70 protein-coding genes and 1 pseudogene (2 of these 71 cut by a window edge) are annotated in these 54,389 nt (G+C 44.9%); 55 read left to right on the top strand and 16 right to left on the bottom strand.

The features are described from left to right. Together MOF34_RS02650 and MOF34_RS02645 are read right to left on the bottom strand one after the other, a co-directional pair. Window positions 1-543, bottom strand: the 5' portion of a protein-coding gene (locus MOF34_RS02650) for a nucleotide disphospho-sugar-binding domain-containing protein (RefSeq protein WP_268398364.1). It extends 54 nt beyond the left edge of the window; only the first 543 of its 597 coding nucleotides appear in the window; it begins with the start codon at window positions 541-543; its stop codon lies off the left edge, out of view. A gap of 25 nt (window positions 544-568) precedes the next feature. After that, the gene (locus MOF34_RS02645; protein ID WP_268398362.1) at window positions 569-1,189 is read right to left on the bottom strand and encodes a glycosyltransferase; all 621 of its coding nucleotides are present in this window, start codon (window positions 1,187-1,189) and stop codon (window positions 569-571) included. Between the two features lie 109 nt (window positions 1,190-1,298). Between MOF34_RS02645 and MOF34_RS02640 the strand changes: the two genes are divergently transcribed. The 6 genes from MOF34_RS02640 (at window position 1,299) to yunB (ending at window position 5,988) form a co-directional block, all read left to right on the top strand. Further along, window positions 1,299-1,646 carry a YunG family protein gene (locus tag MOF34_RS02640; RefSeq protein ID WP_268398361.1) on the top strand — a complete coding sequence of 116 codons (348 nt, stop codon included), beginning with the start codon at window positions 1,299-1,301 and terminating at the stop codon, window positions 1,644-1,646. A gap of 37 nt (window positions 1,647-1,683) precedes the next feature. Then, window positions 1,684-2,532, top strand: a complete 849-nt coding sequence (locus MOF34_RS02635; RefSeq protein ID WP_268398395.1) for a DUF72 domain-containing protein — start codon at window positions 1,684-1,686, stop codon at window positions 2,530-2,532. Between the two features lie 17 nt (window positions 2,533-2,549). After that, a complete protein-coding gene (locus tag MOF34_RS02630) occupies window positions 2,550-3,371 on the top strand; it encodes a sulfite exporter TauE/SafE family protein (protein ID WP_268398360.1) in 822 nt (273 codons plus the stop codon). A 19-nt stretch (window positions 3,372-3,390) separates the two neighbouring features. Continuing rightward, the gene (locus tag MOF34_RS02625) at window positions 3,391-4,779 is read left to right on the top strand and encodes a bifunctional metallophosphatase/5'-nucleotidase (RefSeq protein WP_268398358.1); all 1,389 of its coding nucleotides are present in this window, start codon (window positions 3,391-3,393) and stop codon (window positions 4,777-4,779) included. 64 nt (window positions 4,780-4,843) lie between these two features. Next, a complete protein-coding gene (locus MOF34_RS02620; protein ID WP_019715611.1) occupies window positions 4,844-5,149 on the top strand; it encodes a YunC family protein in 306 nt (101 codons plus the stop codon). Between the two features lie 71 nt (window positions 5,150-5,220). Then, complete coding sequence (yunB, locus tag MOF34_RS02615) at window positions 5,221-5,988, top strand: sporulation protein YunB (protein ID WP_019715610.1); 768 nt, start codon at window positions 5,221-5,223, stop codon at window positions 5,986-5,988. Window positions 5,989-6,015: 27 nt separating this feature from the next. Here the strand turns inward: yunB and lytH are convergent, their stop codons facing one another. Beyond that, the gene (gene lytH, locus MOF34_RS02610; protein WP_268398356.1) at window positions 6,016-6,996 is read right to left on the bottom strand and encodes an L-Ala--D-Glu endopeptidase; all 981 of its coding nucleotides are present in this window, start codon (window positions 6,994-6,996) and stop codon (window positions 6,016-6,018) included. A gap of 234 nt (window positions 6,997-7,230) precedes the next feature. On the opposite strand from lytH, the gene lipA reads away from it, so the two are divergent. Beyond that, complete coding sequence (lipA, locus tag MOF34_RS02605; protein WP_003222888.1) at window positions 7,231-8,127, top strand: lipoyl synthase; 897 nt, start codon at window positions 7,231-7,233, stop codon at window positions 8,125-8,127. A gap of 15 nt (window positions 8,128-8,142) precedes the next feature. On the opposite strand, the gene MOF34_RS02600 is transcribed toward lipA, so the two are convergent. Next, window positions 8,143-8,778: a YhcN/YlaJ family sporulation lipoprotein gene (locus MOF34_RS02600; RefSeq protein WP_019715608.1), complete on the bottom strand. Its 636-nt coding sequence runs from the start codon at window positions 8,776-8,778 to the stop codon at window positions 8,143-8,145. A gap of 113 nt (window positions 8,779-8,891) precedes the next feature. Between MOF34_RS02600 and MOF34_RS02595 the strand changes: the two genes are divergently transcribed. The 3 genes from MOF34_RS02595 to nucF are packed head-to-tail and all read left to right on the top strand — an operon-like array spanning window position 8,892 to window position 10,424. Then, complete coding sequence (locus MOF34_RS02595) at window positions 8,892-9,167, top strand: YutD family protein (RefSeq protein WP_003222892.1); 276 nt, start codon at window positions 8,892-8,894, stop codon at window positions 9,165-9,167. Window positions 9,168-9,190: 23 nt separating this feature from the next. Beyond that, window positions 9,191-9,625, top strand: a complete 435-nt coding sequence (locus MOF34_RS02590; protein ID WP_019715607.1) for a DUF86 domain-containing protein — start codon at window positions 9,191-9,193, stop codon at window positions 9,623-9,625. Window positions 9,626-9,653: 28 nt separating this feature from the next. Further along, window positions 9,654-10,424, top strand: coding sequence for a 5' nucleotidase NucF (gene nucF, locus MOF34_RS02585; protein WP_268398353.1), 771 nt, complete (start codon window positions 9,654-9,656; stop codon window positions 10,422-10,424). Window positions 10,425-10,449: 25 nt separating this feature from the next. Here the strand turns inward: nucF and MOF34_RS02580 are convergent, their stop codons facing one another. After that, window positions 10,450-10,950, bottom strand: a complete 501-nt coding sequence (locus MOF34_RS02580) for a phosphatidylglycerophosphatase A (RefSeq protein ID WP_019715605.1) — start codon at window positions 10,948-10,950, stop codon at window positions 10,450-10,452. A 152-nt stretch (window positions 10,951-11,102) separates the two neighbouring features. On the opposite strand from MOF34_RS02580, the gene yutH reads away from it, so the two are divergent. The 5 genes from yutH (at window position 11,103) to MOF34_RS02555 (ending at window position 17,666) form a co-directional block, all read left to right on the top strand. Next, window positions 11,103-12,131 carry a spore coat putative kinase YutH gene (gene yutH / locus MOF34_RS02575; protein WP_029317116.1) on the top strand — a complete coding sequence of 343 codons (1,029 nt, stop codon included), beginning with the start codon at window positions 11,103-11,105 and terminating at the stop codon, window positions 12,129-12,131. A 168-nt stretch (window positions 12,132-12,299) separates the two neighbouring features. Next, on the top strand, window positions 12,300-13,601 hold the full coding sequence (locus tag MOF34_RS02570) for a homoserine dehydrogenase (RefSeq protein ID WP_019715603.1): 1,302 nt from the start codon (window positions 12,300-12,302) through the stop codon (window positions 13,599-13,601). Then, window positions 13,601-14,659 (top strand): threonine synthase, encoded by a 1,059-nt coding sequence (gene thrC / locus MOF34_RS02565; protein ID WP_268398391.1) that lies wholly within the window; start codon window positions 13,601-13,603, stop codon window positions 14,657-14,659. Before MOF34_RS02570 ends, thrC begins: the two co-directional genes overlap by 1 nt. Next, the gene (gene thrB / locus MOF34_RS02560; protein WP_268398352.1) at window positions 14,656-15,585 is read left to right on the top strand and encodes a homoserine kinase; all 930 of its coding nucleotides are present in this window, start codon (window positions 14,656-14,658) and stop codon (window positions 15,583-15,585) included. The genes thrC and thrB overlap by 4 nt, the downstream gene beginning before the upstream one ends. Before the next feature lie 107 nt (window positions 15,586-15,692). Further along, window positions 15,693-17,666: an alpha/beta hydrolase family protein gene (locus MOF34_RS02555; protein WP_268398350.1), complete on the top strand. Its 1,974-nt coding sequence runs from the start codon at window positions 15,693-15,695 to the stop codon at window positions 17,664-17,666. A gap of 41 nt (window positions 17,667-17,707) precedes the next feature. On the opposite strand, the gene MOF34_RS02550 is transcribed toward MOF34_RS02555, so the two are convergent. Beyond that, entirely contained in the window at window positions 17,708-18,043 is a 336-nt protein-coding gene (locus MOF34_RS02550) for a NifU family protein (RefSeq protein WP_171017000.1), read from the bottom strand. A gap of 98 nt (window positions 18,044-18,141) precedes the next feature. On the opposite strand from MOF34_RS02550, the gene MOF34_RS02545 reads away from it, so the two are divergent. After that, a complete protein-coding gene (locus tag MOF34_RS02545; RefSeq protein WP_268398349.1) occupies window positions 18,142-18,468 on the top strand; it encodes a YuzD family protein in 327 nt (108 codons plus the stop codon). Window positions 18,469-18,493: 25 nt separating this feature from the next. On the opposite strand, the gene MOF34_RS02540 is transcribed toward MOF34_RS02545, so the two are convergent. Next, window positions 18,494-19,561 carry an NAD(P)/FAD-dependent oxidoreductase gene (locus MOF34_RS02540; protein WP_268398348.1) on the bottom strand — a complete coding sequence of 356 codons (1,068 nt, stop codon included), beginning with the start codon at window positions 19,559-19,561 and terminating at the stop codon, window positions 18,494-18,496. 262 nt (window positions 19,562-19,823) lie between these two features. Between MOF34_RS02540 and MOF34_RS02535 the strand changes: the two genes are divergently transcribed. The 7 genes from MOF34_RS02535 to MOF34_RS02505 all read left to right on the top strand — a co-directional run bounded on the left by MOF34_RS02535 (window position 19,824) and on the right by MOF34_RS02505 (window position 25,504). Continuing rightward, entirely contained in the window at window positions 19,824-20,060 is a 237-nt protein-coding gene (locus MOF34_RS02535) for a YuzB family protein (RefSeq protein ID WP_003222913.1), read from the top strand. A 138-nt stretch (window positions 20,061-20,198) separates the two neighbouring features. Further along, on the top strand, window positions 20,199-21,413 hold the full coding sequence (locus tag MOF34_RS02530) for a NupC/NupG family nucleoside CNT transporter (protein ID WP_268398347.1): 1,215 nt from the start codon (window positions 20,199-20,201) through the stop codon (window positions 21,411-21,413). Window positions 21,414-21,535: 122 nt separating this feature from the next. Then, on the top strand, window positions 21,536-22,390 hold the full coding sequence (dapF, locus tag MOF34_RS02525) for a diaminopimelate epimerase (protein WP_268398345.1): 855 nt from the start codon (window positions 21,536-21,538) through the stop codon (window positions 22,388-22,390). A gap of 78 nt (window positions 22,391-22,468) precedes the next feature. Next, complete coding sequence (locus MOF34_RS02520) at window positions 22,469-22,831, top strand: HesB/IscA family protein (protein WP_019715595.1); 363 nt, start codon at window positions 22,469-22,471, stop codon at window positions 22,829-22,831. 173 nt (window positions 22,832-23,004) lie between these two features. Beyond that, entirely contained in the window at window positions 23,005-24,051 is a 1,047-nt protein-coding gene (locus MOF34_RS02515; protein WP_268398343.1) for a tyrosine-type recombinase/integrase, read from the top strand. A 159-nt stretch (window positions 24,052-24,210) separates the two neighbouring features. After that, a complete protein-coding gene (locus MOF34_RS02510) occupies window positions 24,211-24,993 on the top strand; it encodes a helix-turn-helix domain-containing protein (protein WP_268398342.1) in 783 nt (260 codons plus the stop codon). Then, window positions 24,968-25,504: a tyrosine-type recombinase/integrase gene (locus MOF34_RS02505; protein ID WP_268398340.1), complete on the top strand. Its 537-nt coding sequence runs from the start codon at window positions 24,968-24,970 to the stop codon at window positions 25,502-25,504. The genes MOF34_RS02510 and MOF34_RS02505 overlap by 26 nt, the downstream gene beginning before the upstream one ends. A 587-nt stretch (window positions 25,505-26,091) precedes the next feature. Here MOF34_RS02505 and MOF34_RS02500 read toward each other — a convergent pair. The 3 genes from MOF34_RS02500 to MOF34_RS02490 form a co-directional block, all read right to left on the bottom strand. After that, window positions 26,092-26,313 carry an XRE family transcriptional regulator gene (locus tag MOF34_RS02500; RefSeq protein ID WP_268398339.1) on the bottom strand — a complete coding sequence of 74 codons (222 nt, stop codon included), beginning with the start codon at window positions 26,311-26,313 and terminating at the stop codon, window positions 26,092-26,094. Between the two features lie 70 nt (window positions 26,314-26,383). After that, window positions 26,384-26,695, bottom strand: coding sequence for a hypothetical protein (locus tag MOF34_RS02495; protein WP_268398338.1), 312 nt, complete (start codon window positions 26,693-26,695; stop codon window positions 26,384-26,386). 13 nt (window positions 26,696-26,708) lie between these two features. Then, window positions 26,709-28,133 (bottom strand): lipase, encoded by a 1,425-nt coding sequence (locus tag MOF34_RS02490; protein WP_268398336.1) that lies wholly within the window; start codon window positions 28,131-28,133, stop codon window positions 26,709-26,711. Window positions 28,134-28,184: 51 nt separating this feature from the next. On the opposite strand from MOF34_RS02490, the gene MOF34_RS02485 reads away from it, so the two are divergent. Next, window positions 28,185-28,526, top strand: a complete 342-nt coding sequence (locus MOF34_RS02485; RefSeq protein WP_268398335.1) for a DUF1433 domain-containing protein — start codon at window positions 28,185-28,187, stop codon at window positions 28,524-28,526. Window positions 28,527-28,547: 21 nt separating this feature from the next. Here the strand turns inward: MOF34_RS02485 and MOF34_RS02480 are convergent, their stop codons facing one another. Together MOF34_RS02480 and MOF34_RS02475 are read right to left on the bottom strand one after the other, a co-directional pair. Continuing rightward, window positions 28,548-28,736, bottom strand: coding sequence for a hypothetical protein (locus MOF34_RS02480; protein WP_268398333.1), 189 nt, complete (start codon window positions 28,734-28,736; stop codon window positions 28,548-28,550). A gap of 1 nt (window position 28,737) precedes the next feature. Then, window positions 28,738-28,980, bottom strand: coding sequence for a helix-turn-helix domain-containing protein (locus MOF34_RS02475; protein ID WP_268398331.1), 243 nt, complete (start codon window positions 28,978-28,980; stop codon window positions 28,738-28,740). 283 nt (window positions 28,981-29,263) lie between these two features. Between MOF34_RS02475 and MOF34_RS02470 the strand changes: the two genes are divergently transcribed. The 20 genes and pseudogenes from MOF34_RS02470 (at window position 29,264) to MOF34_RS02375 (ending at window position 41,585) form a co-directional block, all read left to right on the top strand. Beyond that, window positions 29,264-29,464, top strand: coding sequence for a hypothetical protein (locus MOF34_RS02470; RefSeq protein ID WP_268398329.1), 201 nt, complete (start codon window positions 29,264-29,266; stop codon window positions 29,462-29,464). Further along, the gene (locus MOF34_RS02465) at window positions 29,461-29,805 is read left to right on the top strand and encodes a hypothetical protein (RefSeq protein WP_268398328.1); all 345 of its coding nucleotides are present in this window, start codon (window positions 29,461-29,463) and stop codon (window positions 29,803-29,805) included. The genes MOF34_RS02470 and MOF34_RS02465 overlap by 4 nt, the downstream gene beginning before the upstream one ends. Continuing rightward, a complete protein-coding gene (locus MOF34_RS02460) occupies window positions 29,802-30,344 on the top strand; it encodes a hypothetical protein (RefSeq protein ID WP_268398326.1) in 543 nt (180 codons plus the stop codon). Before MOF34_RS02465 ends, MOF34_RS02460 begins: the two co-directional genes overlap by 4 nt. A gap of 19 nt (window positions 30,345-30,363) precedes the next feature. Beyond that, window positions 30,364-30,690, top strand: coding sequence for a hypothetical protein (locus tag MOF34_RS02455; RefSeq protein WP_268398323.1), 327 nt, complete (start codon window positions 30,364-30,366; stop codon window positions 30,688-30,690). Beyond that, window positions 30,683-30,859 (top strand): hypothetical protein, encoded by a 177-nt coding sequence (locus tag MOF34_RS02450; protein ID WP_268398321.1) that lies wholly within the window; start codon window positions 30,683-30,685, stop codon window positions 30,857-30,859. The genes MOF34_RS02455 and MOF34_RS02450 overlap by 8 nt, the downstream gene beginning before the upstream one ends. A 558-nt stretch (window positions 30,860-31,417) precedes the next feature. After that, window positions 31,418-31,840, top strand: coding sequence for a hypothetical protein (locus tag MOF34_RS02445; protein WP_268398389.1), 423 nt, complete (start codon window positions 31,418-31,420; stop codon window positions 31,838-31,840). A gap of 251 nt (window positions 31,841-32,091) precedes the next feature. Next, window positions 32,092-32,904 (top strand): hypothetical protein, encoded by an 813-nt coding sequence (locus tag MOF34_RS02440; RefSeq protein ID WP_268398320.1) that lies wholly within the window; start codon window positions 32,092-32,094, stop codon window positions 32,902-32,904. Between the two features lie 63 nt (window positions 32,905-32,967). Beyond that, window positions 32,968-33,198 (top strand): helix-turn-helix domain-containing protein, encoded by a 231-nt coding sequence (locus MOF34_RS02435; RefSeq protein ID WP_125122417.1) that lies wholly within the window; start codon window positions 32,968-32,970, stop codon window positions 33,196-33,198. Then, window positions 33,195-33,605: a cysteine-rich VLP protein gene (locus MOF34_RS02430; protein ID WP_268398318.1), complete on the top strand. Its 411-nt coding sequence runs from the start codon at window positions 33,195-33,197 to the stop codon at window positions 33,603-33,605. The genes MOF34_RS02435 and MOF34_RS02430 overlap by 4 nt, the downstream gene beginning before the upstream one ends. Before the next feature lie 102 nt (window positions 33,606-33,707). Continuing rightward, a complete protein-coding gene (locus tag MOF34_RS02425) occupies window positions 33,708-33,908 on the top strand; it encodes a hypothetical protein (RefSeq protein WP_268398317.1) in 201 nt (66 codons plus the stop codon). Beyond that, window positions 33,887-34,255, top strand: a complete 369-nt coding sequence (locus MOF34_RS02420; protein ID WP_268398315.1) for a hypothetical protein — start codon at window positions 33,887-33,889, stop codon at window positions 34,253-34,255. The genes MOF34_RS02425 and MOF34_RS02420 overlap by 22 nt, the downstream gene beginning before the upstream one ends. Next, on the top strand, window positions 34,252-34,734 hold the full coding sequence (locus MOF34_RS02415; RefSeq protein WP_268398314.1) for a hypothetical protein: 483 nt from the start codon (window positions 34,252-34,254) through the stop codon (window positions 34,732-34,734). The genes MOF34_RS02420 and MOF34_RS02415 overlap by 4 nt, the downstream gene beginning before the upstream one ends. Before the next feature lie 10 nt (window positions 34,735-34,744). After that, a complete protein-coding gene (locus MOF34_RS02410; protein WP_268398313.1) occupies window positions 34,745-35,398 on the top strand; it encodes a hypothetical protein in 654 nt (217 codons plus the stop codon). 39 nt (window positions 35,399-35,437) lie between these two features. Then, window positions 35,438-36,145 carry a hypothetical protein gene (locus MOF34_RS02405; RefSeq protein ID WP_268398312.1) on the top strand — a complete coding sequence of 236 codons (708 nt, stop codon included), beginning with the start codon at window positions 35,438-35,440 and terminating at the stop codon, window positions 36,143-36,145. Window positions 36,146-36,219: 74 nt separating this feature from the next. Beyond that, window positions 36,220-36,441, top strand: a complete 222-nt coding sequence (locus MOF34_RS02400) for a hypothetical protein (RefSeq protein WP_268398311.1) — start codon at window positions 36,220-36,222, stop codon at window positions 36,439-36,441. Continuing rightward, window positions 36,438-39,239: a phage tail tape measure protein gene (locus MOF34_RS02395; RefSeq protein ID WP_268398310.1), complete on the top strand. Its 2,802-nt coding sequence runs from the start codon at window positions 36,438-36,440 to the stop codon at window positions 39,237-39,239. Before MOF34_RS02400 ends, MOF34_RS02395 begins: the two co-directional genes overlap by 4 nt. 131 nt (window positions 39,240-39,370) lie before the next feature. Further along, window positions 39,371-39,619: a hypothetical protein gene (locus MOF34_RS02390; protein ID WP_268398309.1), complete on the top strand. Its 249-nt coding sequence runs from the start codon at window positions 39,371-39,373 to the stop codon at window positions 39,617-39,619. A 214-nt stretch (window positions 39,620-39,833) separates the two neighbouring features. Then, a pseudogene (locus MOF34_RS02385) lies at window positions 39,834-39,929 on the top strand (iron-sulfur cluster assembly accessory protein); the annotation flags it as partial. Between the two features lie 490 nt (window positions 39,930-40,419). Continuing rightward, window positions 40,420-40,938: a GNAT family N-acetyltransferase gene (locus MOF34_RS02380; protein ID WP_268398308.1), complete on the top strand. Its 519-nt coding sequence runs from the start codon at window positions 40,420-40,422 to the stop codon at window positions 40,936-40,938. Between the two features lie 23 nt (window positions 40,939-40,961). Further along, window positions 40,962-41,585, top strand: coding sequence for an FMN-binding negative transcriptional regulator (locus tag MOF34_RS02375; protein ID WP_268398306.1), 624 nt, complete (start codon window positions 40,962-40,964; stop codon window positions 41,583-41,585). 98 nt (window positions 41,586-41,683) lie between these two features. Here MOF34_RS02375 and guaC read toward each other — a convergent pair whose 3' ends face one another. Beyond that, on the bottom strand, window positions 41,684-42,664 hold the full coding sequence (gene guaC / locus MOF34_RS02370; RefSeq protein ID WP_268398304.1) for a GMP reductase: 981 nt from the start codon (window positions 42,662-42,664) through the stop codon (window positions 41,684-41,686). A gap of 277 nt (window positions 42,665-42,941) precedes the next feature. Here guaC and MOF34_RS02365 point away from each other — a divergent pair, with 277 nt between their 5' ends. Next, window positions 42,942-43,082: a hypothetical protein gene (locus MOF34_RS02365; protein ID WP_019715591.1), complete on the top strand. Its 141-nt coding sequence runs from the start codon at window positions 42,942-42,944 to the stop codon at window positions 43,080-43,082. 38 nt (window positions 43,083-43,120) lie between these two features. Here MOF34_RS02365 and yumC read toward each other — a convergent pair whose 3' ends face one another. After that, window positions 43,121-44,119 carry a ferredoxin--NADP reductase 2 gene (gene yumC / locus MOF34_RS02360; RefSeq protein WP_268398302.1) on the bottom strand — a complete coding sequence of 333 codons (999 nt, stop codon included), beginning with the start codon at window positions 44,117-44,119 and terminating at the stop codon, window positions 43,121-43,123. Between the two features lie 331 nt (window positions 44,120-44,450). Here yumC and MOF34_RS02355 point away from each other — a divergent pair, with 331 nt between their 5' ends. The 4 genes from MOF34_RS02355 to spsC all read left to right on the top strand — a co-directional run bounded on the left by MOF34_RS02355 (window position 44,451) and on the right by spsC (window position 47,120). Beyond that, on the top strand, window positions 44,451-45,671 hold the full coding sequence (locus MOF34_RS02355; RefSeq protein ID WP_268398301.1) for an NAD(P)/FAD-dependent oxidoreductase: 1,221 nt from the start codon (window positions 44,451-44,453) through the stop codon (window positions 45,669-45,671). Window positions 45,672-45,843: 172 nt separating this feature from the next. Then, window positions 45,844-45,987 (top strand): YuiA family protein, encoded by a 144-nt coding sequence (locus MOF34_RS02350; RefSeq protein ID WP_268398300.1) that lies wholly within the window; start codon window positions 45,844-45,846, stop codon window positions 45,985-45,987. 52 nt (window positions 45,988-46,039) lie between these two features. Next, window positions 46,040-46,360, top strand: coding sequence for a YuiB family protein (locus tag MOF34_RS02345; RefSeq protein ID WP_003220624.1), 321 nt, complete (start codon window positions 46,040-46,042; stop codon window positions 46,358-46,360). 103 nt (window positions 46,361-46,463) lie between these two features. Continuing rightward, a complete protein-coding gene (gene spsC, locus MOF34_RS02340) occupies window positions 46,464-47,120 on the top strand; it encodes a stationary phase survival protein SpsC (protein ID WP_268398298.1) in 657 nt (218 codons plus the stop codon). 29 nt (window positions 47,121-47,149) lie between these two features. On the opposite strand, the gene MOF34_RS02335 is transcribed toward spsC, so the two are convergent. Next, window positions 47,150-47,626, bottom strand: coding sequence for a divergent PAP2 family protein (locus MOF34_RS02335; RefSeq protein ID WP_268398296.1), 477 nt, complete (start codon window positions 47,624-47,626; stop codon window positions 47,150-47,152). Between the two features lie 158 nt (window positions 47,627-47,784). On the opposite strand from MOF34_RS02335, the gene MOF34_RS02330 reads away from it, so the two are divergent. Together MOF34_RS02330 and MOF34_RS02325 are read left to right on the top strand one after the other, a co-directional pair. After that, a complete protein-coding gene (locus MOF34_RS02330; RefSeq protein WP_268398295.1) occupies window positions 47,785-49,287 on the top strand; it encodes a leucyl aminopeptidase in 1,503 nt (500 codons plus the stop codon). A 143-nt stretch (window positions 49,288-49,430) separates the two neighbouring features. Beyond that, window positions 49,431-50,759 (top strand): Na+/H+ antiporter NhaC family protein, encoded by a 1,329-nt coding sequence (locus MOF34_RS02325; RefSeq protein WP_268398293.1) that lies wholly within the window; start codon window positions 49,431-49,433, stop codon window positions 50,757-50,759. Window positions 50,760-50,828: 69 nt separating this feature from the next. Here MOF34_RS02325 and MOF34_RS02320 read toward each other — a convergent pair whose 3' ends face one another. Next, window positions 50,829-51,431 (bottom strand): biotin transporter BioY, encoded by a 603-nt coding sequence (locus MOF34_RS02320; RefSeq protein ID WP_019715584.1) that lies wholly within the window; start codon window positions 51,429-51,431, stop codon window positions 50,829-50,831. A 102-nt stretch (window positions 51,432-51,533) separates the two neighbouring features. Here MOF34_RS02320 and MOF34_RS02315 point away from each other — a divergent pair, with 102 nt between their 5' ends. From MOF34_RS02315 to dhbC, 4 genes are all read left to right on the top strand, one after another. Further along, window positions 51,534-52,130, top strand: a complete 597-nt coding sequence (locus MOF34_RS02315) for a sulfite oxidase-like oxidoreductase (RefSeq protein ID WP_268398291.1) — start codon at window positions 51,534-51,536, stop codon at window positions 52,128-52,130. A 212-nt stretch (window positions 52,131-52,342) separates the two neighbouring features. Further along, on the top strand, window positions 52,343-53,206 hold the full coding sequence (besA, locus tag MOF34_RS02310) for a ferri-bacillibactin esterase BesA (protein WP_268398289.1): 864 nt from the start codon (window positions 52,343-52,345) through the stop codon (window positions 53,204-53,206). A 201-nt stretch (window positions 53,207-53,407) separates the two neighbouring features. Beyond that, a complete protein-coding gene (locus tag MOF34_RS02305; protein ID WP_268398288.1) occupies window positions 53,408-54,193 on the top strand; it encodes a 2,3-dihydro-2,3-dihydroxybenzoate dehydrogenase in 786 nt (261 codons plus the stop codon). Window positions 54,194-54,216: 23 nt separating this feature from the next. After that, window positions 54,217-54,389, top strand: the 5' portion of a protein-coding gene (gene dhbC, locus MOF34_RS02300) for an isochorismate synthase DhbC (RefSeq protein WP_268398286.1). It continues 1,027 nt past the right edge of the window; the window shows 173 of its 1,200 coding nt (coding positions 1-173); it begins with the start codon at window positions 54,217-54,219; the stop codon falls past the right edge of the window.

Here is a 54,389-nt window from a genome sequence, read left to right as displayed (position 1 = left end):
CCTTACTCCATCTTCTTTACCAATAAGAGAGGCGGCTTCAGATGCTCGTTGAAAATATGCGCTGTTTGATATCAGTTCATTGATTCTGGAAACGAAGGCTGCAACAGTCATATTTCTTTCTTTCAAAGGGGCAGCAGCCACTCCAATATCTCTCATTTTTCCTGCCCAAAAAGACTGCTCCCCAGAGAACGGGCATATCACCATAGGTTTGCCGGCTTTCATTGCGGCGGCCGTAGTTCCAGCCCCTCCATGATGAATGACAGCTAGTGATTGAGGAAAAATCCAACTGTGAGGTATGGAGCCGGCTGTAAAAATATGAGGTGAATCTATCGTCTGTTTGATTCCGCTCCAGCCCGTCAGCAAAATGGCACGCTGTCCGGTTTCTTTGAATGCTAGCTGAAGCATGTTCAGTATGTGATCCGGGTTTCGTAATGGCATACTGCTAAAGCTAACGGTAAAAGGAGGCGGCCCCGCTTCTAAAAAATGAGACAGCTCAGGTGGAGGGGTCCAATCATCTTCGGATAAAAACCAGAATCCTTTCATTGAAACACGGCCTTTCCATTGTTGGTCAAAGGGAATGATGGAAGGGCTGCACCCATACAGAAGAATCATCCTTAAAAACAGAACGTTTATCGGGCAGGCCGAGTGTCTCATGTCTCCACTTATTAATCAGTGAAAAAAACGCCGCGGTCAATAACCGATTGATTTTAAAACTGGCTTTGTTAAGCGTTCCACTCCGCATGGCGAATGGCAAGACAGGATTAGTAAAATGGCGGGTGGGAGCTATAACAGGGACCGGATGAGCGACAAAGGCAGGAATGTGCAGGGCTTCGGCAAGATCGTATCCGCCAAATACTTTTGGATGATAAATGATTGCATCGGCATCTATAGAGGCGCTCCATATATCATCTAACATGTGTTCCATCATCGGATAAATGACGGTTTTCATCTGGCTGACAATGGATAGCGGATTCCCTTTCAGCATGTTTTCTCCTTCTTCTGATTGCGTCAAATGTGTGTAATCTGTTCTGATGGCTGAAAAGGAAAGCCTGTTTTTTTCGGCTAGATCTTTGAACGAGCCTTCAGTGCAAATCGTCACATGATGTCCGCGAACGGATAATTCTTTTCCTAATGCGATAAAAGGCTGTACATCGCCCCTCGTCCCGATCGTAAGCAGGTTGATTTTCATGATTCGCCTCCAGAATGTCATTCATTACCAATAATTTATCATACATAAGCACCTATCAGTTTTTAAAATGCAATCAACGTGGTATCTTTTTTTAAAGGAGGCGGGGGTAATGGAACATGTCACATACATACTAAAGCAATCATGGTCGCGCCATACGAGCTCTAAATGGACAGAAGAATGCCCAGCATGCGGCCAATGCGGTGTGACGGCTTTAGTGATACAGGATCAATTCGGCGGCACCATTTATAAAACAAAAGTTGGTGAGAGCTGGCATTTTTATAACAGCATCAATGGCGTGGTGTATGACTTTACGAGTGAACAGTTTCAGGCGCCTATTGAATATCAGCATATTCCTTCCTCAAGAGAAGAGGCGTTTTTAGATACGAATGTGAAACAATATCAGCATCTTCGTTCAGCGTTTTCCCGCCATATGAACAGCATTTCCGAGGAAACCTGAAAACACGTATGATAAACTGGGAGAGAGGTGAATGATTGTGATTTATATCGGACTGACGGGATGGGGGGATCATGACAGCATCTATCCGCCGAAAACGGCTGGCCAGAAAAAATTGCAGGCCTATTCCTCCCATTTTCCGATCGTGGAATTAGACGCGAGCTTTTACGCAATTCAGCCGGCGCGAAATAATGAAAAATGGGTGAAGGAGACGCCGGAAACCTTCCAATTTATCGTGAAAGCGTATCAGGGCATGACAGGGCATCAGCGCGGCGAAATTCCCTTTGACTCAAAAGAGGAGATGTTTGACGCGTTTAAGTTGTCTTTAACCCCATATTTACATAGCAATAAGCTTGCCATGGTGCTGTTTCAATTTCCGCCGTGGTTTGACTGCAAGAAGGAGAATGTCGCCTATTTGAGGTGGTGCAAGCACCAAATGGAAGATATTCCTTGTGCGCTTGAATTCAGAAACCGATCCTGGTTCTCGCCGCCGTTTTATGAGCAGACGCTTTCATTTATGAAAGCGGAAGGCTGGATTCACAGTGTCTGTGATGAACCGCAAATCGGAGAAGGCAGCGTCCCGACTGTGTTGCGCGCGACCGATGAAAGCAAAACGCTCGTCAGGTTTCACGGACGCAACAAGCAGGGCTGGATGAAGCCTGACGGCGGGAAAAACTGGCGGGAGGTCAGGTACTTATACCGCTACAATCAACAGGAGTTGGCAGATTGGAAAAAGCACCTGAATGAATTGCAGCAGCAATGTAAGGATGTTTTTGTCCTGTTCAACAATAATTCCGGCGGAGACGCCGCGGATAATGGCAAGCAGATGCTTGAACTGCTTGATATCGAGTACAGCGGACTTGCGCCGAGACAGCTCGATTTATTTTAGAAAAGAGGTTTTGATTGATGTCGTTTGTGATTTTGGTCGTACTGGGATTAATCGCAGGTACGGTTGGAAGTCTGATTGGGCTTGGCGGCGGAATTGTGATCGTGCCGTCTCTGATGTTTCTAAGCACAGTGACGCCGCTGTTTCAGGATGTAACACCGCAGGTCGCAATCGGTACTTCGCTTTTGGTCATTATTTTTACGGGTCTTTCTTCAACTTTGGCTTATATTAAATATAAAACTGTTGATTACAAGAGCGGACTCATTTTCTTTATCGGTTCAGGTCCCGGAAGCATTATCGGGGCTTACGTGTCAAAGCTGTTCAATTCAAACTCGTTTTCCATATGGTTTGGCATTTTTATGATTCTTATTTCATTATCCTTAATGCTGAAAGCGAAAGCCCGGCCGATCAACAAAGCTCATAAAGGAATTATTCGGACAGTTCAGGATGATGCCGGTGAGCCTTATACGTACTCATATCAGGCCCCTATTGGCATTGCGATTGCCTTTGTTGTCGGCTTTTTAGGGGGGCTTTTCGGAATAGGCGGCGGATCTCTCATGGTTCCGGCGATGATGCTGTTATTCCTGTTCCCGCCGAAGGTTGCGGTGGCAACGTCCATGTTTATTATTTTCCTGTCCTCTATGACAGGGTCTGTTTCACATGTTATTTCCGGGCACGTCAATTGGCTGTATGCACTCGCGCTTGTGCCCGGAGCTTGGTTCGGCGGAAAACTTGGCGCCGCCATCAATAGGAAAATGCAGACGAAAACGATCGTCATGATCATGCGGATCGTATTGATTTTGATCGGGTGCCAGCTCATTTATGAAGGCATATTCAGCTGAACGATTAGGGAGAGATAATATGAAGGAGAAACTCCGCTTATATCATACAAATGATTTGCACAGCCATTTTGAAAACTGGCCGAAAATTGTAGATTATATCGAGCAGAAAAGAAAAGAGCATCAATCAGTCAGCGAAGAGACGCTCGTTTTTGATATTGGCGATCATCTAGATCGTTTTCAATTCGTGACTGAGGCGACTTTCGGAAAAGCGAATGTCGATCTCTTAAACCGTCTTCACATTGATGGAGCGGTGATCGGCAATAACGAAGGGATTACGCTTCCGCATGAAGAGCTCGCAGCCTTATATGATCATGCGGAATTTCCCGTTATCGTCTCTAATCTGTATGACAAAAACGGAAGCCGTCCGTCCTGGGCGGTTCCTTACCATATCAAAACATTGAAAAACGGTATGTCCATTGCTTTCTTAGGCGTAACTGTGCCATATTATCCCGTTTATGACAAGCTGGGATGGAAAGTAACCGATGCTTTTGAAAGCGTAAAAGAAACCATTCAGGAAGTAAAATCGCAGGCTGATATCATCGTTCTGCTGTCCCATTTAGGCATTCTAGATGATCAGGCAATGGCTGAAGCGGTACCTGAGATTGATGTGATCCTAGAATCACACACCCATCATTTGCTTGAAGATGGACAAGTGGTAAACGGCGTATTGCTTGCCAGCGCCGAGAAATACGGGCATTATGTCGGCTGTGTAGAAATCATGGTGGACAGCGTAAAGCGAAGCATTATCAGCAAAACAGCATCTGTGCAGAACATGGCGGAATGGACAGGAGAATCAGCAGAAACTAAAGCGTTTCTCAATGAAAAAGAACGTGAAGCCGAGGAGAAGTTATCCGATGCTGTTGCGGAGCTTGCGCAAGATGCCGAGGTGAAGTGGTTTGAAGAATCAGAGCTGCCTTTGCTTTTGGCGTACGCGTTAAAGGAATGGTGCGGGACGGACATCAGTATGGTGAATTCCGGTGTTATTCTCGGTCCGCTGAAAGCGGGTCCTGTGACGAAGCTGGATCTGCACCGCATCTGCCCTCATCCGATCAACCCGGTGGCTGTCCGCCTGACGGGAGAAGAACTGAAAGAAACCATTGTCCATGCTGCTTCAGAACAAATGGAGCAGCTTCGGATTAAAGGGCTCGGCTTCCGTGGAGAAGTAATGGGAAAAATGGTGTACGCGGGTGTTGCTGTAGAAACGAAACGGCTGGATGACGGAGCCACGCATGTTACGCGGATCACGCTGAACGGGGAAGAGATAGAAAAACATAAACAATACTCTGTTGCGGTGCTTGACATGTTTACCCTCGGCAGACTGTTTCCGGTCATCCGTGACGCCGCAGAAAAAGAATATTTTATGCCGGAGTTTTTGCGGGATCTGCTTGCTTGGAAGCTCGCGCAATAAGCAAGTCAGCCCACAACAAGCTGTGCCCTTCATCATAAAGTGATGAATGAAGGGAGTGGTTGACGTGGTAAATCTGACACCAATCATGATAGAAGGACAGCCTTTTACAGCTGTGACAGTGACGCTACCAAAAACGAATTTTATGGCTGTCACAAATGAGCACGGATACATTATGTGCGGCGCGCTTGATGTGGCGCTGCTGAATGAAAAATTAAAGGAGCGGGGCATTGTGGCGGGGCGCGCAGTTGGTGTACGCACCATTGACCAGCTGTTAGACGCACCTTTAGAATCCGTTACGTACGCCGCGGAAGATCTCGGCATTCATGCAGGCATGAGCGGCAGAGCAGCGCTTTTAAAAATGGTGAAATAAAATTATTTGGCCCGGCTATTACTATGTCCCCTCTTACAAGCATACATTGTGATATGTAAGGGGGGATTTTCTTGCCAAGATATCGCGGCCCTTTTCGCAAGAGAGGACCTTTGCCTTTCCGGTACGTGATGCTTCTGTCAGTTGTCTTTTTTATCCTGTCAACAACAGTCAGCCTTTGGATGATCAATGGCTCGATCAAACCTGTTTTAATGGATATCGGCGAGATGGAAACGAAGCGTATAGCGACAGAGGTGATCCAGGATTCGATTGAGGATTATATGTCTGACAGTGAAAATATGAAAGATATGTTTCAAATGAATTCTGATGAAAACGGAAATTTAACGACAATCGATTTTAATACACAGGTTGTAAATAGTGTAAAAACAAAAGTGACAAAGCAGCTTCAAGCTCATTTAAAAGAGATGGAAACCCACTCCGGACACAGCGGCGCTAGTGAAAATATTATGATCAACATTCCGCTGGGACAGGTAACCGGCAACAGCCTCCTCGGAAACCTCGGACCGAAAATCCCAGTCCGGTTCAATTTAATCGGTGATGCTTTTACAGATGTCAAAACCAAAATCAAGCCGTATGGCATAAATAATGCACTTATTGATATCAGCATCTTTGTCGAAATCAAGGTGAAGGTCATCATTCCGTTTGCAAGCAAAACCGCTGTCGTCACAAATAATGTTCCTGTATCGATAAAAGCAGTGCAGGGCGAAGTGCCGCAGTTTTATAACGGAAGCGGCGGGTCAGGTGTCACGCCCTCTGTCCAGCTCCCAAGCAGCAAAGAAGAGGAAAGTGACGAATCGAAAAAAGAAAAAAGCAGCAAATAAGCCGCCTGTCGAAGAGGCGGCTTTTTGTTATTTCTTTTTTTTGTATTCATACCGCTCCCACGCTCGCAAATGCGGGTACGGATCAAACGACCATTCGGTTTTTCCGTTATCTTTGTACATGCCGTAGTGAAGATGCGGCGGAAACTTCCCAGCTGTTCCCGGCGGGCCGTATCCTGAGCTGCCGACTGATCCGATTACTTGGCCGGGCTCAACGATTTGTCCTGTTTTAATCCCTTTTGCAAACCCATTGAGATGGGCAAAATAATGATACGTATTGTTAATGTCTCTGATGCCGATTCTCCATCCTCCGAAGCGGTTCCATCCCTTCATTTCAACTACGCCGTAACAGGTGGATTTGACAGGAAGGCCATAATGGGCAAAGATATCCGTACCTTCATGAATTCGTCTCCCTCCGAAGCCGCGGGCATCTCCCCACGTGCTGCGATAGCTGTAATCGGTTCTGATCGGAAGCGGAAACGCATGCTCCCTTAGATCAATATGGCCGTAAGCTTTAAACAGCTTCATGAATTCAGATATGATCCCGACTGTTTGATCACGTCGGTAATAATTCCAAAGTCCGATACGGATGTTATCCTCATCTGTGCCATATGACAGCAAGTATTGGCTGAATGTATACAAAATATCTTCATCATTGCTTACCTCGGCTTTTCCGTCCCCGTCACCATCCATTCCGATACCGTCAAACACTTTAATGCTTAACGGCGCATCGTCTTTCGGGTTCGGGTTTTCAGGCCCGCTCCAGATATCATCCGGTATATAGATGCTGATAATTCCCGCTTTGTCAGGCAGATCTTTTCGGTTGCTCCGCACATTTTCTTCGTACTGGTCTACTGCGGCGAGCGCATACCAAGGAATCTGCGTTACAGCCTCGACTTTATGATATAATTCCATCCGTTTCGACAGCACTGGATCTGAATGCTTTTTTCCAGACGCAGAAGGCTCAAACGCAAACAAAAGGAGAAGAAGAGCGGATAACAAAACTTTCACAAAATAATCTCCTTTCATATTGAATACACATAGTTTGCGGCAAGCTGGCTTAAAAATGTCAGTAATCATCTTCCCTTGTCGAGAAATTTTTCCTATGTTAAAGTGTCTAAAGAAAAGACTTTCTTTAGTTAGAAAAACATTATTTTTGTTGCAGAAATAAAATCTGCACCTTTCTCGTTTTCAGAATGTTTCGTGTCAGAAATTGAGTATATTGGATATTGGAGATGATGGGAATTGGCAAAGAAAGACGAACACCTCAGAAAGCCCGAATGGCTCAAAATTAAATTAAATACCAATGAAAATTATACAGGGCTCAAAAAGCTTATGCGTGAAAACAACCTGCATACCGTATGTGAGGAAGCAAAATGTCCGAATATTCATGAATGCTGGGCGGTCAGACGTACAGCGACATTTATGATTTTAGGTTCTGTTTGTACAAGAGCATGCCGTTTCTGTGCTGTCAAAACAGGCCTTCCGACTGAGCTTGATCTGCAAGAGCCGGAACGTGTAGCGGATTCTGTCGCACTTATGAATCTGAAACACGCGGTCATTACGGCTGTTGCGCGTGACGACCAGAAAGACGGCGGGGCAGGCATTTTCGCGGAAACTGTCCGTGCGATCCGCAGAAAAAGCCCGTTTACAACTATTGAGGTGCTGCCGTCTGATATGGGCGGAAATTACGATAACCTGAAAACCTTGATGGATACACGCCCTGACATCCTGAATCACAATATCGAAACGGTTCGCCGCCTGACGCCAAGAGTCCGCGCGCGTGCGACGTACGACCGTTCGTTGGAATTTTTGCGCCGTGCGAAAGAAATGCAGCCTGACATTCCGACAAAATCAAGCATCATGATCGGACTCGGCGAAACGAAGGAAGAAATTATTGAAGTTATGGACGACCTCTTGGCAAACAACGTGGATATTATGGCAATCGGCCAATATCTGCAGCCGACGAAGAAACACTTGAAAGTCCAAAAATACTATCACCCTGATGAATTTGCAGAATTAAAGGAAATCGCGATGCAAAAAGGCTTCAGCCACTGCGAAGCCGGCCCGCTTGTCCGTTCTTCTTACCATGCGGATGAACAAGTGAATGAAGCATCTAAAAAGCGCCAAGCACAAGCATAATGCCAAAACGCCAGATTATCTGGCGTTTTTGTCATTCCTATCGGCTTTCATGTCCTGACGGGTTTCTCCGTTGGCATTTTCATTCTCTGAAACGGGGCTCCCTTGCGGGGAGGTTTTCATTTCTTGAATCGTCCCCGACATGATTTCTCTGTTATCCCTTGAACCGGAGCCGAGATTGCTGTAGTTTTCGATTGACTGCATATGGTTTGGATTATCCGATATATACACATGATAGTATCGCGGTATTACTGAAGCCGCTGTTTTTTTTACCTGATCGGCGGTTAGCTCGCGGTTTTTAGAGTCGGTTTTGTATACGACAAGCGCTTCTTGATCGGTCACTAATGTTGCAGCATCTTGAATATGGGGGAGCTGAACCGTTAAACTTGATATAATGTGAGCGATTTCTTCCCGGTTCATTACCGGCGTTTCTTGCTGTTCGCCGTCTAGTTGATCTTTTTGATAGCGGACATAGCCAAATTGTTCGTTCTCGTCATGCCGGTTAAAAGCCTCGTTGCGGTCAGACACATGAATGGGTCTGGTTTGATTTTGCTCCTGATTTCGGACATTCTGCCCGGCATTGTCCAGTCCTGCGCCTCCGCACCCGGATAAAAGCGCGGTTAACAGGAAGAGGCTGACAGCAGTTCGTTTCATTTGTAAATCCCTCCTCATGTGTAGGGTAGCCAAATCGCATGATTTATTCATTAGCAATTGATGGGGACGGGGCAATGAATTATGATAGGAATGAGTGAAAAAGAGGTGAGATCATGATTCTTATTCAAAATGCCGAGTTTGAATTGATGCACAATTTCAAAGACGGCTTCAATGAAGAGGCTTTTAAAGCCCGCTACTCCGATATTTTAAATAAATACGATTATATTGTGGGAGACTGGGGATACGGTCAGCTCAGGCTCAAGGGCTTCTTTGACGACCAGAATCAAAAGGCAACCTTCGAAACGAAAATCAGCACATTAGATGAATACATTTACGAATACTGCAATTTCGGCTGTGCGTATTTTGTCTTGAAACGGATCAGAAAATAAACATACACAAAGGGGATGCTGTCATGTATTTTGTTGACAGAAACAAGATCGAGCAAACACTCAGGTTCTATGAGCATCAGCTGGCGTTTTTTAACTCACAAACAGACTGGCAGTCTGAAATCGGGGGACTGGCGCTACAGCGTATAGGCCATCTGTTAATCGAATGCATTCTGGATACAGGCAATGACATGATTGACGGTTTTATTATGCGGGACCCGGGCAGCTATGATGACATTATGGACATACTTGTTGATGAAAAAGTTGTCACGGAACAAGAGGGAATTGAGCTCAAGAAATTGATTGCCTACCGCAAAACATTGGTTCAGCAGTACCTGCTCGCTGACAGCGCCGAGCTTTACAGGCTGATCACGGCACATCAAACAGCTCTGCAAGACTTCCCGCAACGGATCAGAAGCTACTTGGAAACAGAGCTTGGCCCTGTTTCTGCGTTTAAATAACAACTGGAAAGCCACAGGAGTGTTGGAAATGAAAACATATAAAGGGTATTTAATTGATTTAGACGGAACAATGTACAATGGCACGGAAAAAATCGAGGAAGCGTGTGAATTTGTCAGAACGCTGAAAGATCGCGGCGTCCCTTATCTTTTTGTGACAAACAACTCTTCACGCACACCGAAGCAAGTGGCGGACAAGCTCGTGTCTTTTGATATTCCGGCAACAGAAGAGCAGGTCTTCACAACCAGCATGGCGACTGCCCAGCATATTGCCCAGCAGAAAAAAGACGCGTCTGTGTATGTGATCGGGGAAGAAGGAATCCGCCAGGCGATTGAAGAAAACGGCCTGACGGTTGGCGGGGAAAACGCGGATTTTGTCGTTGTTGGTATTGACCGTTCCATTACATATGAAAAATTTGCTGTCGGCTGCCTGGCCATCAGAAATGGTGCACGCTTTATATCTACTAACGGAGATATTGCGATCCCGACTGAAAGAGGCCTTCTGCCTGGAAACGGTTCCCTAACATCTGTATTAACTGTATCTACAGGCGTACAGCCGGTATTTATCGGCAAGCCGGAATCAATTATTATGGAGCAGGCTATGCGCGTTCTTGGCACGGATGTGTCGGAAACACTCATGGTAGGCGACAACTACGCGACGGACATTATGGCCGGGATTAACACCGGCATGGATACGCTGCTCGTTCACACAGGCGTAACGAAAAGAGAGCATATGACAGACGATATGGAAAAACCGACTCATGCCATTGACTCTCTGACCGAATGGATTCCATACATTTAAAAAAGGGCGCCCGAAAAGGGTGCCCTTATTCTGTATGCCGCGCGCGGTGTGCGAGTCTGCTTGAGGCCGCGGCGGAAATCGCACCGACGATGTCATCTAAAAAGGTATGGCATTCGCCGGTTGATTTATCATTTAAATGTTTCAGGATACCGGGTTTTTCTTTGTCGATGTAACCATAGTTCGTAAACCCGATCGATCCGTAAATGTTCACGATGGAAAATGCCAGAACTTCATCTACCCCATATAGGCTTTCATCTGTTTCCAGAATTGATTGCAGCGGTTCAGACAGTTTTTTCTGCTCAGCAAGAACATCCAATTCAATGCCCGTTAAAATCGCGTTTTGCACCTCGCGTTTTGCGAGAACGCGATTGACGTTCAACGTGCATTCATCAATGGTTAAATCCGGATGATATTTTTTCTGCAGAAAAAAGACAAGCTCGGCAATGTCTGATACCTCAACGCCGCGCTCCTTCATTCGTGCTCTTGCTTTTGCTTCCATCTGATTGATTTGTTCGTTTTCTGACATCAGCTTCACCCAATCTTTTTTACTAGTTTATACAAAATGTTTAAGATGTTTACGACTTTTTCTTGCGCCTTCGTCGGATTAAAATATGTATTCATAATTCCGAACGTGTATGACTACGATGTGATGAGCCCTAATTCAACAGGCAGGTGATTATTGTGAAAGGTACAATAAAAGAAAAATACGGGATTCACGTCAGGCAGCTTTCCATGTACCAGCACACGTATCAATGCTTTCAGACGCCAAATTCATTCTTCCTGATTGTCCCCGTTTCCCAATTCTCAGATACAGAACTGACAGAGCTTTATTACATGAGTCAGTATTTACAAGAACAAAGTGACCCATACGTTTCGGTTTTTATCTTTACAAAAGAAGGTAAGCTGACATTTGAACAGGAGGGGAAAACATACGCTCTTCTGAAGGCAGCACCCCCTTTTTCAAATCGGGCGTTCTCCGTTGGACAGGAGCTGGCGGAATTTCACCGAAAAGGCAGAGGGTACCCGTATGAAGTGAAGGCAGCCGGAAGAATCGGCCAGTGGAAGGATCTGTGGGGAAAACGCATTGATCAGCTGGAGGTGTTTTGGCAGCGAAAGGTTCATACTCCGCCTCACGAGCCATTCGACAAAAAAATGATCGAATCATTTCCATATTATTTGGGACTGTCAGAAAACGCGATACAATATTTAGTGGACACTGAGCTGGATGACAAGCCCCAAGCCGCTGATTCAGGAACGATATGCCATCAGCGGATGGAAAGGCATACATGGTCACCCGATTCCATGATCAGGATTCCGGCGGATTGGGTATTTGACCATGCCTCACGTGACTTGGCTGAATATATGAGGCATACGTTTTTACATCACAGACAAGATTTTCATCAGCAAGGCTTTCACTTTTTGCAGGAATACGAGCAAGTTACGCCGCTGTCTCCATTTTCAAAACGTCTTTTATATAGCCGCCTGCTCTTTCCCCTTCATTATTTTGAAATCGTGGAGAGCTACTACATGTCATCAGAATCAGAAAAGCATTATTATGAAGAGCAGTTTGACTTTATTCTTAGTGACTGCGGACGCTATGAGCAATTTCTCCATACAGCGCAGGAATTCATGAATATGCGGGCGCAGAAACCGTTTGTTCCCCGCGTGAACTGGCTCGGTAAAGGCGGAAAAATAATTAGAAAATAAAGAATCTTGTCATATCAACATGTTAAGCGTTTACATTCACAAAATTCAATCGATTGCTGTCTTGTCAAAACAGAAGTGTGCTTATATAATGTTTGTAACTTATATGTCTGCGTTGAGTTAACAATTGTCTTTTTGAAGAGGACAATCAAAAGAAAGGTGGAGTTTTTTTTGAAAGCAATTCGTGTGGGGCTTTTAGGTTTAGGTACCGTCGGAAGCGGTGTCGTTAAAATTATTCAAGACCATCAGGATAAGCTGATGCATCAGGTCGGCTGTCCGATTACGATAAAAAAAGTGCTTGTAAAAGATATAGAGAAAAAGAGAGAAGTAGATTTGCCGAAGGAAGTGCTCACCACAGAAGTGTATGATGTCATCGATGATCCAGATGTTGATGTCGTCATCGAGGTGATCGGCGGAGTTGAACAAACAAAACAGTATTTGGTCGACGCGCTGAGATCGAAAAAGCATGTTGTCACAGCAAACAAGGATTTAATGGCTGTGTACGGCTCCGAGCTGCTTGCTGAAGCGAAGGAAAATGGCTGCGACATCTACTTTGAAGCCAGTGTTGCCGGCGGAATTCCGATTCTGCGCACGTTAGAGGAAGGCCTCTCATCAGACCGGATTACAAAAATGATGGGGATCGTGAACGGAACAACGAACTTTATCTTAACAAAGATGATCAAAGAAAAAAGCCCTTACGAAGAAGTGCTTAAGGAAGCGCAGGATCTCGGCTTTGCCGAAGCTGATCCGACTTCAGACGTGGAAGGGCTTGATGCCGCAAGGAAAATGGCGATATTGGCGCGTCTCGGTTTCTCGATGAATGTCGATCTGGAAGACGTCAAAGTAAAGGGAATTTCCCAAATTACAGACGAGGACATCAGCTTCAGCAAACGTCTAGGCTACACGATGAAGCTGATCGGGATTGCTCAGCGTGACGGCAGCAAAATTGAAGTCAGCGTACAGCCGACACTGCTTCCTGACCATCACCCGCTTTCTGCTGTGCATAATGAGTTTAACGCCGTTTATGTATACGGAGAGGCAGTTGGTGAAACGATGTTCTACGGGCCTGGAGCTGGGAGCATGCCTACTGCGACATCCGTTGTTTCTGACCTTGTTGCGGTCATGAAAAACATGCGCCTCGGCGTAACCGGCAACAGTTTTGTCGGGCCGCAATACGAGAAAAACATGAAGTCGCCGTCTGATATTTACGCACAGCAATTCTTAAGAATTCACGTCAAAGATCAGGTCGGTTCATTCTCGAAAATTACGTCTGTGTTCTCAGAGCGGGGCGTGAGCTTCGAAAAGATTCTTCAGCTGCCGATTAAAGGCCATGATGAGTTAGCAGAAATCGTAATTGTCACACACCATACATCAGAAGCTGATTTCAGTGATATCCTGCAAAACCTAAATGATTTGGAAGTCGTTCAAGAAGTCAAAAGCACATATCGTGTAGAAGGGAACGGTTGGAGTTAATGTGGAAAGGACTTATCCATCAATATAAAGAATTTTTACCTGTAACAGATCAAACACCGGCGCTTACTTTACATGAAGGAAACACACCTCTTATCCACCTGCCGAAGCTGTCTGAGCAGCTCGGAATTGAGCTTCATGTCAAAACAGAAGGTGTCAATCCTACGGGATCATTTAAAGACCGCGGAATGGTCATGGCTGTGGCGAAAGCAAAAGAAGAAGGCAACGATACGATTATGTGCGCATCAACAGGAAACACTTCCGCCGCTGCGGCTGCATATGCAGCCCGTGCCAACATGAAATGTATCGTCATCATTCCGAACGGAAAAATTGCCTTTGGAAAACTTGCTCAGGCTGTCATGTATGGAGCTGAGATTATTGCAATTGACGGAAACTTTGACGATGCACTTAAAATTGTCCGTTCCATCTGTGAGAAATCACCGATTGCTCTTGTCAACTCCGTCAACCCTTACCGCCTTGAAGGTCAAAAAACAGCTGCCTTTGAAGTGTGCGAGCAGCTGGGCGAAGCACCGGATGTTTTAGCGATCCCAGTCGGAAACGCAGGCAATATCTCAGCGTATTGGAAGGGCTTTAAGGAATATCATGAGAAAAACGGCACAAGACTCCCGGAAATGCGCGGTTTTGAAGCGGAAGGCTCAGCGGCAATCGTTCGCAATGAAGTAATTGAAAATCCGGAAACAATAGCAACAGCCATTCGTATCGGAAACCCGGCAAGCTGGGACAAAGCTGTAAAGGCAGCTGAGGAATCCAACGGGAAAATTGACGAAGTCACTGATGATGAAATCCTTCATGCGTATCAGCTGATCGCCCGTGAAGAAGGCGTGTTTGCAGAACCGGGATCCTGCGCTTCCATCGCTGGCGTTCTGAAACAGGTGAAATCCGGAGACATTCCGAAAGGCAGCAAGGTCGTCGCTGTGTTAACAGGAAACGGGCTGAAAGATCCGAATACAGCGGTCGATATTTCAGAAATCAAGCCGGTCACATTGCCGACAAATGAAGACAGCATCCTTGAATATGTAAAAGGAGCGGCCCGTGTATGAACGAAGCCGACATGCTGTTCACTGTCACTGTTCCCGGAAGCACGGCTAACCTAGGCCCTGGCTTCGATTCAGTTGGAATGGCGCTCAGCAGATATTTGAAGCTGACCGTCTTTGAAAGCGACAAGTGGTCTTTTGAAGCTGAAACAGAAACAGTCGCCGGAATTCCGGCGGGTACAGATAATCTGATCTATCAAGTGGCAAAACGGACAGCAGATTTATACGGTAAAGAGATGCCGCCTGTCCATGTGAAAGTGTGGAGCGACATTCCGCTCGCACGCGGCCTTGGCAGCAGCGCCGCAGCGATTATAGCGGCCGTTGAACTGGCTGATGAATTATGTGGCTTAAAGCTCTCTGAAGCGGACAAGCTGCATGTAGCCAGCCTTGAAGAAGGACACCCGGATAATGCGGGCGCTTCTCTCGTTGGCGGACTTGTCATTGGCTTGCATGAAGATGACGAGACACAAATGATCCGCGTCCCGGATGCTGACATTGATGTGGTCGTTGTCATTCCTTTTTACGAAGTGCTGACAAGAGACGCAAGAGACGTGCTGCCGAAAGAGTTTCCGTATGCGGACGCTGTAAAAGCAAGTGCAGTCAGCAATATACTCATTGCTGCCATCATGTCCAAGGATTGGCCGCTCGTCGGAAAAATCATGAAGAAGGATATGTTCCATCAGCCGTACCGGGCAATGCTTGTACCTGAGTTGTCAAAAGTAGAACACGTCGCTGAGATGAAGGGCGCGTACGGAACGGCTCTCAGCGGGGCAGGCCCAACGATTCTCGTGATGACTGAAAAAGGAAAGGGAGAAGAGCTCAAAGAACAACTCGCGCTTCATTTCCCTCATTGTGAAGTCGACGCTTTGACAGTTCCGAAAGAGGGAAGTCTAGTAGAGCGAAATCCTTTATATCAAGTAAAAAGTGTATAGATCACGCCAAGCGTCCCTCAGCATCAGCGGAGGGCGCTTTTTTTCTGCTGGAGATAAAGGAGTTTTTATTTAGAAAAACGAAATAGTGTAAAAAGGAGGAGATGAACATGAAAAAGCTGATAACCGCAGAAGACATCACAGCGATTGTCTCTGTAACCGATCCTCAATATGCCCCAGATGGCAGCCGTGCCGCATATGTCCAGTCACAAGTGAATCAAGAGAAAGATTCGTATACATCAAATATATGGGTCTATGAAACGAAAAGTGGCGGGTCTGTTCCTTGGACACATGGAGAAAAGCGGTGCACGGACCCAAGATGGTCTCCGGACGGGCGCACGCTTGCCTTTATTTCTGATCGTGAAGGCGATACAGCACAGTTGTATATCATGAGTGCTGAAGGCGGGGAAGCCAGAAAACTGACTGATATCCCGTATGGCGTGTCAGAGCCAATATGGTCCCTGGATGGCGAATCGCTGCTTGTCATTGTCAGTTTGGGAGAGGGAGAAAGTATTAATGATCGAGAGAAAACGGAGCCGGACAGCTTTGAACCTGTTGAAGTTCAAGGTCTAGCCTATAAACGGGACGGTAAAGGGCTGACGAGAGGCGCGTATGCCCAGCTTGTGCTTGTCAGCGTGAAGTCTGGAGAAGTAAAGCAGCTGACATATCAAAAAGCCGATCATGGTGATCCTGCTTTTTCACCTGATGGCAAATGGCTTGTTTTCTCAGCTGATTTGACTGAGACGGACGATGCCAGCCAGCCGCACGATGTCTGTATGATGTCGCTGGAGTCTGGAGATCTCAAGCAGATTACGTCTCATCGCGGCTCATTCGGACCAAGCTCATTTTCACCGGACGGAAGGTATCTTGCTTTGCTTGGACATGAAAGGGAATATCAGAATGCAACGTTCGAGAAGGCGTGGCTCTATGATATTGAACAAGACAACCTTACATGTCTGACTGAAATGCTTGACGTTCACTTAGCGGATGCGCTCATTGGAGATTCACTGATCGGAGGTGCCGAACAGCGCCCGCTTTGGACGAAAGACAGCCAAGGGTTTTATGTCATCGGCACAGATCAAGGCAGTACGGGAATCTATTATATTTCAATTGATGGCCTTGTGTATCCGATTCGCCTCGAAAAAGAGTACATCAATAGTTTTTCCATTTCACCTGACGAACAACACTTTATTGCCAGTGTGACAAAGCCGGACAGACCGAGCGAGCTTTACAGCCTCCCGCTTGGGCAGGAAGAGAAACGGCTGACTGGTGCGAATGACAAGTTTGTCGAGGAGCATGCGATTTCAATACCTGACGAGATTCAATATGTCACAGAGGACGGTATGACGGTGAACGGCTGGCTGATGAAGCCTGCACAGGCGGAAGAGGAGACATCATATCCACTTATTCTTAACATACACGGCGGTCCGCACATGATGTACGGGCATACATATTTTCATGAATTTCAAGTGCTGGCGGCGAAAGGGTATGCAGTGGTTTATGTCAATCCGAGAGGAAGCCACGGCTACGGGCAGGAATTTGTGAATGCCGTCAGAGGAGATTATGGAGGAAAGGATTATGAAGATGTGATGCAGGCTGTGGATGAGGCTATTAAACGAGATCCGCAGATCGATCCTGAACGGCTAGGGGTTACGGGAGGGAGCTACGGAGGCTTTATGACCAACTGGATTGTTGGACAGACGAACCGCTTTAAAGCCGCCGTCACCCAGCGCTCGATTTCAAACTGGATCAGCTTTCATGGCGTCAGTGATATCGGCTATTTCTTCACAGACTGGCAGCTTGAGCATGACATGTTTGCGGACACAGAAAAGCTCTGGGACCGTTCCCCTTTAAAATACGCAGCAAACGTGGAGACACCGCTTTTGATTTTGCATGGCGAGCGAGATGACCGGTGCCCGATTGAGCAAGCGGAGCAGCTATTTATCGCTTTGAAAAAAATAGGCAAGGAAACCATGCTCGTCCGTTTTCCGAAAGCGTCGCACAATTTGTCACGCAGCGGACACCCGGGACAGCGGATTAAGCGCCTGAATTATATCAGCTCATGGTTTGATCAATATCTCTAATAAAAAAGCCAGGCTGATTAAATATCAGCCTGGCTGCTTTATTAAAAGACTTGTTCTACTTCAACGACACCCGGCACTTCTTCAAGAAGAGCGCGTTCAATTCCGGCTTTTAGCGTAATTGTTGAACTTGGGCAGCTGCCGCATGCGCCTAGAAGACGAAGCTTAACGATACCTTCATCTACGTCTACAAGCTCACAGTCGCCGCCGTCACGAAGTAAAAACGGACGAAGTTTGTCCAGTACTTCCTGCACCTGTTCTTTCATTTCAACTTCAGTCATGACATTCGCTCCTTTCGTCATCATAAAACCATTATATTCAGTGTAACAATAAAAATCTATTGTTTGGTTTGCAAAGTTGCTTTCCCTATTATAGCACATTAAGACTTGAACACAAAAACGGTTTTTTTCTATAAAACCGCCTTTTGGCTCTGTATACTGATAGAAAGGACATACATGGGAGAAGGAGGCGTTTACCAGTGACAAAACCTGTCATGCTGAGCGTGTATGGGGCAGAAACCGTTTGTGCAAGCTGTGTTAATATGCCGACGGCCAAGGATACATACGAGTGGCTTGAGGCTGCGCTGAAAAGAAAATATCCAAATCAGCCCTTTGCGATGCAATATATCGACATTTATGAGCCGCCTGACAATGAACATGTGAAAGAGCTTGCGGAAAAAATCAAAAATGACGAGTATTTTTATCCGCTTGTGCTCGTAGAAGACAAAATTGTCGGTGAAGGGAATCCGAAGTTAAAAGACGTTTATGAGGAAATGGAGAAGTATGGGTATACAGAGAACCGCTGACAAGATCAGCGGTTTTTCTCTATCATTAACCGTTATGGTGTTTGTACATCCACAGCAAGCCGGATTTCAACATGCGCGGAACACGGCCGATCAGCGGGCGGTCAGCAACAAGGCCGAAGCCGGCTTTTTTTCCGAGTGAACCGAGGACACCTTTCAGCTTAAACTGCGGCATTGATTCAGGAAGAGCTTCTCCATTCCAGCGTTTTTGCAAGATTTGGACAATCTGCTCTGCTTGAGCCTCTGCCAGCTGGGCACTCGGTGCATGAGGGAGGCTGGCGCAATCACCGACAACATACAGGTGTTCATCACCTGGAAGATTGTGATGAGGTGTTAATACGATACGCCCTTGTGCATCCTTTTCCACATCCAAGTCTCTGACGACTTTGTTCGGCTGTATACCGGCTGTCCACACGATGGCGTCTGCAGAAATTGGTTCATCGTGGTTGTACACAATGTTTTCTTCAACTTTTGTGATATTTGCCCTGTTAATAATACGGACACCGTGCTCTTCGAACCAATTTTGCACATATTTGCTCAAACGCTCGGGAAAGCTTGATAAAATGAGATTACCGCGGTCGAACAGAATGATGTTCAGGTCATCACGGCTTTCTCTCAGTTCACTCGCAAGCTCAACGCCGCTTAAGCCCGCTCCGACAATGGCGACAGTGGCATTAGCGCTCAGGTTATTCAGCTTTTGGTAAGTTTCGCGGGACTGATCGATGGTTTGAATGCTGTAGGTGAATTCAGGCGCTCCCGGCACGTTGTGATATTTATCTTCACAGCCGAGCCCGATTACAGCGTCATCGTAAGAGATCGGTTCACGATCTTGGAACAGCACTTGTTTTTGTGCAATATCAATTGATGAGATATCACCATATTGGACATTCAGGCGGGGGTGCTCTGGGAATGACACCCTAATATGATGGTCAGAAATTGTGCCTGCGGCAAGAGCATAATATTCTGTTTTCAAGCAGTGATAAGGATTTCTGTCAATTAACGTGATTGAAACATCATCAGGCAGCTGGTTTGGCAATAAGCGATGAAGTACACGCATGTTCCCGTAACCTCCGCCGATCAAGACCAATTTTTTCATTTGAATTCCCCTTTAATCCGAAGAGTATGATAGACACATTGAAGAAAATACGAACTATGTAAAATAACATCTAGAATTATATCGAATTTGATCTAAAATCACAATAATAGTTTGAAAATAACCTACAAATTAGCCTGAAAGCACAAATTAGTAAAACGTTATTTGAGAAATAATATGTTACGATAATAAATTTTGAACAATCCGTTGTCTTTGACGAATGATGAAAAATTCGCGATAATGGACATATGTGAGGTGAAACCGCATGAATCCAATGATTGAATTTTGTGTCAGCAATCTGGCTCACGGCTCTCAGGAAGCCCGGGCGATTTTGGAGAAGGATCCAAATCTGGATGTCCTTGAATACGGCTGCTTAAGCTACTGCGGGACATGCATGGAGTCGCTTTTCGCTCTTGTAAATGGAGAAGTCGTCATGGGTGAAACGCCTGCTGAGCTTGTTGAGAATATATATACTTTTATTGAAGAAAATCCTATGTTTTAACAGAAAAGGGCCTGGGACAGGCCCTTTTTTATTTTGTCGTCCAAAAGAACTAAAAAATGTGTAGACATCAAAAAATATTATTGTTATCGTATAAAAGATATTTTTTTAAATAAAATTTTAAGAGGTGTAGGTGTATTCATGAGTGTTCTGTGGGGACTGCTCGGCGCAGTTGCGATCATTGCTATCGCGTTTTTATTTTCAGAAAAGAAAAGCAATATTAAGATAAGAACCGTCATCGTTGGTTTATGCACACAGATGGCGTTTGGATACATCGTGTTGAAATGGGAAGCGGGACGCGCTGTTTTTTTATGGTTTTCAAGCCGTGTACAGCTTCTGATTGATTATGCGAATGAAGGCATTAGCTTTATTTTTGGACCGCTTCTGAAAGTCGGCGACAGCCCGGCATTTGCATTAAGTGTACTGCCCGTTATCATTTTCTTCTCAGCACTGATTGCAGTTTTATATCATTTGAAAATCATGCAGCTCATTTTCCGTGTCATTGGCGGGGGATTATCAAAGCTTCTTGGGACAAGCCAAACGGAATCTCTTGCGGCTGCTGCTAATATTTTTGTAGGACAATCAGAATCTCCGTTAGTGATCAAACCCCTGATAGCCGGGTTGACGCGCTCTGAATTATTCACGATTATGACGAGCGGTCTATCGGCTGTTGCCGGTTCAACCTTGTTTGGGTACGCGCTTCTAGGCATTCCGATTGAATATCTGCTTGCGGCCAGCTTTATGGCTGCTCCGGCGGGTCTTGTCTTTGGTAAATTGATGATTCCCGAAACGGAAAAGCCGCAAACCGTAAAAAGCGATTTTAAAATGGATGAAGGCGAAGGCGCAGCCAATGTCATTGACGCAGCCGCAAAGGGAGCTTCAACAGGTCTGCAAATTGCCTTAAACGTTGGAGCGATGCTGCTTGCGTTCGTTGCATTAATCGCCGTAGTAAACGGTATTCTCGGCGGAGCTTTCGGCTTGTTCGGTTTAAAAGGCGTCACATTAGAATCCATTCTCGGCTATGTATTTTCTCCAATCGCCTTTTTGATTGGCGTGCCATGGCATGAAGCATTGCAGGCGGGAAGCTATATCGGCCAGAAATTGGTGCTGAATGAGTTTGTTGCTTATTCTAACTTCGGTCCGCACATCGGCGAGTTTTCTAAGAAAACCGCTACCATTATCAGCTTCGCGTTATGCGGATTCGCCAATTTTTCATCAATTGCAATTATGCTCGGTACGCTTGGCGGTTTAGCGCCTAGCCGCCGTTCGGATATCGCACGCCTCGGCTTGAAGGCTGTTCTTGCAGGAACATTAGCCAATCTGCTCAGCGCAGCCATTGCTGGCATGTTTATATAAACAATAAAAGCTCCTTGCGAAAGTGCAAGGAGCTTTTATGTATGAAAAACGGGGGATAATTGTATTGTGTCCGTTTATAATAGCTTTTATACTAAGAAAAAGAAAAAAAGTTGGAGGCACCTATGAACTCATTTCGATTTACCAAAATGCACGGCCTGGGAAACAGCTATATCTATGTGAATCAATTTGAAGAACAGCTTCCGGAAGAAAAACTGTCTGAGATTGCGGTTCAGGTTTCTTCTGTTTATACAGGGATTGGTTCCGACGGAATGATCCTGATATGCCCTTCAGATCAAGCGCCTGTCAAAATGCGGATTTTTAATAATGATGGGTCTGAAGGGAAAAACTGCGGCAACGGCCTGCGCTGCGTTGCAAAATATGCGTATGAGCATAAGCTGGTTGAAGAAACATCTTTTCTGATTGAAACTCTCTCCGGGCTTGTGAAAGCGGAGGTTCAAGTTGAAAACGGAAAAGTGAATGTGGTGACTGTCGATATGGGTGAACCGCGCCTGACAAAAGCCGAGCTTCCAATGCTTGGCGGCGGAGAAGAGTACACGATCAATGAAACCATGACATTTGGTAAAGCTGAACTAACAGGCACTGCAGTTTCAATGGGAAATCCCCATATCGTTTTTCCGATCGCTGACATTGAACAGGCACCCTTGATGACACTGGGGCCGGTGATTGAGAAAGATCCGAGATTTCCGGAAGGCGTCAATGTGGAATTCGTCGAAACCGTGAATGAACATGAACTGCATTTCCGCGTCTGGGAACGGGGATCAGGCATTACTCAGGCATGCGGGACAGGAGCTTGTGCAGCTGCCGTCGCATCTGTGCTAAACGGCGTATCAGAACGAAATCAGGACATCACGGTGCATTTAGCAGGCGGAGATTTGGTGATTAACTGGAAAGACAACGGCCATGTGATGATGACAGGGCCGGCTGAGACCGTTTGCGAGGGTGTCTATTTCTTGTAAAACACCTTGTTTGAGAATTGGACCAATCAGGTTTATAATAAAAGACAACATCCGGTTTTTAAAAGGAGGTTCACAAAGATGAGCAACCCGGTAACTATTACAGAAGCAGCGGCTTTGCATATAAAAGATATGATGAAAGAGCATGAAGAAGAAAACGCGTTTCTGCGTGTCGGCGTCAAAGGCGGCGGCTGCAGCGGCCTTTCTTACGGCATGGGCTTTGAGCATGAAAAGGGCGAATCAGACAGCATGTTTGATCAGCACGGCATTACTGTTCTTGTTGATAATGAAAGCCTTGATATCATGAACGGCACCGTGATTGATTATAAGCAATCCATGCTTGGCGGCGGCTTCACCATCGACAACCCAAACGCCATCGCTTCATGCGGCTGCGGTTCTTCTTTTAGAACAGCAACGAATACAGGTACGCCTGAAGAGTGCTAGGCGTTGAAGCTATTCGTTCGGCCAGGCGAATGATTAACGATTGTCAAAATAATTTCGGTAAAAAACGTTAGTATCTCGCGACAATTAACAACCCATTATAGGTCGTTTATTTCTCGATTATTACGGTTTCCTTGCGGTGATTTTCATTCATCGAAAAGGAGGCCGTTTTTTTTATGGCTAAAGGAACGAAGCGAATACGTGCACGTTATACTTCAGCAACAAAACGAGAACTTCCGAATATTTCGTTTGATCGTGCGACCGATATTGTTATTTCGGGAAAGATTGCGGAGGGCTTACGTGAAAGAACGATAATTGACTACAAAAAGATCATCAGATATTTCACGGAGTGGCTAACGCAAAAATACGAAGATATGGAGTACGTGAACGACGTGACAATCGAGCATTTGCGCGCATATGTCCATTACCTACGTTACGAGAGAAGGCGCTACGAGGGTCATACGAATATCGATGCGACAAAACAGCCGGTAGGATTGTCCGAAACTACGGTAAATATTGCGATTCGCACGCTTACGGCATACTTTAACTACCTATACGCCGAGGGATTTATCGATCCGAATCCGGTTGAGCGCTTAAAACTGATTAAACAGGACGTTGATATGACGAACAATTTCACAAATGAAGAGGTCGCGAGGATACTAGAGCAGCCGGAGCAGCGTGATTTTGTCGGATTTAGAGACTACGTAGGAATTAGCCTATTACTTGATTCTGGTCTCAGAATAGGCGAACTTGTAGGGCTAACCGTCGACGAGATCGACTTCAGCGCTCCGCAAATTGTTTTAGGTGGCGGTAGAACTAAGGGGCGTTATTTTAGAATTGTGCCTATATCAACATACTGCGCTAAACTTCTGAAACAACTCATTGAAGAGAATCGTGCCCACTTCGATACCGATTCGGTTTTTGTATCTAGTCTAGGAGACCAATTAACTACTAATCACTTTAATAAGCGCCTTAAGTTTTACGCGGAAAGAGCAGGAATAAAGGCAAAGAAAGTCACTGCACACGTTTATAGACATACGTGGGCAAAAATCATGATTGTAGACAAGAAGATAGATATTTATACAGTTCAAAAAATGGGCGGATGGAGAGATATAAGAACCCTGAGAAGGTATGTACAACTTTCGACAGAGGATTTAAGAAGGTCACACGATGAAGGTTCGCCGTTAATGGCGATAAGAGATAGCCGAAGAAAAAGAATATAAAGAACAAAAAAAAAGAACGTCAACCCATCGGAAAACCGATAAATTGAACGCCCTAACCCTGTGTTCATTATATCGGAAAAAAGCGTACTTGTCTACGTTTATTTAAGTGCGCCTAATTTTCCGCAACGGTTGCCGTCTCTTATCGAGGAGAGAAACCGAATGTACACGAGAGAAGCCTCTAAAATGGCGTCATTCCGTTCTGTGGACGCGCTTAATAGCGCCATCCGTACGCACATATACCGCAATAAATCCGATTTAACGCCTGCCGCAATCGAGGTTCTGAAGGCGCTGTCTCGTCATGCCGTAAAAACGCCGGGCGTGGCGTATCTGAAGCTCGCAACGATCGCAGAACTAATCGGCAAGCACCGCGTAACCGTTATTCGGTCCGTTAAGCGCTTAGTCGATCTCGGCATTATCCGCAAAGAAATCAAGTACCGACCAGTATCCGGCGGCAACGGCGCCAATATGTACATTATCCTGCCGGCTGTTAAGACCGATGTTACTCCGTCCGTGTTACCCCGCCTAGACGCGGACAAGCCAACGGAGACAAAGGCGGAAGTACCGAAACGGAAAGACGAAGCTGTTATTTCTCAAAGCGCAAATAAGTTACTACGTAATACGTATGCTGCGTTTAAATCGGCGATCAATACGTTTGTCAGCGATCGCAAGTTAACGAACAAGCTTTACGGCATCTATCTCGCGCATACATCGTATTTAAAAGGCGTTTATGCTGCCGATACGCTTCAAGAAATCGGACTGGAAGCCATACGACAAACATTTATTGCGACTAAACGGAAAGCGATACGCAATTTGGCCGGCTACTATAACGGCGTGCTGGACCGGATGCTCGACCGTTTGTTTGCTGCGCGATTTGACGAGATCATCGATAAACCATTAGAAAACGAGGTGTTACATAATGGCAAACGCTGTGGATGCAATTAAAACGAAGCGAGACATTAACCGTATGAAGAACGCACTGAACGGACGTGACAAGGACATGTTTGTTTTCGGTGTGTCGTTGGGCCTGCGCATCTCTGACTTGCTAACGTTGAAGAACGGCGACCTACGCGGACAAACGCATTTAAAGCTACGGGAAGGGAAAACGGGGAAGATACGTCCAATCAAGCTATCGAAAACGGTTCAGCTTGCGGCCGCTAAACTGACCGGCCCTGACGATGCGTATATCTTCCAATCGCGTAAAGGTGTAAACAAGCCGATCAGTCGCGTTCAGGCGTATAATATTCTAAAGGCTGCCGCAGATCGTGCCGGCCTGGATGTGGCGATTGGAACGCATACGTTGCGTAAAACATTCGGCTATCAGTTACACGCAAAGGGAATCGATATCACGCGGATTATGAAGATATTCGGCCATAGTTCGGAGGCGCAGACGTTAAGGTATATCGGTATTACTGCGGAGGAGATCGAGGCAGCGTATGAGGCTATCGAGGTATAGGGTCTGCACTAACGAACCGCACCTACTGCGGATGGCCGCCCGAAACTCAAGGGGTTGCGTACTGTTACGCCTGTAATACGGGCATGGGGGCACTAGGTTATAGCGTTGTTTCATAAGAGAGTAGTGAGTTAAACCGCGTCATATCAACGACTCCAGCAATATGTGAGCGTATTATTATCGGGACACATTGCGTCCAGTTGTATAGATACGTGTAACACGGACGTATTACCAATATGCAGTATCTTATACATGGTATGCGGCATATGGCGGTCGGCGGGGTGTTGGTGTGGCGCGGATTCAACGTTGTATAAAATACATACGATCTATTACGTTGGGGAATCGTCTGTTAACGCTGTTATATCAACGTTTATGATTGTTATTGAATTTAACTCAACTTCATTCTGTTAAATTCGTTATTCATAAACATTAATTAATTATACAATCTTATTTAAACGTAAAATAAATAAAAAAAACGCCGACCCCCCAAGTACCCCCCGCCAAGGCCGCCTCATCTGCTGTTCGGAACTTGCGCGCAAAATTTTGAACTCGGGTGGTTGAACGGAATTCAAGACAAAAAAAGACGCCGATTATTCAGCGTCCTCTTCCGTTTCTTTTACTTCGAATAATTCTTCGTATTTGGCTCCGGTTGCTTTCATAATGGCTGCGACATGCCAATCGTAATGCCTTTCGGAACTATCGAACCGAGATATCGACGCCTGCGGGACGCCGGATCTGCGCGATAATTCGGATTGGGACCAGTTTAGCTGCGAAAGAACCGCGCCAAGACGAGGCTTTACCGTAAGTTTCATTTTGATCACCTCTGAGACAGAACTGGTCTATAGTAAACTGCTGGTTATCATCGATAATTAAAATGGCTTTTTATCTCGTTTTAAAGCTAGTAACAAAAGTTTCTCCGTCGTTCTCCGCGTTCACGATCAGCTGGGCACTTTCACTGATACGCTGAGCAAGTGCTTTTTGCGCTTTTCCCTCGAAGCTGTATAAAAGGGCTGAATATACGTCGTTTAATTCTTCTTGCAGCGAATTCATCTCGAACTTTGGTTTTAGGTTTTTACGAACCGTGGCTAGCTTAGTATTTGCCACTTGCGTCATCCCTGCTTTCAGCATTTGACGCTGCAGCTGTTTTCGCATTGGATCATCTTTATGTTCTAAAAGGTTGTCTAACGTTGGCATTGCGGTGTCACTCCTATAATCTTAGCCAGTTGGCAAGCATTTGATCTTTTTCCTCAAAATCGTCGGCGATTTTATTTAAGAAACCGCCTATTTCCTCAAGATCTGTAATTGCTGCCTGTAGCGAATCTATGTATGATTGTTCAGCCTGTGTGTCGTAAAATATCGGTCCTTTATCGTAAGACTGGGCTATATCCTCTAACGTATTGGTTACATCATGCGCATTTAGCTGATCATAAAAGCCATGGCCAACTTGACCGTAAAATTCCGTCTTTATTTCAGCAACTTTCTCATCGTGCTCTTGATAAGCATTTTGCGCTTCTTTTTTCATCATTCTCAGATCCTCGACCATTGCGTCAACTTTTTCGGCAAGTTTTTTCGCACTTTTGGGAGTGACTTTAATGGCATCCCCGCCGCCGATCGCGCCAGCCGGTAGCATTGCGTTTAAGTTTTTATCGTAGACAAGCTCATCGCCGTTTACGTTCGTGATATTTCCGTTCTCATCAAATATAAAGTTTGCCTCATTTAGACCGTGTGTATCTGGATTGCGAACAATAACTGTGCCTATAAAGTAGGCGAGGTTCTTTGCGATTTGATCACCCCATCGCCCGCTAAGTCTCTGTTCGCGACTGAATTGCGATAGTGCTGGATTCTTTGTGTAAATTGTGGTCCCGTTGTGGCGATCATACTCGTTCCAGTAACCGGCTCCGACCATATCATCCGGGTTGATGATAGACCTCACGTAAGGGTCGTACAAGCCATCGTTTATTTCTTTTTGCATGTTATCAGTATGTAGTTTGACGACAGAAGGGCTGTTAAACGCGACCGCATAAATATCATTATTTACCGCACTGTATTCAGCCTCTGCGCCTCCGAGTGAATGACCGGTTGTTGAAACAATCGTCGATGTTCCGTTATACTTTCTTTTAACTTCTTTAACGAGCTGGTCTGCTTGGTCGATTTGCGATGTTTTCGTAATGAGTTTATAATCTCCGGTCGTAAGCAGCGCGTCTTGAGAAGGTGTTCCGTTGTATTTTCCGAGTGTTTTAGACGTGTCTTTCGCGTCCTTTTTAACGATATAATGAGCTTCTTTTTTGGGGTCGCTTCCAAAAACTATGTTGCCGCCATCGGCTTTTACGCCATCATTGATCGGGTCTTTTGCGAGATCAGTGCCTGCAAAAGATACGACAACATTTTCTGGATTTTTGGATTTAACCCATTTACCATCTTTTGTTTTTTCTCCTTGCGATAGTACAACTGCATCCAATCCGGTATCTTCGTCGGTTTTTATTTTCTCAACATACCAAGGGATATTTTTATCAGCTATAATAGGTTGATTGTTTTTTAGGCTTTCTTTTAGTTTATTATATTTGTATGCGTACCGACTAAGTATGTAATAAGTCTCATCAGATACTTCAGGTACTTTGATGTTCTTAGCCATATAAAACTCCTCACATATAATGTAAAATGAATTATTGAAAGGGGTGATTCTATGAAAAAATACATTTTTATCCTGATAATAATTATTATAGCAGTTGGAGGTTTTATAATGAAGAATATTAATGATAAAAATGAACTAACAGAAGAGGTGAAGATTGCTCAAGAACGAATGGAGAAATTTATCAAAGCAAATTATGAAGGAATACATAACGTTACATTTAAAGATAAGTACGAAATAGATCCAATGGGTGGAATAGAAGTTTTTGGGTATTACAACGATGATACATCGAATAAATTTGACGGTATTTATGATAAGGCAAATGACAAGATTATGGGACACACTATAGATGCTGTGAGAAAGGAAGAATGTAGAGATAAAGATTGCGATTATTAAAAAGACGCCAGCGTGGCGTCTTTATTTTTGTATTATCCCTTCAATTGCTTCGGATATCGTGGACCATTTTTCTAAACCGCGAGCTACATGTGTACCTTTATCTGCTATTGTCGCATATGCTTCGTATGTATTATTGGCTTTAAAAACTCTAACCGATAGATCCCTTTCCTTAAAGAGTAGCCATTCTTGTTTTTCTCCTTCAAATAACATTTTATGATTTATCCTCAATATCCAAGTTGTAAAGAATAATGTCGTCAATGGTGTATGTCTTAGTTGGTGAGAAATTATTTAATACATATAAGATTTTCTCAATTGTTTCGAGTTCTATCCGTTTGGTTTTCCCCTCGCAAAGATCCCCGATAGTTGCTGGTCGCACTTTTGCCTCAACAGCTAGTTTGTTTTTAGTAATTTCTAGCTCGTCCAGTATATCGTTCAACTTAAATTCAAAAGGCATTTTCTCTAATCCTCCTTAATTTCATTTTAACCATATTATACAAGTAAAACGGCAGCAGTAAAATGTTTTTTAAAAAACGCAAGAAAACCTCTTGACGTTTTACTCCTGTAGTAATATTATTAACTCAACAAGTAATACTTCAGAAGTAAAATTAGGTGAAGAAATCGACAATCATATCAGAAGCAAAAATTTTGCAGTCTACTAACCCTAAGATACATTTCACATGATTTGCTTCTTATTGCAGTGTTGCGTCTTGATGAGAAATTAAAGGAGGTAATTGGAAATGAACGTTTACTATAGAAAAACTGTTGTTGGTTGGTGGAATATTTATCCGGCAGGCTCAGACGCGCAGTTTGTAAATCTTTCGCCAGAGGAATTCTTTACGCTCTTGCCTCAAGTATCCCGAAAAGCATTTGCTGGTTGCGCAGAAATCAAGCCTAAAGCAGCGCAAGAATTATTCGGTGAGGAGGTGCGGTCAGCATGACAGAAAAATATAGCCCGACGAAGGTGAAACTTCACTGGCACGGAGTCGCATTTGATACGGGGCTGCCGATGCACGAGGTATCTGAAGCCTGGTTAATGAGTCCCGACATCATCGGAAAATATGTGGGAGACGATGAACTCGCATTTTACGAAGTTGAGCGTCTGGAGAAAAAGAATAACGTTTTTCATTTATACGAAGATAACCATCCGCGCTTTTTCATGGTAGGAACGTCGAAGCTAGGCGAAGATCTTTCCAAAATCGATTTTCCTGAACTTGCAAATATGTCATTTATGGATTTCATTCGGATTGGTTTTTCACTAGAAAGGGAGGATTCACGATGAATAAATATAACGTTTCTCGCGCAGCAGTAAAAAGTGCAATAGCTCGCCTCGGTCTTACAAAAACGCAAGCACAGAACGTATTGCCGAAATATGCGCAAGGCGCCGCGTTCGTTTGGTCTCTCGATTCTACAAGCGGCAGCCAAGCCGTTTACGACAACTATAACGAAAGAGTGCGCCTTGTTATTGCCGAGAATGGCACCGTATTAGACGTTTTCCCCATTGATTACGCGCTACAGTCACCGCACAACTTATCGGAAGAGGTTTGCCAATCGCTTAAGGAGTCGACTAAAAAGACTCTGATCGCGAAAAGAGACGAGACCCACCGCAAATGGTGCGAAGCTGAACTTGCTTTTCACGAAAATAGTTACGAGATCGCTAAAGTGCGCTTCGAATTAATCGACGCAAATATTGAAGAAGCCGCGACGTTAAGCAGTCGTTTAGCGGACCTGTGCGCGGATAACAAGCGACTGCACCAGGACAGATCAGCACTCAGAAAAGAACGGACTGACTTAGAGCGTGCTCTTGTACCTTATATCTAAGATTCGAGGGGGAAACGAAATGGAAAAAGTACGGTTAGTTCGACACGGATCGACAGATTTTCCTTATACGGAGATACACGACGCCTATCTTATCGCAGCGGATACGGTAGCTATATGGGATTTTGACTGGCTGGGCGGCGGCAGGTTTGCGTTTTATGACACTGACGGCCTGACGTGGAAGGATGACGGTTATCACCTATACGAAGATGCCCACCCGGCATCATTCGCGTTCGAGTTCGCCAAGACGACGGCGGCCCTAAAGAAGCTCGACGGTCGGGAATTAGCGAATATGAGTGTCGCGCAGTTCGTGAGCCTATTCTTCACCGGAGGCGGATGTAATGTTTAAATTAGGCGCAACCGTACATTATTGGGGCGTTAAGGCGGACGGGCTGACGTGGCTTTCGGCCGAAGCCCTTACCGGCAGAATACTAGGACGCAACGTAGACGAGGGCACATACGTAATAGAAGGGCGGTCCGGGGCTACGCATATTGTTCCGGAAAGATTAATCGGGTAGAAAATAAAAAAGACGAACAGTTGCACGCACAACTCAATTCGTCTTTAGAATTATCAGGGAAATTTAATTAAAACGCTAAACATTCGTAGATATTGACCGATATTAATCTAGTAGACTATAAGCATCCGGAGCCGCGAGGTTTCCGGGTGTGAAAAAATAAATTTTTTTTAGATTCGACGGACACAGGTGTATTTCTCATTTCGAATCTATTTAAGTACGGGTGAAAATTATTTTACTCTATAAATCACCCATTTTATCATCTATTGCAATTATAATCGCAAAAAGGAGGATTGTCAAGCTTAAAATGAAAAACAAAATTGGAGTATTCGAATGTCAGGTTGTTTATAGGATGCTGCGACTCTCAACGCAGACAAAAAAGGTGATTAAACTGGATTCAGGGTAGTGGCGTTCTGTTCGAAAAATGCTTACGTGATCAATGATGCCGAGAAAATTTCGTGACTAAAAAATGAAAAGGACGTGGCGAGATTGAACAAAGAGTCGAAGAGAGGTATTCTTCCGAATAATAAAGAGGAGCTACTATCACGCAATAATTATGAGATGTATAACTTGGACCTTTTACGCAAAGTTTTTCCGAGAATTATAGCCGAGCATGACTCCGTTTTTGATCGAAAACAGCGAAAACCGCAAATTCGAGACGTCATCGCACTTTATTTTTATTTACTCTCGTATGTAGATGGTACGCACACTCGACAGAATGGAGAAAAAAGCGACCGTTTTGGCGCAAGCTTTCCGGCGCGTCAAAGGATAGCATCTGAATTGGGGATCGCTGAAAAACGGATAAAGCCACTAGTGGATATTCTTTTAGCTAATGGATTGCTTCTCGAAGTAAGAGACGTTTGGAGCGGAACAGACCGTTATAAATGGTATTTCGTGTCATTCTGCCCGCGGATCAGTGATGACGGTTATATTGTTTCAGAAGATGGAGAGAAAATAGTGCCCGATCTATCGGTTTATAAGTGATACAGGCATTAGATGACCGTTTGGGTGCGGTCATTAGAGGTGGGCTTGCAAAGGGTTATTAGATATCCGAGTAAACATACCAAGAGAAACATACCAACGTTAAACATACCAACAAATAATAGCGCTCAATTAAAAACCTTTCGCGCAGTTACTTATTAATTAAATAACTTCTATCGCGATAAAGAATATCTGCAAGAGTGAGCGTAAGCGAACGATTGCTTTGTTTTAAACAAAGAAAGGGGGAAATAAAAATGAAAACATACCAACCAAAGGAAGAGCTCAAACAAAAAATAAATAGATGGAAAACCGAGGTCAACTCCGAATTTATAGATGCCGCACGTTTGAATTGCGAGGTGGATGCTGCGCTATCGGCATACGTACAGGCTTCTGGAAAAAGTCCGCTACAATCGGAGCCGAAGTTAATGAATCTTATTAGTGACCTGTTTGTCAAAGTCCATGAAAATATTGAGCGGCTTCAAATAAAAGAACGGACCCGGGAAGAATGGGAGCAGGAAGAGCGAAAGTATATACCGTCCATGCCCTCCGAAGTTCCGGAAGGCTATCGAGTGTGTGCTTGCTGGAATTGTAACAATGTTTTTCAGCGCCTTGGAAAAAAGAAATATTGCAGCGACGCATGCGGGCAGGAGCAAAGAGACGCGGATAAACGGTTAAAACGAACCGGCACGTACTTGGCTCCCAAGCGCGATGGATATCTTCCTAATCGTGAAGAAAATGCCGGTCAAAAGGACAAAGTCCGTCTTGTTTTTGACGATCAAATAGAATTATACGGGAAGCGAGAGTCAGACGGAAATCGTCCATATTCTCCCCGCAGAGATACAAAAGCCAAGCAGTCGGGCGATATAAAATTTGGTCAGGTTGAGAGCGACGGGGAAGAGAAGTCAGAGTATGAAAAATTCAGAGACGGTGAGAGTCCGGGTATCTTTACAGTGAATATTGCATCGGGTCTTAAAATCTATCATACAAACGGGAAAAATCACGAATATAGTGAGAGGGATACTGGCGCGTGGTATCTCTTTCAATCTTGCATTAGTCATTCTGGCTAATGCTTTTTTTATGCCTTTTTTTCGATGCTTAGTTAAGAAAATTTAACAAGGAGGGTAGACCCTATGGAATTAACCGGTGATCAGTTTTTAAAAATTCGCCGAATTTACAGGTTATCACAAAAAGATGTAGCAGATTTAACAGGGGTTTCGGAGGCTTTCATTTGCATGGTCGAAAACGGAAAGCGAAAACTTACTCAAAAAGTCTCTACAAGATTAGCAGATAAATTGGATCTTAACCCTGCTAAAGTGATTAGCCTGCTTGAATTCTACGCGCAGACGGAGGTTATTAAATGAACCAGCGAAAGATCAACACGATGCGAACTAAACTCGGCCGGCTAGCCCGAAACCAATGCGCTAACTACAAAAGCAGCGGTGCCTGTGATCTTCAGCGTTGCGGTGTATGTACCGTTGAAATCAAAACGGATTCAATGCAGGGGAATATTTGTCCGTACTTTATGCGAAACGTTCTGCCCGCAGATCCGGCTTTAACGCGGGAGTATCTCGAATATTTACCAGCCGATCATCCGTTACAAAACAAGTCGAACAAGGCAGGAAAATGCAAACGCTGCGGCCATCGATTCGAGCGCAAAAGTAACCGGCAACTATACTGCGACGGATGTTCGGTTGAAAATGAAAAGGAAAACAGTCGGCGAAGGAATCGAGATTATCGAGATAGACAAAGAAAAAGAATGACGATTTAGACGTCTGTAAACGTTGATATGACGGGCTTTGTAAATGCAAAAAACGGCACCCAGCTATATAACTATTAGATTTCGATTTTTGTATCTAAAGGAGGTACATCTTTGACTAACGTCTTGGTCTACGTAAAACCTGACGAAGTGCTCACGGTTGACGCGGAAACAGGTGAAATATTGCGAAAGATTAGCGGCTGTCACCGAGACTTACTCGTGTCACAGGCGCTTTTTTACTGCCGGAAAGCCGGCGAAGTACCGAATATCGAGTATCAGAGGGAGGAAGACGTATGTACTGCGTATCTAAAATGACCGAATTTTGGGGTAGTTACGGAGAATCAGGGAGCTCGTATATTCGCGAAACAAAAGGCGGCAGTTTTACGGGCTTACTACCGGGCGACGTTGCGCTTATCGAGCTTGATACAGAAAGAGGCATCTATATGGTGACTGGCCGTGACGGTGGCATTATCGCGCTGTCTACTGTCCGGTACAACCCTAAAGCGACTGAGCTCGAAGTCCGACGTGCGCTTTTCAATGCGGCCACCGATGTCGCCTATCATTATGGCGCGAAAAATGCGTTTGTTGTGCAGGGGGTTGATCGAATACCGGTAAATGAGTACGAGGTCGGACTTCTCACTGCCGAGGGAGATGAAAGATGAAACATACGCTTTATATAACGAAAGTGAGCGACGAAAAGCGGGTCGTTTATGCCTATCTCGTTACTAATTACCAAGGCATAAAGACGTCCGGCCTGTTTGTTACCGCGGGCAAGCACAAATACGATGGCAACCGCACCGATCACATTGCTCTTCAGCGTAGTCTAAGGGCTGCGTCAGAGTTGGCGGGGGTGGTCGACTTGAAAATCGTTTTCGATCAGCCACTTATCGACTTGGCGTTTGAAATGGTCGAAGTTGCGGTTCCGAAATATCCTTCACTCTACCAGACTTCTGCGCGGCTTATGGGGCGGTTCCAGTCTCATGAATTCGCTTCTACTGTCTTTACAGATATGGATGCATGTCCGGAAGAAGTAAGCGCGATTGATGAAGCGATGGAAATGCTGGACGGATGTCGTTCATTAAAGGGCCGGCTATTACTGCTAAAAAACTACCTTATTCATGCTAAAAATATTATTTCATAGGGGGATTAGGATGAAATTCGAATACTCGGAAGAATTAAAAGGGAAAATATCGCACCTGGAAGAGCTAGAAAATCAAAAAAAGAGAACTAATGAGAAGTTGCAGGAGCATGATGAAAAGTTAGCGGAAGAGCTTAAAAAAGCTGAGGAAGCTTTGGAAGTGGCCGTAATGGAGTTAGCGCTTGATCCATCTCCTGCAAAGAGAACGAAAGAGCGTAAGGCGAGAGAGACGGTCGAGTCGCTACGACTGGAAGTTTCGGGTGGGAGCGAAAGGAAAAGATCCGTTAAACAGGTGCATGATCGAAAAATACAGGCTGCGAAAGAGGACATACTTCGGACTTTATCGGCTGAGGTAACTGAACACAAGGAAAAGCACGAGCAGTCGGCACTCGATCGAGTCCGTAAAGCCAAGATGGAATACTTAAAGGCCGCGGCAAGTTATCACGATTTAATTGATTTACAATGCCGGCAGACCTATTTTGATATGGCCAGACAGATAGGTGAGACACAATTCGCCACTCAAAATGGGCTTTTCGAAAAATATAGGCCGAGCATTTACGTTAATGAACCGATTTTCACATATAGACCTAGCGGAACAAACCCATACGGGATTATCGAACCTGAAATACGCCGAGCGTGGACCAGAGGGGAACTCCCCGCTGAATAAGGCGTAAAATCGGCAAGAAAACAATGGAGGAATTCTATAATGAATAAATTTGAAGAGATGACCCAGAGTTACACGCAAATGGAGCAAATTCGCGAATCAGTCAAAGGTTCGGTTATGAAAGCTAAACAGGAATTTGAGAAACGCGAAACGGAGATACTTCAAGACGTTACCCTTACACATGTTGGCCAAAAACAGCAGCTAGATAAGGTTCGCGATCAATATTCAAACCAATTATTGGGGCAACTTCAAAGTGCTAAAAAGGAATTCGATAAGACTTCCGATAGCGTTGTCGCATTTGCGGACGAAATTCTTCTAGCTGAGCCGGAAAGACCGTCCGCAGCAGCAGAAGCGGAGTTTGATCGAAGTCTTACTGCGCTTAGAACGGATACTATACTTGCGACGAATACAAAATCAGGATTGAGTAAGCTAGAATCTTTCGTCAACACGATTGATAACCCGTATTTTGCTCGAAAAATGATGGCTGAATTCCCGGCGTTAGCCGCCTCTTTTGTTAATAAAGACGTATCGAGCCAACTAAAGCTCGGCCATATAAATACGAAGCTGACAAATATGGCGTCTACCGAGGAACAAAAACGGACTCAACAGATTAAAGAGTCCGTCTTGAGTAAAAAAGAACAGCCACTTATTCCGGAATATGACCAGTATTACAATGTAGCGACTAAAACGTTCGGCCCTCAGATGGCGGACTACCTTCGTAATCCTGAGTCGTATTCCGGTCAAGAGTAATTTAATAGAGTTCGAATGAAGCAGGGTGTCCGCAATGGGCGCCCTTTTTATTTTACTTAAAAGGAGCGAATGAAATGGGAGAGGTAATTCCTTTTGTAACGAAAGAAGAAGCGGACAGAGTCGCCTATGCGGTCGGTGTTTTCGAATGGGTCACAGAAAAAGTCCTAAAAGGTGAGTTAGACTTCACCGAAGGGCAGGAATCAAAAATCGCTGAAGCAACTGAGGTCTTAAATCAGTACAGCTCGGAGGAACTTTTGATTTTCTTCAATCGTCCGCAGGAAGGCGATAAAGAATGAGCGGAACAACAGTCGGAGAAATTAAAGCACGTCTAGTTCTAGATACGAACGAATGGTCTCGGAGGCAGGCGCAAGTAAGAAATGATATGACGCAAATGGGGCGATCGTCCGAAAATGTATCGAAGCAGATGGACCTCGTACAAAAAGCGTCGCTTGCGGTCGGAGCCGCGGTCGCTGCGGGCATAGGTGTGTCCGTCAAAAAAGCGGCTGACTTCGAAGCGGCCATGTCGAACGTAAAAGCGATAAGCGGAGCGACCGGTCAGGAATTCGAAGACCTGAAAAACATTGCGTCTAAAATGGGCGCGGAAACGAAGTTCACAGCGGTCGAGGCGGCAGAGGGACTTCAATATCTAGCGATGGCCGGCTTTAGCGTAAAAGATCAGGTCGCCTCTTTGCCATCGGTACTTAACTTAGCGGCGGCATCAAACGAAAGTCTCGGACGTTCGGCGGACATTGTATCGAATATCATGACGGGATTCGGCATTAAAGCGGAAGAGTCTGGCCGTGCTGTTGACGTTCTCGTCAAGACGATGACAACCGCGAATACAGACCTGCCGCAGTTGGGCGATGCGATGAAATACGTAGCCCCTGTCGCACAATCTCTTGGCTATTCGATGGAAGATACAGCGACAGCCGTTGCGAAAATGTCTGATGCCGGTATTCAGGGATCGATGGCCGGTACGGCGCTTCGTGCTTCGTTATTGCACCTGGCGAACCCGGTCGGACAGTCCGCAAAAGCGATGGAAAACTACGGTATCGAAGTGGAAGACGCGCACGGAAATCTTAAGCCGCTGCCGGAACTCATTGGGCATATCGCGGAAAGGTTTGACGGCATGACGTCAGCACAAAAAACAGCAGCCGCAGCGCAATTAGTCGGAACTGAAGCAGCGTCCGGATTCGTAACGCTTTTAGGTGTCGGAGAAAAAGGGCTTCGGGATTACTCTAAAACGCTGCAAGACGCAGGTGGTACGGCTGATCGCGTAGCTAAGACGCAGATGGATAACCTTAACGGATCATTCGAGAAATTTAAATCAGCGCTCGACGGGCTCGGCATTAAAATCGGTAACGAATTCTTACCTGCTTTCCGAAGAATAGTCGATACGGGTACGCAGATACTCGATTTCCTTAACAAGTTAAATCCGGGCATCATTACGACCGGACTCGAAATGGCGGGTACGGCCGCAGCAATTGCTCTTGTAGCATCGTCGGCGGTTAAACTCGGCATAGCATTACGCGGTTTATTCGTTGCGATGGGTCCGGCCGGATGGATCATAACGGGGCTTTCGATCCTTGGCGGCCTTTTAGTCGGCGTCAAAGCCGGTTATGACGAAATGAATACGGTCAGCCTCGAAGCAGCCAACGCAAAGCAAAAAGAGATCGACTCACTTAACGGACTGATAACTGAATTCGATAAGCTTCAGGCGAAAACGAAGCTGACGTCGGATGAGTTTGCGCATTACCTCGACTTGAACGATCGGATTAAGTCCGAGACGAACGCGGATTCGATTAAACGGATGAAAGATGAGCAGGCGGGACTTCGAGAGAAATCGGGGTTGACGAATAGCGAGTTTGATCGGTATTTGCAACTTAATGGCGAGATTTTAGAAAAAGCTCCGCAAACAAGCGCAGCAATTAGTGAGCAGGGGAACGCATTCGCTAAGAATACGAAAGAAGTCAAGAGACTGAGCGAGGCTAAGGCGGAAGAGTTGCGTATTGACCTCGAAAGCCAGAAGGCTGATATCGAGAGAGATATGAACAAAAACCTGAACAAACAAAAGGAATTAATCCAAGACATTAATCAACTTAAGACGGAGAGAAAAGATATTGAGAGCCAAATCAGCGATCAGGTTGAAGTCGTTCAGAAAAGAGAGGCTGCCTACGATGATGCTAAAGCGTCAAAGGACAAAGCGCGTATAGCGATGACTGAGAATGAACTAACCTTAGAACAGCACAAGCTCCAAAAACTTAGGGATCAGCATTCCGCCAATTTGGATAGCTTGAAAGCTAAAAATGAGGATCTGCAAAAAATTAATGAAGAACTCGCAAAACTCGACGTTGTAAAGCAAAAAATGGTCGACCTTGAGCTTCGCCAAGTCGGACTTAACGCGAAGAAGGGCGAAGGTATCAACGTACTTAACAGAGAGATTGCGAGATTAAAAGACGCCCGATCTAACCTTGTAAATAACACGTCAGCCGCCGACAAGAAGAAGCAAGAGTATCGAAAGTCATTAGACGCAATCGATAGCGAGATAGCTAAGCTAGAAAGCGCAAAGGGACGCGTCCAAGAAATCACAACAGCTGCGGAAAATATGAACGCGATGTTAAGCAAAGACATTACGAAACGGATTACGACAATTACGACGGATGTTTCAATGAAAACGGAGCGTGCAGTAAGTCGCGGAAGAGGTAACGAAGGTACTTACCACGTCGGAGGTATTATCGGTCGCGGGCAGATCAACAAGCTGCATACCGGAGGTCTTGCGTCTAAGTTCGCAGACAGACCGATGAGTCACGAAGTTGATATTCGAGCGCTCCGTAACGAGATGGTGCTGACCGAAGCGCAGCAGGCGAACCTCATGCGGATGATCGACGCGGGTCATACGGTGGCAACGAGTGGTAGTCCGGCGGTTTCGGACGAGGTGCTTCACGTTTTGAAAGCGATTGAATCGGGTGTGAACCGAGACGGCTCGATCCATATAAGCATAGATGGTCAGACGGTTGCCAACGCTACTTTCCCGTACTATGATCGGAAAATGTCGGATGAAGTTGGAATGGCGCAGCTATTGGACGGGCGGTAATAGCAACTACAAGAATAGAGTTTGGCGGGCATTTACGTATGATTACGTAGGTGCTCGCGTACATAATTGTATTGCGGTAAAAGTTGGACGGATAGTATAATTCAGTTATAAGTAGGGGAGGAATGGGAATTGTGAAACAACGAATTAGTATTATATTGTTTGTTCTAGGATGGGTAGTTATTGTGGCAGGAACCATCGCAAATATTGATAGCACTTTATATTTAAACTCCGTACAATATGTTGCCGAAGGGGAAACGCCGAAGCCTGTGCGTATGATGAGCATTGTGCAGGACTTCATGGGACCGCTATATCAAGGCGGAATATTGATCGGACTATCATATCTAATAGGCTACGTGAAGAACTTAGACACGAGTGAGTAGCTGGTACAGCCCCGTCCTTAACCGGATGGGGCGTTTTTTTTTGTTGTATGCGGGTAACAACGCTTGTCTTGTGCGGGAAAATTGTGTAAGATGTGGATAATGAAAAAAACCGTCATCGAAACGGTAATAATCGAGCGCGAAATACAATAACGTCACTGTTTCCGCGGCTTAATCGTTGATAAATTAACGTTTCGGCCATCGGGAATAGGATTCCGGCTTCACCATCGACAACCCAAACGCCATCGCTTCATGCGGCTGCGGTTCTTCTTTTAGAACAGCAACGAATACAGGTACGCCTGAAGAGTGCTAGGTACTACCCGATATTTTTCGAGATATTTCATCATCTCACCTGTCGGACGATTGCGTGATTGCATTCCATGAGTAACCGCAAGATTGTTCATGACGCTTTTCTTAGCGATAAACCATCGTTAAGGGAGGCGTTTTTATTATGACGTAAAATCAGAATCTACGAAAAATGAGAAGACAAAATCATTTTATTCGACACCTCCTGCACCTTTAGTTATGTTGTAATTGCAACATAATTGCGCTATATTTAACGTGAAACTATTATTGCATTTACAATAAAATGCGTGTTTGAGGAGTTGATGGGAGGGAGACTGTAGCAAAGGGAATTATCAAGAAAATTTAGCCAAAATGTATTAGTAGATCGAACAAAATACTTTTCCAACAGAGAAAGGAAAAACGTATTTCTATTTATAAATAGTAAGAGTTTAGAAAAGGACTGGAAATGTAGAAAAACACGAAAAAATTATTGAGGATATAAAGGAGCGACATTTTAAATGACGATAAATATAAGAAAGTGCAGCCGTGAAGATTTAAAAATACTCCAAGAACTTAGTATTGTAACTTTCAACGATACATTTAAAGATCAGAATTCACCTGAAAATATGAAAGCGTATCTGGAAAGTGCATTTAACGCTAAACAGTTGGAACAGGAATTATCCAATACGTCTTCACAGTTCTTTTTTGTTTATTTTCATCATGAAGTCGCTGGATATTTAAAGGTCAACACCGATGATGCTCAGTCTGAAGAAATGGGTGATGACTCACTTGAAATCGAGAGGATTTATATAAAGAGCAATTTTCAAAGACATGGGCTTGGCAAACATCTGCTGTGTAAAGCTATAGAGATTGCGCTGGAATGTAATAAGAAGAAAATTTGGCTAGGTGTATGGGAAAAAAATGAAAAGGCTATTGCGTTTTATAAGAAAATGGGGTTTGTTCAGACCGGTGCCCACTCTTTTTATATGGGTGATGAAGAACAAACGGACTTTATCATGGCCAAAACACTCATATAACTTTTTTCGAAGGGTGGATGATGATGTATATTCCAAAATATTTTAAGGTCAATAATACTGAAGACATTCGGAATTTTGTACAGGAAAACTCCTTTGGTACGGTTGTCACAACAGAACAAGGAAAACCAATTGCCACTCATTTGCCGCTAGGATTCAGTAAAAAAGGCGAACATTATTATATTACTGGGCATTTTGCTTATGGAAATTCTCAGTGGCGAACGTTTGAAGCCTGTGAAGATGTGCTTGTCATGTTTCAGGGGCCGCATGCTTATATTTCTTCTTCCTGGTATTCGCGCGAAAATGTTCCGACTTGGAATTACCAAGCTGTCCACATGTATGGAAAAGCAAGTATTTTAGAGAAAGATGAATTAGTACAAGAATTAACAATCATGCTGGAGAAATACGAAAAACATCGCGAAAATGCAGTTTTATGGGACAAACTGTCTCCAAAACTCTTAGAAAGTGAATTGAAAGGTATCGTTGGATTTAAGATTAAGGTGGAAGACATTCAAGCGGCATATAAATTAAGCCAAAACCGAAATGAAACGGATTATATGAACATCATTGATCAGTTGCAAAATGAAGAAAATGTAAATGCAAAACATATGGCAGACTTGATGGGAAATAAATTCAAAAAGAAAATATAGAGAATACTTTGAAGGAATCCTTCTTAGCAGGTACGCCTGAAGAAATAGCAGAAAACGCCAAATCAAGCGGCGAACCGCTGAATTGGCGTTTTTTATTTTTAATGCTTATCCCCATTAAAAATCGAATTCTTCACAATCACATAATCCACATTCCGGATCGCGTCAAGTTTTGTTCCGCCTGCATAAGAAATAGAAGATTGGAGATCCTGTTCCATTTCAATCAGCGTATCCTTGATTGAGCCTTTATGTGCCACGTGCATTTTCTTGCCTTCTACATTTTTCTTTTCGCCTTTTTGGAATTCAGAGGCTGAGCCGAAGTACTCTTTGTAGAGCTTTCCGTCTTTTTCGATCGTTTGGCCTGGTGATTCTTCGTGCCCGGCAAATAATGAACCAATCATGACCATCGTTGCTCCGAATCTGATTGATTTTGCGATGTCACCATGTGTACGGATGCCGCCATCCGCAATAATTGGTTTGCTGGCTGCTTTGGCACACCAGCGCAGCGCCGCTAATTGCCAGCCCCCTGTGCCGAAGCCGGTTTTGATTTTCGTAATGCATACTTTTCCGGGCCCGATGCCGACCTTAGTGGCATCCGCTCCCGCATTTTCAAGTTCTCTGACCGCTTCCGGCGTTCCGACATTGCCGGCAATGACAAAACTGTCCGGCAAATGTTTTTTGAGGTGCTGGATCATTTCAATGACAGCATTTGAGTGCCCGTGAGCAATGTCAATTGTCACGTATTCAGGAGTCAGATTTTCTTCTGCCAGCTGGCGGACAAATTCGTACTCCTCATCTTTGACGCCCACGCTGATAGAAGAGAATAATCCGCGTGCGTTCATGTCTTTAATAAAATCAATTCGTGTTTCAGGTTCAAATCGATGCATGACATAAAAGTAGCCATTTTCCGCTAATTGAATGGCTAGCTTTTCATCTATAATCGTCTGCATATTGGCAGGAACGACGGGCAATTTAAATGTACGTCCGCCTAAACGTACGGATGTATCACATTCTGAACGGCTATTTACAATGCATTTTGCAGGAATTAGCTGAATATCTTCGTAATCAAATACATTTTCCATCATTTTCACTCCTAAAAACGAATATTTAAAAGAATACTATATGAAACGTTCGCCTTCTATAATGTACTCTGTTTTATTTAGGATGTCAAACGTTTTTATTTTCTTACATGTATGTGCAAGTGCCGAAGCTTGTCATGCTCGGTGAGTTTGGGTATCATAGTCTTAACGAAAAGTCTTAGAGAGCGGATGAAAACGCGAATGATATACGTTCAGCAAAGCTTGGTCGTTCAGCACCAGGCTTTCTTTATGAGACGGACATGTGAAAGGAGCGAATGAGATGACGCAAAACGAAGGAAAAACACCGAAGTCCCAAAAGATCCAAGACCGCATTATCATGACAATGATCTGGATCGTCGCAGCCCTTGTGATTGCGCTGGTAATTGGAACTGCGATGAACTATCTAAATATCTTCAAATAAAAAAGGAGCTGTGTCGCTGACACAAACTCCTTTTTTTATTACTTATTTTCAAAAAGACTTGTTGAGTGAAGAGGCTGTACGCGGGCTTTCGGATCCATGTAAGCCTTGGCGTTGTTCACTGCTGTCGGAGCCTCGCCGAAGCCGCTTGCGATCAGGTTGACTTTTCCTTCGTATGTGCAAATGTCACCTGCTGCAAAGAAGCCTTCGATATTTGTTTCCATTGTTGATTTGACGACAATAGAATTTTTCTCGATGTCCAGACCCCAGTTTTTGATCGGGCCAAGAGATGAAACGAAACCGTAGTTGACGATTAAGTCATCGATTTCTAAAATCTCTTTGCGGTCGCCTTTGACTTCTTCAAGCACAAGCTGTTCAATTTTGTCTTCGCCGATCAGCTCCGCAGGGACGAATGGTGTTAGGACATTAACCTTCGACGCATGAAGGTTTTCCACACTATGCTCGTGCGCGCGGAACTTATCGCGGCGGTGAATGATGGATACTTCTTTTGCGATCGGCTCAAGCATAAGCGCCCAGTCAACCGCTGAATCTCCGCCTCCAAGAATCGCAACGCGTCTGCCGGCGAATTTTTGCAAATCGTCAACGAAGTAGTGAAGGTTTTTGCCTTCATACTGCTCGGCATTTTCAAGTTCCAGCTTTCTCGGTTTGAATGCGCCGTTTCCTGCAGTGATGATCACTGATTTGGAGTAGTGGATTTCTTCATTTGTCACAAGCTTAAACACGCCGTCCGCTTGTTTTTCAACAGATTCAACCGCTTGCTCCAGGCAAATGGCTTGATCGAATTTCGCCATTTGCTCTTTTAGGTTATTGATTAGCTCTTGTGCGCGGATTTTTGGGAAGCCCGCTACATCGTATATATATTTTTCAGGGTATAGGGCGCTAAGTTGTCCGCCGAGCTGAGGCAGGCTTTCGATAATTTTGACGCTTGCCTGTCTCATGCCTCCGTAAAAAGCGGTGAATAAGCCGACCGGTCCCCCGCCTATAATTGTAATATCATAAACCTTTGTATCCTCTCGCATACGAAAATTGCCTCCTAAATGAAAATTGTTATTAATTATACCATATTGCCGTTCAAATTGACGAGTCAGCAGAAAAAATGTAAGTGTATCGCGTGCGCATCCATTCTTGAAAATATTTCCGCAAGCCGATACGATGATAACCAAATGATTTGATCTTTTTCTGAATGTTTCTTGGGCCAGCCGGATAAATATAATAGTAGTGCTATGCGTGAGGACTTCACAAAAAACTTTTCAATATATTTCATAAAATCCCGCCAATAAGCTGAAGCTAACACAAATGATGATTTTATTATGCGTCTAACAAAAGCAAAAAAAAGAGAAGGTGGATGTGATGGCATTGAATAAGCCCAAAATCGTGATTTTAGGTGCTGGATATGGCGGATTGATGACGGTAACTAGGCTGACAAAGTTTGTCGGACCGAATGATGCTGATATTACGCTTGTGAATAAACACAATTATCATTATGAAACGACATGGATGCATGAAGCGAGCGCGGGTACGCTCCATCATGACCGCTGCCGTTATCAGATAAAAGATGTAATCAACCAGTCGCGGGTCAATTTTGTACAGGATACCGTAAAGGCAATCAAAATTGATGAGAAAAAAGTTGTGCTTGCGAATGGTGAGCTGCAGTACGATTATTTAGTCATCGGACTCGGCGCGGTGCCCGAAACGTTCGGTATTAAAGGTTTGAAAGAATATGCGTTTCCTATCGCCAACATCAACACGTCGCGTCTGCTGCGGGAACATATTGAGCTGCAGTTTGCGAGTTATCATACGGAAGCGGAAAAACGGCCGGACAGGTTAACGATCGTTGTAGGCGGAGCCGGATTTACGGGAATTGAATTTCTCGGCGAGCTGGCAGCCCGCGTGCCTGAGCTCTGCAAGGAGTATGACGTTGATAGGAGTCTCGTCCGCATTATTTGTGTAGAAGCAGCGCCGACCGTTTTGCCTGGCTTTGACCCTGAGCTTGTTGATTACGCCGTTCATTATCTGGAGGAAAATGGAGTTGAGTTTAAGATCGGCACGGCTGTACAAGAATGTACACCGGAAGGAGTCAGAGTCGGGAAAAAAGATGAAGAACCAGAGCAAATCAAATCGCAAACCGTAGTATGGGCGGCTGGTGTCCGAGGCCATCCGATTGTGGAGGAAGCCGGTTTTGAAAATATGCGCGGCCGGGTCAAAGTCAATCCTGACCTTCGCGCACCCGGACATGACAACGTCTTCATTCTCGGTGACAGCTCGCTATTTATGAATGAAGATACAGAGCGCCCGTATCCGCCGACTGCGCAAATTGCAATGCAGCAGGGAATAACGGTTGCCAAGAACCTTGGCAGGCTCATTAAAGGCGGAGAGCTTGAGCAATTCAAGCCGGACATTAAAGGAACGGTGGCTTCTCTTGGCGAGCATAACGCGGTAGGGGTCGTTTATGGCAGGAAGTTGAAAGGTACACCGGCTTCGTTTATGAAAAAAGTCATCGATAACCGTTCGCTGTTTTTGATCGGCGGACTCGGACTGACGCTGAAGAAAGGCAAGTTCAAGTTTTTCTAAAAACCCGCGAAAGCGGGTTTTCTTTATTAAAAAACGCTAAAATAAAAAGATAACGCGAGGAAAATGATTATATTTCCGCTTACATCAAAAGATTTGTCACATGATCTGACTTTATTGTTGACAGCTTGATATGATATATTATCAGAAAATTAAGAAAAAGGATGATGATCTGATGGAAACTGCAACGACAACTGCTTCACGTGCATGCCCATTTTGCTCAGGGAAAGGGTACTTTCAATTGATCCTCGGTGGTTCAGAAACTTGTCCGTCTTGCCAGGGGACAGGAAAAGACAATCATTCTTTTTCCAGCCGTTGACTTTATTTCAGCCCCCGCGTTACACTAAAAACATCGCAGGGGGTGGGATAGGTTGATTAGTCTGCCAGTCGTAATCATCTCAATTGTTTTGTTTTTTGTCTTGTTTTTTGGAATCGGTTTCTTATTAAACATGCTGCTGAGAATGTCTTGGATTATGGCTGTGATTTACCCGATTGTATGCCTTTTCATTATTAGCAAGGAAAAGCTGATCAGCTATATTCAGGCGCCGGGAGAATCCTTTGCCGGCCTGTTTCATCGTGTCGTATCATTAGCGGCTGCCGATGTGCTGATTTTAGCCAGTGGTTTGGCTGGCGCCATCGTGTCCGGTATAGCGATCAACATGCTCAGAAAAAGAGGATATCAAATGTTTTAAATGCCGCTTTCTTCTAAAAGAAAGCTTTTTTATGCTTTCTTCACATTCGCCATTTTGAATATTGCTCACTCCAATTGGGAACAATGATTCGGAGGAGAGGTGAATGATGTTGAATATGATCAGACGTTTGCTGATGACCTGTTTATTTCTGCTTGCATTTGGCACGACACTTTTATCAGTGTCAGGAATCGAAGCGAAGGACTTGTCAAAATGGGTGCAGGAGCATCAAGAAAAGCACTTGAAGCATGCAGGACTGACATTAAAAGCATTGCAGCAGAAAAAAACACAAACCATGTCAGCGGACAAGGAGATAACAAAACCGTTAGAAGAAGCATTTGACTGGGATGAGTATCCGGTCCAAAGAGTAACAGCAACAGGCTATACAGCAGGAGCTGAGTCGACGGGCAAAAATCCCGGTGATCCATTATACGGGCTTACATATTCAGGTGTGAAAGTGAAACGTGATTTATATTCCACGGTTGCTGCTGATCCATCCGTTTTCCCGATCGGAACAATTTTATTTATTCCGAACTACGGTCTCGGAGTTGTGGCCGATACAGGATCAGCCATTAAGGGAAACCGCCTTGATCTGTACTTTGAAACCGTCAAAGATGTGTACAATGAATGGGGCAAAAAAACCCTTGATGTATATGTGATTAAAAAGGGAACAGGAAAGGTGACCGAGGATGAGCTTGAGAAGCTCAATGAAACAAAAGCTTTGCAGGTGTTCAGAAATCAATATAAAACTGTGAAAGAATAAAACGCTCCAGCCACTGCTGGAGCGTTTTTTTACATGAAAAAGTAAGCGAGTATCAATGTCAGTAAAATACCTGTTAAGCCTCCGAAAAAAACCTCGATTGGCTGATGGCCGAGAAGCTCTTTCAGCTTTTTTTGCTTTTCTTTATTTTCGGCTTTTGGGAAGTCCTTTGCTTCATTTACGAGGCGGTTAAAATCAATGACAAGCTTATTGAGGACTGTCGCCTGCTCACCGGCATGGCGTCTGACACCAGTAGCGTCAAACATGGTAATAACGGCGAAAATGGCGGAAACCGCAAAGAGAGAGGAGCCTAATCCATGATCCAACGCTACGGCTGTAGAAAGTGCGGTGACCGCCGCGGAGTGAGAGCTTGGCATGCCGCCTGTGCTTGTGACCAGCGACCAGTCCAGTTTTCTGGACACGATAAACTGTATGGGCACTTTGATGACCTGAGCAAAAATAATTGCGGCCAGGCTTGATAATAAAGGGAAATTCGTTAAAAGTTCCATCGGCGACATCCTTTCTATTTTAAAAAATCCTTCGTGTTTCCAAAGAAAAAAGCAAGTCTTAGACTGTTGTTTGATAAAATAAGTGTATAGGAAAGAATGTTTTTCCTATTATACCATTATTCATTACAAATACCCATTACGTTAGGAGTGTAAGCCTTATGTTTTATGCGGTTCAGCAATTAGAGAATACAGAAACCCTTATAGTCGGGCTTTTTCAAAAAAGCCAGTTGACAGGCAAAGCATTGGAAATTGATGAAATGCTGGAAGGCCAACTGACACAGCTTTTAAAAGATGGTGATGTCTCTTCGAAACCGAATCAAGTATCAAAAGTATTCCCTCCATCTTCTGCGGGTATGAAACGGGTTTATTTTGTTGGTCTGGGGAGAGAAGCAAATTATTCGTTTGAACAGGCGAAAGAACGTTTTGCCCATGTTTTTCAAGCCATTCACAAAGACCGAAAACAAGAAGCAGCAGTCCTGCTTGACACGTTTTTGTCGGAAGACGTACCTCCAGCCGATGCCGCTCATGCTTTAGCTGAGAGCTGCATGCTTTCGTCCTATGAGGTGCAGGATTATAAGCACAAATCTAATGAGCCTGACAAACAAATTGAAGCTGTGTATGCCGTCACAGATGAAGATACACAAGAAGTGCAGGCGGGTCTTCGTGTCGGCCAGGCATACGGGCAAGGGGCAAATTCGGCTAGAACGCTTGTAAATATGCCGGGAAACATGCTGACAGCAACTGACCTTGCTTCTTATGCAAAAGAGCTTGCGGCGAAATATGATTTTGAGTGTGAGATTTTGGAGAAATCAGAGATGGAAGAGCTCGGTATGGGCGGAATACTTGCGGTAAACCAAGGCTCGACTGAACCCCCAAAAATGATTGTTTTGAAGTACCAGGGCAAAAAGGATTGGGAAGACGTCCTCGGACTTGTCGGAAAAGGAATTACCTTTGACACAGGCGGCTATTCCATTAAAACGAAATCTGCAATTGTTGGCATGAAATCTGATATGGGAGGAGCAGCTGCGGTTCTTGGTGCTATGGAAACCATCGGAGAGCTTCGTCCCGAGCAAAACGTGCTGGCTGTTATTCCGTCAACCGATAATATGATCTCCGGCGGGGCGATGAAGCCTGATGATGTCATCGTATCATTAAGCGGAAAAACAATTGAAATCCTCAATACGGATGCTGAAGGAAGGCTTGTGCTAGCAGATGGCATTACATACGCAAAACAGCATGGCGCGTCAGTTCTTGTTGATGTGGCTACGCTTACCGGCGGCGTCGTTGTGGCATTAGGAACTGAAACGACTGGCGCTATGACAAATGATCAAAGCTTTTATCAGCAGGTAGCTGATGCGGCACAAGAGTGCGGTGAGGCGATCTGGCAGCTGCCGATAACAGAGAAGGATAAAAAGCGAGTGAAAAGCAGCCAAATGGCGGATCTCAACAATTCGCCGGGACGTGAAGGACATGCGATTATGGCAGGAACGTTTCTTGGTGAATTTGCTGAAACAACGCCTTGGGTTCATCTTGATATTGCGGGCACAGCTACCTCCAATAAAGGAACCTGCTTCGGGCCGTCAGGGGCTACCGGCGTAATGGCCAGAACACTTGCAACACTTGCGGAACGATTTACATTGGAAGAAGATAAAAGCGAATAATGGTAAATCCCTGCTGCGGAATGCACGGGGATTTTTTCTTCTAAAATCTTTAGTTGACTAAAGTGCGTTGATTATGATAAGATACGTTCGTACTTTATTTATCTACTACATTAGCAAACTAAAGGATTCTTTGGAGGGTTATCATGAATGCAGTCGTCATCGCAGTGCTGCTTATGCTTGTTTTAAGCCTGCTGCGTGTCAATATCGTTATCGCATTAATCATAGGGGCACTGGCCGGCGGGTTAACAGGCGGACTCGGGCTTGGAGAAACGGTTAGAGCTTTTACGGACGGGCTCGGCGGAAATGCCACCGTTGCTGTTAGCTACGCCATGCTTGGCGCGTTTGCTGCGGCTTTAACGAAAACGGGCCTTCCGGACGCAATGGTGGAAGCCTCTGTTAAATTAATCGGAAATAAAGAAGACACCCGCAAAAAAGCACTGTCCAAAGTGCTGATCGTGTTTATTATTTTAATCATATCTTGTTTTTCGCAAAACGTGGTTCCGGTTCACATCGCATTTATCCCGGTGCTGATTCCGCCGCTTTTGAAAATCTTTAATGAACTTGAAATGGACCGCCGTCTGATCGCGTGTGTGATTACATTCGGTTTAACGGCACCTTATATTTTAGTGCCGGTTGGTTTCGGCCAAATCTTCCAGGGGATGCTAAAGGACAATATGGCGGATGCCGGATTAAACGTATCTCTCGGTGATATTCCTTATGCCTTAATGATTCCGGTTGCGGGTATGGTTGTAGGTCTGATTTTATCAATTATCGTATTTCGTAAACCGAAGACATACGAAACAAAAGAAATATCTGGTGCGAACGCTTCTCCATATACGAAAAAAAGCCTGGCGATCGCGGTGCTTGCCATCGCAGTGTCACTCGGCGTCCAGCTCTACTTATCTCAGACTTTGGGAGTAGAAGGGATGATTATGGGAGCGCTGGCAGGTCTGATTATCCTGTTTGTCAGCGGTGTGATGAAGCGTGATGAAGCGGACTCACTGATTACAGACGGAATGGTTTTAATGGCCTTTATCGGTTTTGTTATGCTCGTTGCAGCCGGATTTTCAAATGTGTTGACGAAAACCGGAGATGTCGAGTCAATGGTTAAAACAGCAGCTGGCATTATGGGGCACAGTCAGTTAGTGGGCGCATTGCTGATGCTTATTGTCGGTTTGTTCATTACGATGGGAATCGGATCTTCTTTTGCGACGATTCCAGTTATCACAACGATCTTTGTGCCTCTTTGCATGCAGCTCGGATTCAGTCCGATGGCAACGGTTGCGATTATCGGAGCGGCAGCTGCGCTTGGCGATGCCGGTTCACCTGCCAGCGACAGCACACTTGGACCGACTTCAGGTTTAAGTGCGGACGGCCAGCATCACCACATTTGGGATACTTGTGTGCCGACATTTTTATTTTATAATATCCCGCTTATCATCTTTGGCTGGATTGCGGCGCTTGTTTTATAGGAAAAAGGCTCCCCTTTACTGGGGAGCCTTTTCTCGCTTTGATAAAAAAACCGTCCAATAGAACGGTTTTTACGTGGACGATATGTGATTTCTGTTAAAGCCGGTTGCTTTTTGAATAGAGCGGTAGACCGCAGGTGCGATAAACGCCAGTATCACAGCCATCGCTGTGTCTTTTACTATAAACCAAGTCATAAAGCCCCACACCGTGCCGTAGCTCACTGGCGTATGAATCCACAGCTTCAGTGCAAGATACATATAGGTAGTCCCGATGATATACATGATAGCTGTTCCAATAAGAGAAGCAATCAGAAATCGGATTTTACTCGGCTGAATTTTGCGTTCTAAGAACCATCCAGCTGCAAATGCTGCAGGGATGTATGAGATAATAAACCCGCCGCTTTTTCCCGCAAACGGTGCGAAGCCCGCTGAAAATTGGGCAAACACAGGTGCTCCGGCCAATCCGACAAGTGCATATACAATCATGGCAATACCTGCTCGTTTGCTGCCGAGAAGCATGGCTGCCAAGAGACAGAAAAATGGCTGCATCGACAGCGGAATGCCGGCTACTTGTAAAAAGGGTGCCACTGATGTAATGTTGGCGCCGACAGCCATAAGTGCGGCGAACATGCCGATCAACGCCATATCTCCCGCACGAAGTTTCTGTTGTTTCATTGTTGTTCCCCCTTAGGTTTACATACACAATCATAGAGTAATAAAGAATGGGAGTATTGTCAACACGAACTGAAATCAGGTTAACAAAAAGGAGGGTTCTGTATGTATTTCGGAAAAACAAAACAATCCGATCAATCTGGGAGAGTCCCGCCGAACCAAAACGTCACAACCTCATTTCCTGTGCTTCATACGGGAAATGTACCGTATTATGAGGATATGGCCAAATGGAACCTTCAAGTATACGGATTGGTTGACCATCCGATGCTGCTAAGCTTTGAAGATGTCAAAGCCTTTCCTCAGTGCGAATCGAAAAATGACATCCATTGCGTTACTGGCTGGTCAAGGCTTGATAATGTGTGGCAAGGGGTGCGGGCTCGTGATCTAGCGGAAAAAGCGGGTGTCAAAGAAGAAGCGGGCTACGTCATTTTACATGCGGAAGAGGGCTGGACGACCAATCTGCCGCTTGAAGATTTTTTAGCTGAAACTTCACTTTTGGCTTATGCGCATAATGGAGCCCCTTTAACGCCTGAACACGGCTTTCCGCTGCGAGGCGTGTTTCCGCATCTATATTTTTGGAAAAGCGCCAAGTGGCTGCGCGGCATCCAATTTACGAAAGAGAATCACCCGGGTTTTTGGGAGCAGAACGGCTATCACATGAGAGGCGATCCTTGGCAAAATCAAAGGTTTACATGGGATTAAGGTTCTGTTTTGAGCGGGATCACTGCGTCTTTTGTAGGTTTCTTTTTCCATATTGATAGTCTTCAGGTACCTTATTTGGTGAAGGTGCCTTTTTTATTTAGGAAAAAGTTGACTTTCTCTGGAAGAAAACCTATTATTTGAGTTGTCTAGTTGATATTGAAAATCATTATCATATATTGTGATTTAGTTTTAGGAGAGGAATGTCGTACTGCATGAATGAGAAAACAGGGGCGAAAGGCGGGATACAAAACGCATTTACCATTCCTGGTACGGAAGTGCGTATGATGTCTTCGCGAAATGAAAACCGTGCCTATCACATTTTTATCTCGAAACCGAGTACGCCGCCGCCGCCCGCTGGTTATCCGGTTATTTATCTGCTGGATGCCAATTCTGTCTTCGGAACGATGGCGGAGGCCGTACGAATACAGGGGCGCCGTCCTGAAAAAACTGGGGTGATCCCTGCTGTGATTGTCGGCATTGGCTATGAGACAGCAGAACCGTTCTCCTCAGCGCGTCACCGAGATTTTACAATGCCGACAGCTCAATCGAAGCTGCCGAAAAGGCCCGACGGAAAAGATTGGCCGGAACATGGCGGAGCAGAGGGCTTTTTCAGATTTATTGAGGAGGATCTAAAACCGCAGATAGAACGAGATTACCAGATTGACAGAAAGAGACAAACGATTTTTGGGCACTCACTTGGCGGGCTGTTCGTGCTGCAGGTGCTGTTAACAAAGCCGGATGCGTTTCAAACCTATATCGCGGGAAGTCCGTCCATTCATTGGAATAAACCGTTTATTCTCGAGAAAGCGGACCATTTCGCCTCCCGCTTCAAGAAAAACAATCAGCCTATCAATCTCCTGATTGCGGCAGGAGAATTGGAGCAGCACCATAAAAGCCGGATGAACGATAATGCGAGGGAACTTCACGAGCGGCTGGCCGTTTTATCTAAACAAGGCTTACGAGCAGAATTTTGTGAGTTTTCAGGAGAAGGACATATTTCGGTTCTTCCTGTTTTGGTCAGCCGGGGGCTGCGTTTTGCGCTTCACCCTGACGGACCGCATATATCAATGGGCTGAGACATTCTCAGCCTTGCTTTTAAAAATAATATATTTGTCACTGAAATTATATTTGACTGTCACATGACATTTGGATATGATTATTTTTATAATTGATAATGATAATCATTATCAATTAATTGCGTTTTTCTTTTCAAGGCGCAGCAGTCTTTTTCGCTGGGTGTCAGTACGGCATCTGTAGCGAAGAAAGGAATTGATGACATGAATGCAATGGGGATAAAGGGCAAAATTGCTTTTATAACAGGGGCTGCCCAAGGGATAGGTGAATCTGTTGCGCGGAAGCTTGCCGATCAAGGCGCGCACATTGCGGCAGTTGATTATCATCCTGAAAAGCTGGAAAAGGTTGTGAGCAGCCTCAAAGCGGAAGGCAGCCATGCGGAAGCTTTTCCGGCAGATGTGAGAGACAGCGCGGCGATTAACGAGATCACGGCGCGTATCGAACGTGAAATGGGGCCGATCGATATTTTGGTGAATGCAGCGGGTGTTCTTCGCCCTGGACTGATCCATTCACTCAGCGATGAGGAATGGGAGGCCACGTTCTCAGTAAATTCGACTGGTGTATTTAACGCCTCGCGTTCAGTCAGCAAATATATGATGGACCGGAAATCGGGTTCGATTGTAACGGTCGGATCGAATGCTGCCGGTGTGCCAAGGACATCTATGGCGGCATATGCCTCTTCAAAGGCTGCGGCAGTGATGTTTACGAAATGCCTTGGCCTTGAGCTGGCAGAATATCATATTCGCTGCAATATTGTGTCACCCGGATCAACAGAAACAGATATGCAGTGGTCATTATGGGCCGATGAAAACGGAGCGGAGCAAGTCATAAAAGGTTCACTTGAGACATTTAAAACAGGGATCCCGCTCAAAAAACTGGCTCAGCCTTCGGATATTGCGAATGCCGTGCTCTTTTTGGTTTCAGGCCAAGCAGGACATATTACGATGCATAATTTATGCGTAGATGGCGGCGCGACCTTAGGCGTGTAACTCATTTTAAGGGAGGTTATAAGATGTTGGGACAAAACGTTATATCACAAACAAAAGCGGAGCATTTGCTTCATAAGTATCAGCCGGGGGCTTTTTTCTTAGCTTCTCCTCATCGTGTACTGTTAGCGAAAGGCAAATGTGAAATCGTAACGGAAGCATACGGACAAAACCAAATAGAAACCCTTTCTGGCCGTAT

Origin of the sequence: Bacillus sp. T17B1, from assembly GCF_026796395.1 — a bacterium.
Classification (GTDB): Bacteria; Bacillota; Bacilli; order Bacillales; family Bacillaceae; genus Bacillus; species Bacillus spizizenii_A.
The sequence above is the reverse complement of the archived record's forward strand: the minus strand, read 5'-3'. Positions and strand labels throughout refer to the sequence as shown.

Bases quoted from the DNA above. Each gene is read 5' to 3' on its own strand.
- MOF34_RS02645 (WP_268398362.1), bottom strand. From the start codon at position 1,189: ATGAAAATCAACCTGCTTACGATCGGGACGAGGGGCGATGTACAGCCT.
- MOF34_RS02640 (WP_268398361.1), top strand. From the start codon at position 1,299: ATGGAACATGTCACATACATACTAAAGCAATCATGGTCGCGCCATACG.
- MOF34_RS02630 (WP_268398360.1), top strand. From the start codon at position 2,550: ATGTCGTTTGTGATTTTGGTCGTACTGGGATTAATCGCAGGTACGGTT.
- MOF34_RS02625 (WP_268398358.1), top strand. From the start codon at position 3,391: ATGAAGGAGAAACTCCGCTTATATCATACAAATGATTTGCACAGCCAT.
- MOF34_RS02600 (WP_019715608.1), bottom strand. From the start codon at position 8,778: ATGAAACGAACTGCTGTCAGCCTCTTCCTGTTAACCGCGCTTTTATCC.
- MOF34_RS02595 (WP_003222892.1), top strand. From the start codon at position 8,892: ATGATTCTTATTCAAAATGCCGAGTTTGAATTGATGCACAATTTCAAA.
- MOF34_RS02590 (WP_019715607.1), top strand. From the start codon at position 9,191: ATGTATTTTGTTGACAGAAACAAGATCGAGCAAACACTCAGGTTCTAT.
- nucF (WP_268398353.1), top strand. From the start codon at position 9,654: ATGAAAACATATAAAGGGTATTTAATTGATTTAGACGGAACAATGTAC.
- MOF34_RS02580 (WP_019715605.1), bottom strand. From the start codon at position 10,950: ATGTCAGAAAACGAACAAATCAATCAGATGGAAGCAAAAGCAAGAGCA.
- thrC (WP_268398391.1), top strand. From the start codon at position 13,601: ATGTGGAAAGGACTTATCCATCAATATAAAGAATTTTTACCTGTAACA.
- thrB (WP_268398352.1), top strand. From the start codon at position 14,656: ATGAACGAAGCCGACATGCTGTTCACTGTCACTGTTCCCGGAAGCACG.
- MOF34_RS02555 (WP_268398350.1), top strand. From the start codon at position 15,693: ATGAAAAAGCTGATAACCGCAGAAGACATCACAGCGATTGTCTCTGTA.
- MOF34_RS02550 (WP_171017000.1), bottom strand. From the start codon at position 18,043: ATGTGCTATAATAGGGAAAGCAACTTTGCAAACCAAACAATAGATTTT.
- MOF34_RS02540 (WP_268398348.1), bottom strand. From the start codon at position 19,561: ATGAAAAAATTGGTCTTGATCGGCGGAGGTTACGGGAACATGCGTGTA.
- MOF34_RS02535 (WP_003222913.1), top strand. From the start codon at position 19,824: ATGAATCCAATGATTGAATTTTGTGTCAGCAATCTGGCTCACGGCTCT.
- MOF34_RS02530 (WP_268398347.1), top strand. From the start codon at position 20,199: ATGAGTGTTCTGTGGGGACTGCTCGGCGCAGTTGCGATCATTGCTATC.
- dapF (WP_268398345.1), top strand. From the start codon at position 21,536: ATGAACTCATTTCGATTTACCAAAATGCACGGCCTGGGAAACAGCTAT.
- MOF34_RS02520 (WP_019715595.1), top strand. From the start codon at position 22,469: ATGAGCAACCCGGTAACTATTACAGAAGCAGCGGCTTTGCATATAAAA.
- MOF34_RS02515 (WP_268398343.1), top strand. From the start codon at position 23,005: ATGGCTAAAGGAACGAAGCGAATACGTGCACGTTATACTTCAGCAACA.
- MOF34_RS02510 (WP_268398342.1), top strand. From the start codon at position 24,211: ATGTACACGAGAGAAGCCTCTAAAATGGCGTCATTCCGTTCTGTGGAC.
- MOF34_RS02505 (WP_268398340.1), top strand. From the start codon at position 24,968: ATGGCAAACGCTGTGGATGCAATTAAAACGAAGCGAGACATTAACCGT.
- MOF34_RS02500 (WP_268398339.1), bottom strand. From the start codon at position 26,313: ATGAAACTTACGGTAAAGCCTCGTCTTGGCGCGGTTCTTTCGCAGCTA.
- MOF34_RS02495 (WP_268398338.1), bottom strand. From the start codon at position 26,695: ATGCCAACGTTAGACAACCTTTTAGAACATAAAGATGATCCAATGCGA.
- MOF34_RS02490 (WP_268398336.1), bottom strand. From the start codon at position 28,133: ATGGCTAAGAACATCAAAGTACCTGAAGTATCTGATGAGACTTATTAC.
- MOF34_RS02485 (WP_268398335.1), top strand. From the start codon at position 28,185: ATGAAAAAATACATTTTTATCCTGATAATAATTATTATAGCAGTTGGA.
- MOF34_RS02480 (WP_268398333.1), bottom strand. From the start codon at position 28,736: ATGTTATTTGAAGGAGAAAAACAAGAATGGCTACTCTTTAAGGAAAGG.
- MOF34_RS02475 (WP_268398331.1), bottom strand. From the start codon at position 28,980: ATGCCTTTTGAATTTAAGTTGAACGATATACTGGACGAGCTAGAAATT.
- MOF34_RS02470 (WP_268398329.1), top strand. From the start codon at position 29,264: ATGAACGTTTACTATAGAAAAACTGTTGTTGGTTGGTGGAATATTTAT.
- MOF34_RS02465 (WP_268398328.1), top strand. From the start codon at position 29,461: ATGACAGAAAAATATAGCCCGACGAAGGTGAAACTTCACTGGCACGGA.
- MOF34_RS02460 (WP_268398326.1), top strand. From the start codon at position 29,802: ATGAATAAATATAACGTTTCTCGCGCAGCAGTAAAAAGTGCAATAGCT.
- MOF34_RS02455 (WP_268398323.1), top strand. From the start codon at position 30,364: ATGGAAAAAGTACGGTTAGTTCGACACGGATCGACAGATTTTCCTTAT.
- MOF34_RS02450 (WP_268398321.1), top strand. From the start codon at position 30,683: ATGTTTAAATTAGGCGCAACCGTACATTATTGGGGCGTTAAGGCGGAC.
- MOF34_RS02445 (WP_268398389.1), top strand. From the start codon at position 31,418: ATGTATAACTTGGACCTTTTACGCAAAGTTTTTCCGAGAATTATAGCC.
- MOF34_RS02440 (WP_268398320.1), top strand. From the start codon at position 32,092: ATGAAAACATACCAACCAAAGGAAGAGCTCAAACAAAAAATAAATAGA.
- MOF34_RS02435 (WP_125122417.1), top strand. From the start codon at position 32,968: ATGGAATTAACCGGTGATCAGTTTTTAAAAATTCGCCGAATTTACAGG.
- MOF34_RS02430 (WP_268398318.1), top strand. From the start codon at position 33,195: ATGAACCAGCGAAAGATCAACACGATGCGAACTAAACTCGGCCGGCTA.
- MOF34_RS02420 (WP_268398315.1), top strand. From the start codon at position 33,887: ATGTACTGCGTATCTAAAATGACCGAATTTTGGGGTAGTTACGGAGAA.
- MOF34_RS02415 (WP_268398314.1), top strand. From the start codon at position 34,252: ATGAAACATACGCTTTATATAACGAAAGTGAGCGACGAAAAGCGGGTC.
- MOF34_RS02410 (WP_268398313.1), top strand. From the start codon at position 34,745: ATGAAATTCGAATACTCGGAAGAATTAAAAGGGAAAATATCGCACCTG.
- MOF34_RS02405 (WP_268398312.1), top strand. From the start codon at position 35,438: ATGAATAAATTTGAAGAGATGACCCAGAGTTACACGCAAATGGAGCAA.
- MOF34_RS02400 (WP_268398311.1), top strand. From the start codon at position 36,220: ATGGGAGAGGTAATTCCTTTTGTAACGAAAGAAGAAGCGGACAGAGTC.
- MOF34_RS02395 (WP_268398310.1), top strand. From the start codon at position 36,438: ATGAGCGGAACAACAGTCGGAGAAATTAAAGCACGTCTAGTTCTAGAT.
- MOF34_RS02380 (WP_268398308.1), top strand. From the start codon at position 40,420: ATGACGATAAATATAAGAAAGTGCAGCCGTGAAGATTTAAAAATACTC.
- MOF34_RS02375 (WP_268398306.1), top strand. From the start codon at position 40,962: ATGTATATTCCAAAATATTTTAAGGTCAATAATACTGAAGACATTCGG.
- guaC (WP_268398304.1), bottom strand. From the start codon at position 42,664: ATGGAAAATGTATTTGATTACGAAGATATTCAGCTAATTCCTGCAAAA.
- MOF34_RS02365 (WP_019715591.1), top strand. From the start codon at position 42,942: ATGACGCAAAACGAAGGAAAAACACCGAAGTCCCAAAAGATCCAAGAC.
- yumC (WP_268398302.1), bottom strand. From the start codon at position 44,119: ATGCGAGAGGATACAAAGGTTTATGATATTACAATTATAGGCGGGGGA.
- MOF34_RS02355 (WP_268398301.1), top strand. From the start codon at position 44,451: ATGGCATTGAATAAGCCCAAAATCGTGATTTTAGGTGCTGGATATGGC.
- MOF34_RS02350 (WP_268398300.1), top strand. From the start codon at position 45,844: ATGGAAACTGCAACGACAACTGCTTCACGTGCATGCCCATTTTGCTCA.
- spsC (WP_268398298.1), top strand. From the start codon at position 46,464: ATGATGTTGAATATGATCAGACGTTTGCTGATGACCTGTTTATTTCTG.
- MOF34_RS02335 (WP_268398296.1), bottom strand. From the start codon at position 47,626: ATGGAACTTTTAACGAATTTCCCTTTATTATCAAGCCTGGCCGCAATT.
- MOF34_RS02330 (WP_268398295.1), top strand. From the start codon at position 47,785: ATGTTTTATGCGGTTCAGCAATTAGAGAATACAGAAACCCTTATAGTC.
- MOF34_RS02325 (WP_268398293.1), top strand. From the start codon at position 49,431: ATGAATGCAGTCGTCATCGCAGTGCTGCTTATGCTTGTTTTAAGCCTG.
- MOF34_RS02320 (WP_019715584.1), bottom strand. From the start codon at position 51,431: ATGAAACAACAGAAACTTCGTGCGGGAGATATGGCGTTGATCGGCATG.
- MOF34_RS02315 (WP_268398291.1), top strand. From the start codon at position 51,534: ATGTATTTCGGAAAAACAAAACAATCCGATCAATCTGGGAGAGTCCCG.
- besA (WP_268398289.1), top strand. From the start codon at position 52,343: ATGAATGAGAAAACAGGGGCGAAAGGCGGGATACAAAACGCATTTACC.
- MOF34_RS02305 (WP_268398288.1), top strand. From the start codon at position 53,408: ATGAATGCAATGGGGATAAAGGGCAAAATTGCTTTTATAACAGGGGCT.